Annotated in this window: 38 protein-coding genes (1 of these 38 cut by a window edge); 24 read left to right on the top strand and 14 right to left on the bottom strand. The window is 74.9% G+C overall.

Going from position 1 to position 47,421, the window contains the following annotated elements:
• Nucleotides 1-201: 201 nt before the first annotated feature.
• From ACIQCH_RS24745 to paaK, 4 genes are all read right to left on the bottom strand, one after another.
• On the bottom strand, nucleotides 202-1,032 hold the full coding sequence (locus tag ACIQCH_RS24745) for a sulfurtransferase (protein ID WP_402584245.1): 831 nt from the start codon (nucleotides 1,030-1,032) through the stop codon (nucleotides 202-204).
• A 375-nt stretch (nucleotides 1,033-1,407) separates the two neighbouring features.
• The gene (locus ACIQCH_RS24740) at nucleotides 1,408-2,295 is read right to left on the bottom strand and encodes a YhjD/YihY/BrkB family envelope integrity protein (protein ID WP_402584243.1); all 888 of its coding nucleotides are present in this window, start codon (nucleotides 2,293-2,295) and stop codon (nucleotides 1,408-1,410) included.
• Nucleotides 2,296-2,413: 118 nt separating this feature from the next.
• Nucleotides 2,414-3,694: a HEAT repeat domain-containing protein gene (locus ACIQCH_RS24735; RefSeq protein ID WP_402584241.1), complete on the bottom strand. Its 1,281-nt coding sequence runs from the start codon at nucleotides 3,692-3,694 to the stop codon at nucleotides 2,414-2,416.
• A gap of 81 nt (nucleotides 3,695-3,775) precedes the next feature.
• Entirely contained in the window at nucleotides 3,776-5,068 is a 1,293-nt protein-coding gene (gene paaK / locus ACIQCH_RS24730) for a phenylacetate--CoA ligase PaaK (protein WP_402584239.1), read from the bottom strand.
• Between the two features lie 81 nt (nucleotides 5,069-5,149).
• On the opposite strand from paaK, the gene ACIQCH_RS24725 reads away from it, so the two are divergent.
• Both ACIQCH_RS24725 and ACIQCH_RS24720 read left to right on the top strand, forming a co-directional pair.
• On the top strand, nucleotides 5,150-5,983 hold the full coding sequence (locus ACIQCH_RS24725; RefSeq protein WP_402584237.1) for an alpha/beta fold hydrolase: 834 nt from the start codon (nucleotides 5,150-5,152) through the stop codon (nucleotides 5,981-5,983).
• Between the two features lie 137 nt (nucleotides 5,984-6,120).
• Nucleotides 6,121-7,284 carry a permease gene (locus ACIQCH_RS24720; RefSeq protein ID WP_402584235.1) on the top strand — a complete coding sequence of 388 codons (1,164 nt, stop codon included), beginning with the start codon at nucleotides 6,121-6,123 and terminating at the stop codon, nucleotides 7,282-7,284.
• Between the two features lie 107 nt (nucleotides 7,285-7,391).
• Here the strand turns inward: ACIQCH_RS24720 and ACIQCH_RS24715 are convergent, their stop codons facing one another.
• The gene (locus ACIQCH_RS24715) at nucleotides 7,392-9,032 is read right to left on the bottom strand and encodes an acyl-CoA synthetase (protein WP_402584233.1); all 1,641 of its coding nucleotides are present in this window, start codon (nucleotides 9,030-9,032) and stop codon (nucleotides 7,392-7,394) included.
• A 186-nt stretch (nucleotides 9,033-9,218) separates the two neighbouring features.
• Here ACIQCH_RS24715 and ACIQCH_RS24710 point away from each other — a divergent pair, with 186 nt between their 5' ends.
• The 8 genes from ACIQCH_RS24710 to ACIQCH_RS24675 all read left to right on the top strand — a co-directional run bounded on the left by ACIQCH_RS24710 (nucleotide 9,219) and on the right by ACIQCH_RS24675 (nucleotide 16,197).
• A complete protein-coding gene (locus ACIQCH_RS24710) occupies nucleotides 9,219-10,019 on the top strand; it encodes a crotonase/enoyl-CoA hydratase family protein (RefSeq protein WP_402584231.1) in 801 nt (266 codons plus the stop codon).
• A 154-nt stretch (nucleotides 10,020-10,173) separates the two neighbouring features.
• Nucleotides 10,174-11,121 carry an OB-fold domain-containing protein gene (locus ACIQCH_RS24705; protein ID WP_402584229.1) on the top strand — a complete coding sequence of 316 codons (948 nt, stop codon included), beginning with the start codon at nucleotides 10,174-10,176 and terminating at the stop codon, nucleotides 11,119-11,121.
• Complete coding sequence (locus ACIQCH_RS24700) at nucleotides 11,121-12,203, top strand: thiolase domain-containing protein (protein ID WP_402584227.1); 1,083 nt, start codon at nucleotides 11,121-11,123, stop codon at nucleotides 12,201-12,203. Before ACIQCH_RS24705 ends, ACIQCH_RS24700 begins: the two co-directional genes overlap by 1 nt.
• Nucleotides 12,200-13,366, top strand: coding sequence for a thiolase domain-containing protein (locus ACIQCH_RS24695; protein WP_402584225.1), 1,167 nt, complete (start codon nucleotides 12,200-12,202; stop codon nucleotides 13,364-13,366). The genes ACIQCH_RS24700 and ACIQCH_RS24695 overlap by 4 nt, the downstream gene beginning before the upstream one ends.
• A gap of 140 nt (nucleotides 13,367-13,506) precedes the next feature.
• Nucleotides 13,507-13,734: a DUF397 domain-containing protein gene (locus ACIQCH_RS24690; protein WP_402584224.1), complete on the top strand. Its 228-nt coding sequence runs from the start codon at nucleotides 13,507-13,509 to the stop codon at nucleotides 13,732-13,734.
• 94 nt (nucleotides 13,735-13,828) lie between these two features.
• On the top strand, nucleotides 13,829-14,368 hold the full coding sequence (locus ACIQCH_RS24685; RefSeq protein ID WP_402584222.1) for a hypothetical protein: 540 nt from the start codon (nucleotides 13,829-13,831) through the stop codon (nucleotides 14,366-14,368).
• Nucleotides 14,369-14,566: 198 nt separating this feature from the next.
• Complete coding sequence (locus ACIQCH_RS24680) at nucleotides 14,567-15,097, top strand: GNAT family N-acetyltransferase (RefSeq protein ID WP_402584221.1); 531 nt, start codon at nucleotides 14,567-14,569, stop codon at nucleotides 15,095-15,097.
• Nucleotides 15,098-15,216: 119 nt separating this feature from the next.
• Nucleotides 15,217-16,197 carry a threo-3-hydroxy-L-aspartate ammonia-lyase gene (locus tag ACIQCH_RS24675; protein WP_402584219.1) on the top strand — a complete coding sequence of 327 codons (981 nt, stop codon included), beginning with the start codon at nucleotides 15,217-15,219 and terminating at the stop codon, nucleotides 16,195-16,197.
• Here ACIQCH_RS24675 and ACIQCH_RS24670 read toward each other — a convergent pair.
• A complete protein-coding gene (locus ACIQCH_RS24670; protein WP_402584217.1) occupies nucleotides 16,194-16,487 on the bottom strand; it encodes a hypothetical protein in 294 nt (97 codons plus the stop codon). The two genes, ACIQCH_RS24675 and ACIQCH_RS24670, sit on opposite strands and share 4 nt — an antisense overlap.
• A gap of 134 nt (nucleotides 16,488-16,621) precedes the next feature.
• Here ACIQCH_RS24670 and ACIQCH_RS24665 point away from each other — a divergent pair, with 134 nt between their 5' ends.
• Nucleotides 16,622-17,038: an ACT domain-containing protein gene (locus tag ACIQCH_RS24665; RefSeq protein ID WP_402584215.1), complete on the top strand. Its 417-nt coding sequence runs from the start codon at nucleotides 16,622-16,624 to the stop codon at nucleotides 17,036-17,038.
• A gap of 191 nt (nucleotides 17,039-17,229) precedes the next feature.
• Entirely contained in the window at nucleotides 17,230-17,730 is a 501-nt protein-coding gene (locus ACIQCH_RS24660) for a hypothetical protein (protein ID WP_402584213.1), read from the top strand.
• 132 nt (nucleotides 17,731-17,862) lie between these two features.
• Here ACIQCH_RS24660 and kstD read toward each other — a convergent pair whose 3' ends face one another.
• Both kstD and ACIQCH_RS24650 read right to left on the bottom strand, forming a co-directional pair.
• The gene (gene kstD / locus ACIQCH_RS24655) at nucleotides 17,863-19,653 is read right to left on the bottom strand and encodes a 3-oxosteroid 1-dehydrogenase (RefSeq protein ID WP_402584211.1); all 1,791 of its coding nucleotides are present in this window, start codon (nucleotides 19,651-19,653) and stop codon (nucleotides 17,863-17,865) included.
• 163 nt (nucleotides 19,654-19,816) lie between these two features.
• The gene (locus tag ACIQCH_RS24650) at nucleotides 19,817-20,953 is read right to left on the bottom strand and encodes an aminoglycoside phosphotransferase family protein (protein WP_402584209.1); all 1,137 of its coding nucleotides are present in this window, start codon (nucleotides 20,951-20,953) and stop codon (nucleotides 19,817-19,819) included.
• Between the two features lie 265 nt (nucleotides 20,954-21,218).
• On the opposite strand from ACIQCH_RS24650, the gene ACIQCH_RS24645 reads away from it, so the two are divergent.
• Nucleotides 21,219-22,712: a hypothetical protein gene (locus ACIQCH_RS24645; RefSeq protein ID WP_402584207.1), complete on the top strand. Its 1,494-nt coding sequence runs from the start codon at nucleotides 21,219-21,221 to the stop codon at nucleotides 22,710-22,712.
• An 87-nt stretch (nucleotides 22,713-22,799) separates the two neighbouring features.
• On the opposite strand, the gene ACIQCH_RS24640 is transcribed toward ACIQCH_RS24645, so the two are convergent.
• Nucleotides 22,800-24,227: a PP2C family protein-serine/threonine phosphatase gene (locus ACIQCH_RS24640; protein WP_402584205.1), complete on the bottom strand. Its 1,428-nt coding sequence runs from the start codon at nucleotides 24,225-24,227 to the stop codon at nucleotides 22,800-22,802.
• Between the two features lie 554 nt (nucleotides 24,228-24,781).
• On the opposite strand from ACIQCH_RS24640, the gene ACIQCH_RS24635 reads away from it, so the two are divergent.
• The 5 genes from ACIQCH_RS24635 to ACIQCH_RS24615 all read left to right on the top strand — a co-directional run bounded on the left by ACIQCH_RS24635 (nucleotide 24,782) and on the right by ACIQCH_RS24615 (nucleotide 31,908).
• Nucleotides 24,782-26,989 carry a molybdopterin cofactor-binding domain-containing protein gene (locus ACIQCH_RS24635; protein WP_402584203.1) on the top strand — a complete coding sequence of 736 codons (2,208 nt, stop codon included), beginning with the start codon at nucleotides 24,782-24,784 and terminating at the stop codon, nucleotides 26,987-26,989.
• A gap of 88 nt (nucleotides 26,990-27,077) precedes the next feature.
• Entirely contained in the window at nucleotides 27,078-27,536 is a 459-nt protein-coding gene (locus tag ACIQCH_RS24630; RefSeq protein WP_402584201.1) for a (2Fe-2S)-binding protein, read from the top strand.
• Between the two features lie 412 nt (nucleotides 27,537-27,948).
• Nucleotides 27,949-29,451 carry a helix-turn-helix domain-containing protein gene (locus tag ACIQCH_RS24625; protein WP_402584199.1) on the top strand — a complete coding sequence of 501 codons (1,503 nt, stop codon included), beginning with the start codon at nucleotides 27,949-27,951 and terminating at the stop codon, nucleotides 29,449-29,451.
• A 91-nt stretch (nucleotides 29,452-29,542) separates the two neighbouring features.
• Nucleotides 29,543-31,456 (top strand): APC family permease, encoded by a 1,914-nt coding sequence (locus tag ACIQCH_RS24620; RefSeq protein ID WP_402584197.1) that lies wholly within the window; start codon nucleotides 29,543-29,545, stop codon nucleotides 31,454-31,456.
• 203 nt (nucleotides 31,457-31,659) lie between these two features.
• Entirely contained in the window at nucleotides 31,660-31,908 is a 249-nt protein-coding gene (locus ACIQCH_RS24615) for a helix-turn-helix domain-containing protein (protein ID WP_402584196.1), read from the top strand.
• Nucleotides 31,909-31,964: 56 nt separating this feature from the next.
• Here ACIQCH_RS24615 and ACIQCH_RS24610 read toward each other — a convergent pair whose 3' ends face one another.
• The gene (locus ACIQCH_RS24610; protein ID WP_402584194.1) at nucleotides 31,965-34,511 is read right to left on the bottom strand and encodes a Helicase associated domain protein; all 2,547 of its coding nucleotides are present in this window, start codon (nucleotides 34,509-34,511) and stop codon (nucleotides 31,965-31,967) included.
• Nucleotides 34,512-34,585: 74 nt separating this feature from the next.
• On the opposite strand from ACIQCH_RS24610, the gene ACIQCH_RS24605 reads away from it, so the two are divergent.
• Entirely contained in the window at nucleotides 34,586-35,152 is a 567-nt protein-coding gene (locus tag ACIQCH_RS24605) for a dihydrofolate reductase family protein (protein ID WP_402584192.1), read from the top strand.
• 54 nt (nucleotides 35,153-35,206) lie between these two features.
• Here the strand turns inward: ACIQCH_RS24605 and helR are convergent, their stop codons facing one another.
• The gene (gene helR / locus ACIQCH_RS24600) at nucleotides 35,207-37,480 is read right to left on the bottom strand and encodes an RNA polymerase recycling motor ATPase HelR (protein WP_402584190.1); all 2,274 of its coding nucleotides are present in this window, start codon (nucleotides 37,478-37,480) and stop codon (nucleotides 35,207-35,209) included.
• 333 nt (nucleotides 37,481-37,813) lie between these two features.
• Between helR and ACIQCH_RS24595 the strand changes: the two genes are divergently transcribed.
• Nucleotides 37,814-38,758, top strand: a complete 945-nt coding sequence (locus tag ACIQCH_RS24595; RefSeq protein ID WP_402584188.1) for a DMT family transporter — start codon at nucleotides 37,814-37,816, stop codon at nucleotides 38,756-38,758.
• Between the two features lie 40 nt (nucleotides 38,759-38,798).
• Here the strand turns inward: ACIQCH_RS24595 and ACIQCH_RS24590 are convergent, their stop codons facing one another.
• The 3 genes from ACIQCH_RS24590 to ACIQCH_RS24580 all read right to left on the bottom strand — a co-directional run bounded on the left by ACIQCH_RS24590 (nucleotide 38,799) and on the right by ACIQCH_RS24580 (nucleotide 44,879).
• Nucleotides 38,799-41,783, bottom strand: coding sequence for a poly(A) polymerase (locus ACIQCH_RS24590; protein WP_402584186.1), 2,985 nt, complete (start codon nucleotides 41,781-41,783; stop codon nucleotides 38,799-38,801).
• 7 nt (nucleotides 41,784-41,790) lie between these two features.
• Nucleotides 41,791-43,794, bottom strand: a complete 2,004-nt coding sequence (locus ACIQCH_RS24585; RefSeq protein ID WP_402584185.1) for an RNA ligase family protein — start codon at nucleotides 43,792-43,794, stop codon at nucleotides 41,791-41,793.
• 95 nt (nucleotides 43,795-43,889) lie between these two features.
• On the bottom strand, nucleotides 43,890-44,879 hold the full coding sequence (locus tag ACIQCH_RS24580) for an NAD(P)-dependent alcohol dehydrogenase (protein ID WP_402584183.1): 990 nt from the start codon (nucleotides 44,877-44,879) through the stop codon (nucleotides 43,890-43,892).
• Nucleotides 44,880-45,153: 274 nt separating this feature from the next.
• Here ACIQCH_RS24580 and ACIQCH_RS24575 point away from each other — a divergent pair, with 274 nt between their 5' ends.
• The 4 genes from ACIQCH_RS24575 to ACIQCH_RS24560 all read left to right on the top strand — a co-directional run.
• Nucleotides 45,154-46,116 carry an ornithine cyclodeaminase family protein gene (locus ACIQCH_RS24575; protein ID WP_402584181.1) on the top strand — a complete coding sequence of 321 codons (963 nt, stop codon included), beginning with the start codon at nucleotides 45,154-45,156 and terminating at the stop codon, nucleotides 46,114-46,116.
• 59 nt (nucleotides 46,117-46,175) lie between these two features.
• Nucleotides 46,176-46,508: a hypothetical protein gene (locus tag ACIQCH_RS24570; protein ID WP_402584179.1), complete on the top strand. Its 333-nt coding sequence runs from the start codon at nucleotides 46,176-46,178 to the stop codon at nucleotides 46,506-46,508.
• A gap of 140 nt (nucleotides 46,509-46,648) precedes the next feature.
• Complete coding sequence (locus tag ACIQCH_RS24565; protein WP_402584177.1) at nucleotides 46,649-47,215, top strand: DJ-1/PfpI family protein; 567 nt, start codon at nucleotides 46,649-46,651, stop codon at nucleotides 47,213-47,215.
• A gap of 137 nt (nucleotides 47,216-47,352) precedes the next feature.
• Nucleotides 47,353-47,421, top strand: partial view of a VOC family protein gene (locus ACIQCH_RS24560; protein WP_402584175.1) — the beginning only. It continues 348 nt past the right edge of the window; only the first 69 of its 417 coding nucleotides appear in the window; it begins with the start codon at nucleotides 47,353-47,355; its stop codon lies beyond the right edge, outside the window.

Genomic DNA, 47,421 nt, shown 5'->3' with positions numbered 1-47,421 from the left:
CAGGGGCGGAGCCCCCTTGCCCCAGGGGTGGGCCTGCCGCAGGGCCTGCAGGCCATACCGGGTCAAGCGCCGAGGGGACCCACACACCACGGGACCCACCCCCGAAGCGAGCCGCCCGAAGCCCCCGCCCCACCCCTCGAAGCGAGCCCACCCCAAGGCGAACCCACCCGAGCCCGGCGCCCCACCGCCCAGCCCCCGCAGTCAGGCGCCGGTCGCCACCGGCAGGTCGGACGGCAGGCCCCACTCGCCCCACGAGCCGTCGTACACCGACAGCTCGTCGTACCCGGCGAGTTCGGCGCCGAGGGCCAGTACGCAGGCCGTGACCCCCGACCCGCAGCTGAAGTACAGCCGCTCTCGGTCCCCGGCCAGGCCGCTGAAGGCGGCCCTCAGCTCGGGCGCCGACCGCATGCGGCCCGCGGCCTGCACCTCGCCGAAGGGGAGGTTCAGCGAGCCGGGCATGTGGCCGCCGCGCAACCCGGGCCGGGGCTCGGGAGCCGTCCCGGCGAACCGTTCCCGCGTCCGGGCGTCGAACACGGCCGAGCCGGGGTCGGCCAGCGCCGCCGTCACCTCCGCGCTCCCCACGAGCAGCCCGGGACGCGGCCGGGCGGTGAAGTCCCCGCGCCCCCAGGAGCCCGTCGTGAGGGGCCGCCCGGACTCCACCGGCAGGCCCGCCGCCTCCCAGGCCGGCAGCCCGCCGTCGAGGACCGCCACCCGGTCGAAGCCCATCGCCCTGAACATCCACCGGGCGCGGGCGCTGGAGTAGACGCCGGCGGCGTCGTAGACGACCACGGTGCTGGCGTCGTCGATGCCGAGGGCCCGGGCCTCCTCCGTGAACGCGTCGGCACCCAGCATCGTGTGCGGCAGCGGGCTCGCATGGTCCGAGAACGCCCCGTCGATGTCGAAGACCCGTGTGCCGGGGATGCGGCGCTCGGTGCCGCGGTGGGCGCCGACCGACGCGTCGAGGACGACCAGATCCGGGGTGCCGAGCCGGGCGGCGAGCCACTCGCCGTCGGTGAGGGGGCCAAAGGGCATGGTGAACCGCCGTTCGCTCGGATGGCCGGACGATCAAGATCGCAGCGGGCGTCGCGGCCTGTCAACCGCCGCGGCGCGCACCCGCAACGGCCCACGAACGGACGTGCGCCCGAGCCCCCGCACCCGTACGTCCGACCGATCTGACCCATCCCGAGCCACCCACCAACCACCCACCAAACCCAGCCACTCGCCAACCCATCCCGAGCCCACCCCCAGCCACCCGCCAACCCATCCCGAGCCCACCCCCAGCCACCCGCCAACCCATCCCGAGCCCACCCCCAGCCACCCGCCAACCCATCCCGAGCCCACCCCCACCCACCACCCACCCCCACACACACACCACCCACCCCCACCCACCAGTCCACAAAGCACCCGTCATTCGATCGGATCAGGTCGGTGCTCCTCCCCCGGCTCGGGCAGCAGCCCGGCCTCCCGCAGGCGGGTCAGGGTGCGCTGCTCGTGCACCAGGCGCCCCACCAGCGCCCCGCCGTACACCACGAACCCCACGCCCACCAGCCAGGACTGCACGACGAGCAGCGTGCCGAACGGGCCGTAGACGACGGCATTGGAGGCGATCAGGGGCGAGAACACCAGCTGCGAGAAGATCCGCAGGCCCAGCAGCCCCAGCGTGGTGGCCACCGCGCCGGGCAGCAGCGCGCGCCAGCGGACCCGCCCGCCGAGCAGCAGTCGCTGCGAGACCCAGAAGAACAGGCAGGTGCCCACGACGTCGGCCAGGCCGGACAGCACGGTGCCGGCCAGGCCCGCGGTGGGGGAGGAGACCGCGATCAGCACCCCGAGGAAGAAGATCAGCAGCGCCAGCCACACCACGTGCCGCCACATGGTGTGCCAGCGGGCGGTGGGCAGGTCCCACACCTTTTCGTAGCCGGTCTGCACGGCCGACCCGAAGGTCAGGCCGAAGACGGCGAGGGCGGCCAGACCGAAGGCGGTGGTCCGCTCGAGGGCCTGGCCGCCGGAGTCGAAGAGCAGCTCGATCTGGCGCCGGGAGGTCTCCGACACCGCGAGCCCCTGCCCCAGCCACCGGCCGAAGCCCCGGAAGCTCTCGGGTGCGGCCGCGGCGACCACGATGAGGAGCGGGACGAGCGTGAGGAAGCCGAGCGCCGCGAACCCCATGGCCCGGTGCATCAGCTCCATCTCGCGCCCGCGGCTCCACGCCAGCCCGACGGCGGACCCGGTCACCCGGTCGTGCAGGTGCCGGAGCCGATGGGCGTCCCCGGATCCCGCGCCCGACGTCTTCGGTGTCACACTTCCTGACTACCACGAACCGGGCTATACCCCGCCAAACCGGCGGCAGACGGGTGGTTTCCGGTTCCCTCCCGGGCGTGTCCCTTCCGACGGCCGCGCCGGACGTGCGCGGCCCGCCTCAGTCGGCCGCCCGCCGCCGCTCCTCGTACCCGCGCACGCCGTCCAGCATCCACGTGTCCGGCCACCGGGCCCGGTCCACCGGACCGATCAGCCGCTCGCCGGCCACGCACCGGGGGTCGTCGCGCAGGGCCAGCCCGAACACCGCGTGGATGCGGACCATCTGGTCCTCCTCGTGCAGGAGCCCGGCGAGCACGTCGGCCGTCCACGGCTCGCGGTCGGAGTGCTCCGAGAGCCAGCCGCACACCGCGGCGCGTACGCCCGCGTCCGGATCCCGGGCGAGGGAGCGCACGGCCGCCACCGCCCCCGGGCCGAGCCGCCCCGCCGCGTCGGTGTCGAGGGAGCCCAGGACCATGCCGCGCAGCCGCGGGTCCGGGTGGGCGGCGAAGGCGAGGCCCGCGGCCTCCACCTCCGGGCCGGAGTGGTCGTTGAGGCCGAGCAGGACGGAGCGCAGCACGTCGGGGTGCTCCTCCTCGCCGGCCCACGCGAGGAAAACCCCGTGGGCGCGCCGCTCGAAGGGCTCCGCGGGTGCCACGATGCCGCCGGCCATCAGCCACAGCACCTCCGCGCCGAAGATCCGCCGCCGGGGCTCCGGGTCCGTGCGCAGCGCCAGCGCAGCGGCCCAGGTCTCGTCGTCGTGCCGCTTGGCCAGGACGCCCGTGACCGTGGACCAGCCCACGTGGTCGGGGTCGGGCCGCACCAGCGCGCGGTCCATCAGCTCGTCGAACGGCGCCCGGACGCCGAACTGCTCCTCCAGCTGCGTGAGGACCGCCGCGTGCCCGTCCCGCACCGTCACCCCGCCGAGCGTGACCTCCTCGTACGCGGTCCACCACCGGCGGTCCTCGAACCGGGTCCGCACCGCCGGTCCCGTGGCGCCGGTCCGGCGGCGCAGCTCGGCCTCCGTACCGTGCTCGCTCCACGGCCGGGCGCGGGCCAGCAGTTCCGCACGCGCGTCCGGGCGAATCCGCTGCGGGTCGCCGCCCGACAGCGCCCACACGGCCACGCCCACGTACCCCGAGTCGACCGCCCGCAGCAGCGGAGTGCTGCCGTCGGGCAGCCGCCGGTACGGGTCCGCGCCGCCGTCGACCAGTGCCTCCGCCACTTCCTCGTCGAAGGCCGCCACGGCCGGACACAGCGCCGGCAGCCCCGATCCGTCGGCGGCTTCCGGATCGGCCCCGGCCGCGAGCAGCGCCCGTACGGCGTCCGCGTCCCCGGACCGCACCGCCGCGAGCAGCACCGCGTCCCCGTCCGCGTCCCCGGGCCCGACCGCTGCGATGGACACCCCGTCCCCGACCATGCCCGTCCCCCCTCCGGGCGCGCACCCGCCCCTCAGCCGAGTGAACAACCCTGCGGGGCAGTACGGCTAGACCGTCCCCCGCAGGTCCTTGATGCGCTTGATCTTGCCGACCGAGCGTTCCAGGGTCTCCGGGTCCACGATCTCGATTCCCACCGAGACGCCGATGTTCTCCTTCACCGCCCGTACGATCGCGCCGGCCGCCGCCTCGCGCTCCGCGGCGGTGGCGTCCCGGCGGGCCTCCGCGCGCACCGTGAGGGCGTCCAGCCGGCCCTCGCGGGTCAGCCGGAGCTGGAAGTGCGGGGCCACCCCCGGGGTGCGGAGGAGGATCTCCTCGATCTGGGCGGGGTACAGGTTCACGCCCCGCAGGATGATCATGTCGTCGCTGCGGCCCGTCACCTTCTCCATCCGCCGGAAGGCCGGCCGCGCCGTCCCCGGCAGCAGCCGCGTCAGGTCCCGGGTGCGGTACCGGACCACCGGCATGGCCTCCTTCGTGAGCGAGGTGAACACCAGCTCGCCGAACTCGCCCTCCGGCAGGACCTCCCCGGTGAGCGGGTCCACCACCTCGGGCAGGAAGTGGTCCTCCCAGACGGTGAGCCCGTCCTTGGTCTCGACGCACTCCTGCGCCACGCCCGGGCCCATCACCTCCGACAGTCCGTAGATGTCGACGGCGTCGATGCCCAGGCGCTCCTCGATCTCGCGGCGCATCTCCTCGGTCCAGGGCTCGGCGCCGAAGATCCCGGTCCGCAGCGAGGTCGAGCGCGGGTCCACGCCCTGGCGCTCCATCTCGTCCAGCAGGGTGAGCATGTAGGACGGCGTCACCATGATGATCTCGGGCCTGAAGTCCTGGATCAGGCGGACCTGGCGCTCCGTCATGCCGCCCGAGGCCGGGATGACCGTGCAGCCGAGGCGTTCGGCCCCGTAGTGGGCGCCGAGGCCGCCGGTGAAGAGCCCGTACCCGTAGGCCACGTGGACCTTGTGTCCCGGGCGGCCGCCCGCGGCGCGGATGGAGCGGGCCACCACGTCGGCCCAGGTGTCCAGGTCCCGCTCGGTGTAGCCGACCACCGTGGGTAGGCCGGTGGTGCCGCTGGATGCGTGCAGCCGCCGGATCTCCGACTCGGGGACGGCGAACATCCCGAAGGGGTAGTTGTCGCGCAGGTCCGCCTTGGTGGTGAAGGGGAAGCGGGCCAGGTCCGCGAGGGCCGTGAGGTCCTCCGGGCGCACGCCGGCCTTGTCGAAGGCGTCGCGGTAGAAGGGCACCCGGTCGTAGGCGCGCCGCAGGGTCTCGCGCAGCCGGGTGAGCTGCAGCGCCTCCAGCTCCTCGCGGGTGAGCCGTTCCGCCGTGTCCAGGAGATCCGTCATGCCGAACGATCATTCGGTAGAGGGGCGGCCGCGTCAAGAACTCGGGCGCGCAAGCCTCCCCGGGCTGCTTGGATGGCGGCCATGTCGATCTTCACTTCCTCTGACGGGACCGAGCTGGCCTACCGGGTCGAGGGCACGGGCGCGCCCCTCGTCTGCCTCCCCGGCGGCCCCATGCGCGCCGCCGAGTACCTCGGCGACCTCGGCGGGCTGACCCGCACCCGGCGGCTGGTCCGGCTCGACCTGCGCGGCACCGGCGGCTCCGCGGTCCCGGCCGACCGGGGCACGTACCGGGTCGACCGACAGGTCGCCGACGTCGAGGCGCTGCGCGTCCACCTCGGGCTGGAGCGCCTGGACCTGCTCGCCCACTCGGCGGGCGGCAACCTCGCCCAGCTGTACGCCGCCGCGTACCCGGAGCGGGTGCGCCGCATGGTCCTCGTCACGCCCACGTCCTGGGCGCTGGGGCTCGGGACCACGACGGAGCAGCGGCTCGCGGCGGCCCGGCGGCGGGCCGGCGAGCCGTGGTTCGAGGAGGCCTACCCGGCCCTGGAGAAGTTCTACGCCGGCGGCGACTGGGACGACCGCATGCTGCCGTTCTTCTACGGGCGCTGGGACGCGGCGGCCGAGGCGCACGCGGCCCGCGACGAGGACCAGACCAACCTGGAGGCCGCCGAGGCGTTCGGCGCCGAAGGCGCCTACGACCCGCCCGCCACGCGCGCCGCGCTCGCCCGACTGACCTCAGAGGTCCTGGTCCTGGCGGGCGCGTACGACGGCAACCCGACCCCGGAGCTCGCCGAGGAGCTGGCGGCCCTCTTCCCGGCCGGCCGGTGCGTGGTCCAGGCGGACGCCGGCCACTTCCCGTGGGTCGACGCCCCGGAGTGGTTCGCGGACACGGTGGAGGCGTTCCTGGCGGAGTGAGGGAGGGGCGGCCGGGCGGCTCGGCGCGGGGGCGGCTCCAGGAGTGCGGGGGCGGGGCCGGGGCCGACCGCGTGGCCCCGCGGGCGTCCGTGCGTGTCCCGCGGCCCCGGTCCGGTACCCGGCACGAGGCTGGGCGGATGCACGCCGTCCTGCACGCCCTGTCCATCACCGGCGCGATGACCTGGCAGATCACGTGGGCCCTCGTCCTCGGCTTCACGCTGTCCGCCATCGTCCAGGCGGTCGTCCGCACCTCCAGCGTCGTGTCCCTGCTCGGCGACGACCGCCCCCGCACGCTCGCGGTCGCCGCGGGGCTGGGCGCGGCGTCGTCCTCGTGCTCGTACGCCGCGGTGGCGCTGGCCCGCTCCCTGTTCCGCAAGGGGGCGCACTTCACCTCCGCGATGGCCTTCGAGATCGCCTCCACCAACCTCGTCATCGAACTGGGGGTGATCCTGGCGCTGCTGATGGGCTGGCAGTTCACGGCCGCCGAGTTCGTCGGCGGCCCCGTGATGATCGTCGTACTGGCGGTGCTGTTCCGGCGGTTCCTCCGCGCGGACCTGCTGCGCGAGGCGCGCGACCAGGCCGAGCGCGGTGTGGCCGGCTCCATGGAGGGCCACGCCGCGATGGACATGTCGGTGCGGGCCGAGGGCTCCCTGGCGCGCCGGCTGTTCTCCCGAGAGGGGTACACGTCGGTCTCGCACGTCTTCGTCATGGAGTGGGCGGCCATCCTGCGCGACGTGGTGGTCGGGCTGCTGATCGCCGGGGCCGTCGCCGCCTGGGTGCCGGACTCCTTCTGGCACGGCTTCTTCTTCGAGGGGCACCCGCTCGCCGCCAAGCTGTGGGGCCCGCTGATCGGCCCGCTGGTCGCGATCGCGTCCTTCGTGTGCTCGGTCGGCAACGTGCCGCTCGCCGTCGTGCTGTGGCAGGGCGGCATCAGCTTCGGCGGCGTGGTCTCCTTCATCTTCGCCGACCTGCTGATCGTGCCGATCCTGAACATCTACCGGAAGTACTACGGACGCCGGACGGCCCTGTTCCTGCTCGTCACGTTCTACACCGCGATGGTCGTCGCCGGGTACGTCGTCGAGCTCCTCTTCGGCGCGCTGGGCCTCATCCCCGACCAGGCGGACGCCGAGCTCCCGACCGACGGGGTGAGCTGGGACTACACCACCTACCTCAACATCGCCTTCCTGCTCCTCGCGGCCGCGTTCGTCGTGCGCTTCTTCCGCACCGGGGGTCGGGAGATGCTGCGCATGATGGGCGGCGGCCCGCCGGCGCCGGGCGGCGCGCCCGCCCACGAGCACTGACGGGGCGCCCGCCCACGAGCACCGCCGCGGTGCCCGTCCCGCATCCGCGGGCCGGACGCCCCGGCGGCCGAGCGGCGCGGGCCGTCCGTCGCGGCCGCCGTACGGAACTAGTCCGCAGCTGCGCCCCGGTCCGCCGCCGTGGCGACCTCGCGGGCCCACCGGTAGTCCGCCTTGCCGCTCGGCGAGCGCTGGACGACGTCGGCGATCACCAGCTGGCGCGGGATCTTGTAGCCGGCCAGCCGGGTCCGGCAGTGCGTCTGGATCTCCTCCAGCGTGGGGGCGGGCGCGCCGGACCGGAGCTGCACCACCGCCGCCACGTGGCTGCCCCACCTGGCGTCCGAGACCCCGGCGACCAGCACGTCGTACACGTCCGGATGGGCCTTGAGGGCCTGCTCGACCTCCTCCGGGTAGACCTTCTCGCCCCCGGTGTTGATGCACTGCGAGCCGCGCCCGAGGACGGTGACGATGCCGTCCTCGTCGACGGTGGCCATGTCGCCGAGCAGTACCCAGCGCTCGCCCGCGCGCTGGAAGAAGGTCTCCGCGGTCTTCGCGGCGTCGTTGTAGTAGCCGAGCGGTACGTGGCCGCGCTGGGCCAGCCGTCCCGGCACGCCCACCGGCACCGGTTCGTGGGTGACCGGGTCCACGACCCGGGTGCGCTCGTTGACCTCCAGCCGGAAGCCCTTCTCCGGGCCCGAGTCGTCGGTGGCCCGACCGTTGGAACCGGACTCGGAGGAGCCGAAGTTGTTCAGCAGCATCACGGCGGGGGCCAGCCGCCGGAACTCGTCGCGCACCGACTCCGACATGATCGCGCCCGAGGAGGACACGCTGAAGAGGGAGGACAGGTCGGTGCCGGCCAGCGGCCCCTTGAGGGCGTCGATCAGCGGCCGCAGCATCGCGTCCCCCACCAGCGAGACGCTGGAGACCTTCTCCTTCTCGATCGTGCGGAGCAGTTCCTCCGGCACGTACTTGCGGTGGATGACGATCCGCTGGCCGTAGTTGAAGGCCACGAAAGACGTCAGCGTCGACGTGCCGTGCATCAACGGGGGAGCGGGGAAGAAGGTCAGTCCGGCGCCACGGGCGGCCACCCGCTCGGCCAACTCCTCCGGCCGCTTGACCGGCTCGCCCGTCGGTTCGCCGCCGAACAGCCCCGCGAAGAACAGGTCCTCCTGGCGCCACATCACGCCCTTGGGCATCCCGGTCGTACCGCCGGTGTAGATGATGAACAGGTCGTCGGGCGAGCGGGGCGGGAACCCGCGCTCCGGCGATCCCTCCGCCTCGGCGTCCGCGTACGCCACCGGCGCGATCGCGGGCTCGGGCGCCCCCTCGGGGACGTCGCCCACCCGTACCAGGTGGCGCAGCTTCTCCGTCTGCGGCAGCGCGGCCGCCACCCGCGCGGTGAACTCGCCGTCGAAGACCAGTGCCGCCAGGTCCGCGTCCCGGTAGAGGTAGACCAGCTCGTCCTCGACGTAGCGGTAGTTCACGTTGACCGGCACCAGGCGCGCCTTCAGGCAGGCCAGTACGGTCTGGAGGTACTCCACCCCGTTGTAGAGGTGCAGCCCGAGGTGTTCGCCCGGGCGCAGGCCCCGGTCGATCAGGTGGTGGGCGAGCCGGTTGGCCGCCGCGTCCAGCTCCCGGTAGGTCAGCCGGCGCTCGGCGCCGGTGCCCGGGTGGTCGACGTACACGAGCGCCTCGCGGTCCGGGACCACGTCCACCACCGACTCGAACAGGTCGGCAAGGTTGTACTCCACCACGTCCTCCTGACCCGGGAACGACCTCGTCCGCACGGGTTCCGTACGGATGGCTGCCGATTACAACGTCGACCGCTCCAACAGGGAAGGGCGCCGCCCAAGAAATCTGACTGACTGTCAGAAAACTATTGAACTGCACGGGCCCCTCCTGCAACCTGTTCTAGGTCTTGAGACGGGAGGACGGCAATGGGCGGGACGGAACACCTCACCGTGGAGCGCCGCGGCGCCACGCTGGTGCTCACCATGAACAGACCGGAGGCCAAGAACGCGCTCTCGCTACCCCTGCTGGTGGGCCTGTACGACGGCTGGCTGGCGGCCGACGAGGACGACGCGATCCGGTCCGTCGTCCTGACCGGCGCGGGCGGCGACTTCTGCGCGGGCATGGACCTCAAGGCCCTGGCGGGCCGGGGAATGGCCGGCGACCACTACCGCGACCGCCTCAAGGCCGACCCCGACCTGCACTGGAAGGCCATGCTCCGCCACCACCGGCCCCGCAAGCCGGTCATCGCCGCCGTCGAGGGGTACTGCGTCGCCGGCGGGACCGAGATCCTCCAGGGCACCGACATCCGGGTGGCCGCCGAGAGCGCCACCTTCGGGCTCTTCGAGGTCAAGCGAGGGCTGTTCCCCATCGGCGGCTCCACCGTCCGCCTCCAGCGCCAGATCCCGCGCACCCACGCCCTGGAGATGCTGCTCACCGGCCGCCCGTACACCGCGGCCGAGGCGGAGCGGATCGGCCTGGTCGGCCGCGTGGTCCCCGACGGCACCGCGCTCGAGGCGGCCCTCGGGATCGCCGAACAGATCAACGCCTGCGGCCCGCTCGCCGTCGAGGCCGTCAAGGCCTCCGTCTACGAGACCGCCGAGCTGACCGAGACCGAGGGCCTCGCCTCCGAACTCACCCGCGGCTGGCCGGTCTTCGACACCGCGGACGCCAAGGAGGGCGCCCGCGCCTTCGCCGAGAAGCGCCCGCCGGTCTACCGGCGCGCCTGACCCCCTCCGCCCGGCCGCGGCGCGCCGCGACACGAGCGCGCGAGCAGCCGGAACATCCAGAACAGCAGCCGGAACAGCCGGAACAGCAGCGCGAGCAGCCGCCCGAACCGTCCCCGCAGCCGCCCGAGCCGCCCGAGAAGGAGCCCTGACCGCCGTGTCCGAAGTCCTCAGTGCGCCCCTGGTCGTCGAGTTCCCCTTCACCCGCTCCCTCGGTCCGGTCCAGAGCGCCTTCCTCACCGGACTGCGCGAGCGGACCGTCCTCGGCGTCACGACCTCCGACGGGAAGGTGATGGTGCCGCCCGTCGAGTACGACCCCGTCACCGCAGCCGAGATCCGCGAGCTCGTCGAGGTCGGCACCACCGGCACCGTGACCACCTGGGCCTGGAACCCCCGGCCGCGCCCCCACCAGCCCCTCGACACCCCGTTCGCCTGGGTGCTCGTACGGCTCGACGGCGCCGACACCGCGCTGCTCCACGTCCTCGACGCCCCCGGCCCGGACGCGGTGCGCACCGGCATGCGGGTACGGATCCGCTGGGCCGCCGAACGCACCGGCGCCATCACCGACATCGCCTGCTTCGAACCGCACGGGGACGACGCCGCGCAGACTGCGGCCGCCCCGCACGACGGCGTCTTCGCGGACCCCGTCACCGGCATCGTCGCCGAGGCCCGCCTCGACTACACCTACAGCCCCGGCCGGGCCCAGACCGCCTACATCAACGCCCTCGCCGAGCGCCGCACCGTCGGCGAGCGCTGCCCGTCCTGCCACAAGGTGTACGTACCGCCCCGCGGCGCCTGCCCCACCTGCGGCGTCGCCACCACCGACCGCGTCGAGGTCGGGCCCGCCGGCACCGTCACCACCTTCTGCATCGTCAACATCAAGGCCAAGAACCTCGACATCGAGGTGCCGTACGTGTACGCGCACATCGCCCTGGACGGCGCCGGCCTCGCCCTCCACGGCCGGATCGGCGGCATCCCGTACGACCAGGTCCGCATGGGGCTGCGGGTGGAACCGGTGTGGACCGAGGGCGGCCGCCACCCCGACCACTACCGGCCCACCGGCGAGCCGGACGCCGACTACGACGCGTACAAGGAGCTGCTCTGATGGCACACGCCGCACCGGCGAACGGCACCGACGACCGCGACATCGCCGTGGTCGCCTTCGCGCAGAGCGACCACCTGCGCCGCACCGACGAGCTCAGCGAAGTCGAGATGGTCATGCCGGTCCTCCACGAGGTCCTGGCCCGCACCGGACTGAAGGCCGGCGAGATCGGCTTCACCTGCTCCGGCTCCAGCGACTACCTGGCCGGCCGCGCCTTCTCCTTCACCATGACCCTCGACGGCGTCGGCGCCTGGCCCCCCATCTCCGAGTCCCACGTCGAGATGGACGGCGCCTGGGCCCTGTACGAGGCCTGGGTCAAGCTCCGCACCGGCGAGGCCGACACCGCCCTCGTCTACGCCTACGGCAAGTCCTCGCCCGGCTCCGTGCGCGACGTCCTCACCCGCCAGCTCGACCCGTACTACGTCGCCCCCCTCTGGCCGGACTCCGTCGCCCTCGCGGCCCTCCAGGCCCGGGCACTGATCGACGCCGGCGACACCGACGAGGCCGCCCTGGCCGCCGTCGCCGCACGCAGCCGCACCGCGGCCGCCGACGCCAACCCGCACGCCCAGCTGCGCGGCGAACTCCCCATGGGCGACCACGAGGTGGCCCCGCTGCGCACCGGGGACTGCCCGCCCGTCGGCGACGGCGCCGCCGCCGTGATCCTGGCCGCCGGGGACACCGCCCGCCGGCTCTGCGCCCGCCCCGCCTGGATCCGCGGGATCGACCACCGCATCGAGGCGCACGGCCTCGGCCTGCGCGACCTCACCGACTCGCCCTCCACCCGGCTGGCCGCCCGACGCGCCGGCCTCTTCGACCGCCCGGTCGACACCGCGGAACTGCACGCGCCCTTCACCTCCCAGGAGGTGGTCCTGCGCAAGGCCCTCGGCCTCGGCGACGACGTCACCGTCAACCCCTCCGGGGGCGCCCTGGCCGCCAACCCGATGATGGCCGCCGGCCTCATCCGCATCGGCGAGGCCGCCGCCCGCATCCACCGCGGCGCCTCCGACCGCGCCGTCGCACACGCCACCTCCGGCCCCTGCCTCCAGCAGAACCTGGTCGCCGTCCTGGAAGGAGACGCGTCATGAGCAAGGAGCCCGTGGCCGTCGTCGGAATCGGCCAGACCAAGCACGTGGCCGCCCGCCACGACGTGTCCATCGCCGGCCTCGTCCGCGAGGCCGCCCGGCGCGCCCTCGACGACGCCGGACTCGACTGGGCGGACGTCGACGCGGTCGTCATCGGCAAGGCCCCCGACTTCTTCGAGGGCGTCATGATGCCGGAGCTCTACCTCGCCGACGCCCTCGGCGCGGTCGGCAAGCCCATGCTCCGCGTCCACACGGCCGGCTCCGTGGGCGGCTCCACCGCGCTCGTCGCCGCCAACCTGGTCGCGGCCCGGGTCCACCGGACCGTCCTGACCCTCGCGTTCGAGAAGCAGTCCGAGTCCAACGCCATGTGGGGCCTGTCCCTGCCGGTCCCCTTCCAGCAGCCGCTGCTCGCCGGCGCCGGCGGCTTCTTCGCCCCGCACGTGCGCGCCTACATGCGGCGCACCGGCGCCCCCGACACCGTCGGCTCCCTCGTCGCCTACAAGGACCGCCGCAACGCGCTGAAGAACCCCTACGCCCACCTCCACGAGCACGACGTCACCCTGGAGAAGGTCCAGGCCTCGCCCATGCTCTGGGACCCCATCCGCTACTCCGAGACCTGCCCGTCCTCCGACGGCGCCTGCGCCATGGTCCTCACCGACACCGAGGGCGCCCGGCGCGCCCCGCACCCGCCGGCCTGGCTGCACGGCGGGGCGATGCGCAGCGAGCCCACCCTCTTCGCGGGCAAGGACTTCGTCTCCCCGCAGGCCGGCAAGGACTGCGCCGCCGACGTCTACCGGCAGGCCGGCATCACCGACCCGCGCCGGCAGATCGACGCCGTCGAGATGTACGTGCCGTTCTCCTGGTACGAGCCCATGTGGCTGGAGAACCTCGGCTTCGCGCAGGAGGGCGAGGGCTGGAAGCTCACCGAGTCGGGCGTCACCGAACTCGACGGCGACCTGCCCGTGAACCCCTCCGGCGGCGTGCTCTCCACCAACCCCATCGGCGCCTCCGGCATGATCCGCTTCGCCGAGGCGGCCCTCCAGGTCCGCGGCCGCGCCGGCGAGCACCAGGTCCCCGGCGCCCGGCGCGCCCTGGGCCACGCCTACGGCGGCGGCGCCCAGTTCTTCGCGATGTGGCTGGTCGGCTCGGAGCCGCCGAACACGTGACGGGGCGCGCCCCGCCCGCAGCCGCCCGTTCGTACGGACGTACGGGCGGCGGCAGGGGCCCACCGCGGCGATCTGTCCGGCACCCGGCCGCGTCGCTACCCTGGGCCACCGGACGACGCAAGCGACCGGAGGGAGCCAGCATGACCATTCAGCCGATGACCGGGTGGGGCAAGCCGGACCTGGACCTGAGCAACGCGGACTGGCAGTCCAGCAGCCAGGGGGCGGGGGACGTCCAGATCGCGTTCGTCGAGGGATTCATCGCGATGCGCAACGGCGAGCGCCCCGAGAGCCCCTCCCTGATCTTCGCCCCGGACGAGTGGCGGGCCTTCGTCCTGGGCGCCCGCGAGGGCGAGTTCGACCTGACATGACCAGGTGACACCCCCACCCGCCGCCACGCCGCCCGGGACCGTCGTGCCCGGGCCGGCGGGGCCGGTTGTCAGCGGCCGGAGCTAGCCTCCCGGCATGAACGATCACCTGCTGGACCGGATCGCCGGCGACCCCGCGATCGCCGCGTACCTCGCCTGGCCGGGCGACTTCGTCGTCGACCGCGACCGAGAGCCCGTGGAGCCCGTCGTACTGCCCACCGGCGCGCACCTCGAGGTCATCGGCGGCTGCGGGGCGGGCGGCAGCTACTTCCTGGTGGGACCCGAGGGCAGCCCCGACCGGCCGGTCCTGTACGCCGACTCCGAGGGCGGGGCCACGCTCCTGGCCGAGGACCTCGCCGAGGCCGTGACGCTGATCGCCTGCCTGCCGTACTGGCGGGACGCCGGGCACGGGCATCCGCTGGCCGACCTCGACGAGGAACTGCGCGAGATGCACCCGGAGTTCGAGGCCGACCGGGACCGGACCCTGGCCGCGCTCGGACTCGCCCCCGTCCCGCAGGAGGAGGCCCTGGCCCGACTGCGCGCCACCGCCGCCCGTACGGCTCCCGGCCACCTGCCCTTCGTACCGGACGACGACCACCTCCCGTACGAGCCGCTGTTCGGCGACCCGGGCGAGTAGTCGCCCCCGCCCCGCCGTCAGCCCAGCAGTTCCCGGAGCCGCCCCGGTGGGCGGTGCCACGACATCGGCGTCGACGCGCGGGTCGGCGTACGCGAAGGCCTCGGCCGGCCGCCCGGGGCACGTGCGCCGGGCGACCACGCCACTTGCGCTCCACCCCCGGCCGTCCGGCCGGAGCCGGGGGCGCCTAGGCTCCGGTGGGTGAACGACACCACACCCCACCTGCGGATCAGGCCCGGAGGCCCGGCCGACGTACCCGCCATCCTCGACATGCTCGACTCCGCGGTGGCCTGGATGAACGCCCGCGGCAACACGGAGCAGTGGGGCACGACGCCGTACTCGAAGGCGCCCGGCGGCGTCGAGCGGGTAGAGCGGTACACGACCGAGAACCGCCCCTTCGTCGCGGAGCTGGACGGCACGCCCGTCGGCGCCGTGGTGCTGGACTCCAGGCCCAGCCCCCGGATGCCGATCGAGCCCGCCGACGAGCCCGAGGTGTACGTACGCCTGCTCGTCTCCGACCGCCGGCACGCCGGTCGCGGCATCGGGGCGGCCCTGCTGGCCCACGCCGTCGAAGAGACCCGGCGGGCGGGCGTGGACCTGCTCCGGGTCGACTGCTGGGCGGGCGGCGGGGGCGCGCTGGTCGCGTTCTACGAGCGCAACGGCTTCCGGCCCACGGACGGCTTCCTGGACGGCCGGTGGCCGGGCCAGGTGCTGGCCCGGCGCGTCGGCTGACGGCCGCCCCGGCGGCACGTTCGGACGGCGACTAAAATGTCCGGCATGGATCCGGTACGGGCGATCGCCGAGGCCCCGGCCGCGAGCGAGGCCGCCCCCGCGCGGCAAGAAGGGCCCTGATGACCGACCCCGTCACCGTTCCGACGTACGACGACGTGGCCGAGGCCGCGCTGCGGATCGAGGGGCACGCCCACCGCACCCCGGTCATGCGCTCCCGGCAGGTCAACGAACAGCTGGGCCTCGACGTGCTGTTCAAGTGCGAGAGCTTCCAGCGCATGGGCGCCTTCAAGTTCCGCGGGGCCTTCAACGCCCTGTCGCGGTTCACCCCCGCCCAGCGCGCAGCCGGCGTGGTCGCGTACTCCTCCGGTAACCACGCCCAGGCCGTCGCCCTGGCCGCCCGCCTGCTCGGCATCCCCGCCACCATCGTGATGCCGCTGGACGCCCCGGCCGCGAAGGTGGCCGCCACCAAGGGCTACGGGGGGCAGGTCGTCACGTACGACCGCTACACGGAGGACCGCGAGGAGATCGGCCGCACCCTGGCCGAGGAGCGCGGGCTCACGCTGATCCCCCCGTACGACCACCCGCACATCATCGCCGGGCAGGGCACGGCCGCGAAGGAGCTGTTCGAGGAGGCCGGGGAACTCGACGCGCTGTTCGTGCCGCTGGGCGGCGGCGGGCTCCTGTCCGGCTCCACGCTGTCGGCCCGCGCCCTCGCACCCCGCTGCCGCCTGGTCGGCGTCGAGCCCGAGGCGGGCGACGACGGCCTGCGCTCGCTCGCCGAGGGCCGCATCGTGCACATCGACACCCCCCAGACCATCGCGGACGGCGCGCAGACCCAGCACATCGGGAAGCTGCCGTTCGAGATCCTGTCCCGCGAGAAGGTGGAGGTCACGACCGCCGCCGACGACGAACTCGTCGCGTCGATGCGGCTGTTCGCCACCTACCTCAAACTCGTCGTGGAACCCACCGGCTGCCTCGGGCTCGCGGCCCTGCGCAACATGGCCCACGAACTGCCCGGCGCCCGCGTCGGCGTCATCGTCTCCGGCGGCAACATCGACCTGGCCCGCTTCGCCCAGCTCCTCCTCGGCGGCCGGCCCTAGCCGGGCCGGCCCGCGCTCACGGTCCACTGCTGGTCCGGACCGAGGACCGCCGTCATCGAGACCGTGCCGTCGTAGGGGAGCGCCGCCTCGTTCGCGAGCTCCTCCACCTCCAGTGCCTCGCCCTGGAAGAAGGTGCCGGCCGTGACGGAGAAGGCGGGGCGCGGCGTGAACCGCGGGGTCGCACCGGGCTCGGCCTGCACCGCGAAGACGGGTGCGCCGCTCAGGCCGATGCCGACGGAGGCGGTGAGGGAGTGGCACGCGTTCCTCCTCCGAAGGGCGGGGGCCGGCACCCGCGGGAGTGGTGCGCGGCGTGCCGGGGCGGTCCCCAGACTCACCTCCGCGACCGCGCTGGGAGGAGCGGCGGCCGGGCCGATCCGCCGGTCGGGCCCGCTCCTTCACCCGCCGGTGGACCTATGCTGCGCCCATGAGCGGCGAAAGCGACCTCACCAAGCTCCTCGGCGGCATGCGTCCGGAACTGAACCCTGGCCGGTACGTCTTCTGCACCGTGGCCGGCAGCGTCGTCCCGCCCGGTGTGCACCCCGTGGCCACCGTCGCCGAGGCCGAGGGGCTCACCCTCGTGCTGCGCCAGGAGGAGGCCGACGCGGAGCGGCTGGCCTACGACTACGTGGCCGGCTGGATCACCCTCCGCATCCACTCCGCCCTGGACGCGGTCGGTCTGACCGGCGCCTTCGCCCGCGAGCTCGCAGCGGCGGGGCTGAGCTGCAACGTGATCGCCGGCTACCACCACGACCACCTCTTCGTACCGGTCGAACGGGCGACCGAGGCGGTGGCGCTCCTCGAAGCGCTCGCCGCCCGCTCGGCCACCGGGACACAGGCCTGAGCCGCCCCCGGAAACGGGCCTGCGCCGCCCCGGGACACCGGCCCGAGCCGCCCCGCCCACCCGGCCCGAGCCGCCCCGCGCGGCCCGCAGGGTCACCGCGGCAAGGGCCCGTGCTGCCCCCTGGCGACGCCCTGAGCGGCCGCAACGCACCCCGCACCCGGAAACACCGGCCCGACCCGTACCATGGCCGCATGTCCTTCCTCCGCCGCCGCAGCGCCGCCACTCCCGCGGGCCCGGACTTCGATGTCCTGGCCATGGACCCGGAGGACTGGCCCGGCAACCTCGGGGCCGGTCTGCTCCCGGCCCCCGACGGCAGCTGCCAGGGCGTCTTCCTGCGCTACGACCTGTTCGGCGGCCGCGGCCCCGCGATGATCATCGGCAACCTGCCCGAGGGCTCGCCCGCCCGCGAGCTGGCCGACAAGCAGGTCCCCTTCGAGGTGACCCAGCTGCTGGCCGCCCTGGAGAACGACGAGGAGGTCGAGGTCACCGGCACCGAGGACGTCCCCGTCATGCAGGGCGACAACCTCCTCATCGTGCGGCGGATCAAGCTCTCCGAGAGCCGCATCTCGTGCGTCCAGTTCGACCGCAGCGACAACGTCCTCGTGACGATCGCCAGCTGGGACCGGCCGATCACGGACGACCTGTACGCGCTCCTGAAGCCGCTCCCGGCGGAGCTCTTCCAGACCGGCTGAGCCGCGACCGGACAGGCCGACGCGCGGCCGTCGGACCGACCGAGGCGCGGCGCGCCGGGGCGGACGACCCACCACGGGCCCGCCCCCGCCCCCGCCCGGGTCGGCCCGACCCGGCGGCCCGCCCCCCGGCCCTCACCCACCCGCGATGTCGTTCGCCGCGACGTAGCCGAAGGTCATCGCGGGCCCGATGGTCGACCCCGCCCCCGCGTAGCTGTGCCCCATCACGGCCGCGCTGGCGTTCCCCGCCGCGTACAGCCCCCGGATCACCGAGCCGTCCGCGCGCAGCACCCGCGCCCGCGCGTCCGTGACCATGCCGCCCTTGGTCCCCAGGTCGCCGGGCACGATCTTGAAGGCGTAGTAGGGCGGCAGCCACAGCGGTGCCAGGCACGAGTTCGGGCAGACCGCGGGGTCGGTGTAGTAGTGGTCGTACGCCGAGTCGCCCCGGTGCTGGTCGGGGTCCGTACCCGACCAGGCCTGCCCGTTGAACCGGTTGACCGAGGCCTTGAGCGCGGCCGCCGGGACCCCGATCTGCTGTGCCAGGGCGTCCAGGTTCCACGCCTTGCGCACCGCCCCCGACGCGTACCAGGAGTCGGGGAACGCGAAGGTCGGCGCGACGTCCTTGAACAGGTAGCGGTTGCGGTAGTTCTGATCGACGATCAGCCAGGCCGGGATGTGCCCGCCGGACCGGTCCTTCTCGTACATCACGTGCACCACGTCGCTGTACGGCGCGGCCTCGTTGACGAAGCGCGCGCCCGCCTGGTTCACGACCAGCCCGCCCGGCAGGGTCCGTTCGGCCAGGCAGAAGTACGGCTCCCCCGGCAGCGGGATCGCCGGCCCCCACCACGCGTCCTCCATCAGCGCCAGCGCCGCGCCCGCGCGCTGCCCGGCCCTGATGCCGTCGCCGGTGTTCTCCCTGGCGCCCACCGTCCACTCGGTGCCGATGGGCTGCTGCTGGTACTGGGCGCGCATCGACGCGTTGTGCTCGAAGCCGCCCGAGCCGACGACCACCCCGCGCCGGGCCCGTACCACGCCCCGTACGCCACCCTGCTCGACGACCACGCCCGTCACCGCGCCCGACGCGTCCTGCACCAGGTCGGCCAGCGGGGTGTCGAGCCACACCGGGACCCCGGCCCGCATCAGCCCGGCCCGCAGGCCGGCGGCCAGTGCCTGGCCCATGGTGAGAGGCTTCTGCCCCAGCAGGGCGGCCTTCGTGCCGCGGGCCAGGCACTCGGTGGAGACGGCCAGGCCCTTGGCGTTCACGGCGGCCAGGGTGAGCCACTTGTAGTCGGCGCTGAAGACCACCATGCCGGCCGGGACGGGCATGTACGCCGGGTTCAGGTGCGCCAGTTCGGCGCCGAGGACGTTCCCGTCGATCTGGTCCGGCTCGATGCTGCGACCGCCGGCCAACCCGCCCGGCAGATCCGGGTAGTAGTCGCTGTAGCCCTCCATGTAGCGGAACCGCAGGGGGCTGTTGGCCATGACGAGGTCCAGCATCCGGGGCCCGTTGGCGAGGAAGGCCTGCTGCCGTGCGGCCGGTACGTCGGGTCCGACCACGGCGGCGAGGTACCGGGCCGCCTTGTCGGGGGTGTCCGGCACGCCGGCGGCCAGGATGACGCTGTTGTTCGGCAGCCAGATGCCGGCGCCGGAGCGGGCCGCGGACCCGCCGAAGGTGCCGGCCTTCTCGACGACCACGCAGCTCAGGCCGCGATGGGCGGCGGTCAGGGCGGCCGTCATGCCGGCCGCACCGGAGCCGACCACCACGACGTCGTACTCGCCCAGGACGGGGGTCCCGTCCGTCCCGGCGCCGGCCGTCCCGGCGCTGGCGGCCCGGGCGGCGGCAGCCGGCAGGCCTGCGGTGATGGCTCCGGCACCCGTGCCGGCGAGCACGGTACGGCGGGACGGTCGTGCGGCACGTGCGGACATGGGCGGCTCCGGCGGACGCGAGGGCGGGCGACGGCTCCTGATGGAGCGTCAGCATATGCTGGGCGTCAGCACCGTGCTCGCGGCGACAAGACAAGTCAAGGCATACGCGGGGGTAGCGCGTATGCCTTGACGTCCCTTCCCGCCGCCCCTCTGCGGCCGGAGGTCAGCGCGTGCCGACCGCCGCCCGGACCGCCCTGCGGGCCATCCCGCAGTCGTCGTGCAGCCGGCGCAGCAGCAGCCGCTGCTCCTCGCCGCTGCTGAGCCCGCCCGCGGTGGGCGTGCTCGGTCCGGTCCCGTGCATCGACCGCTGCACGGCGGTCTCGTACGTACGGATCTCCCGCGTCAGCACGAGCATCAGGTTCACGAGGAACGCGTCCTGCGACAGCGGCCCCGCGGCCTGCGCGAGCTGGCTGATCTGGCGCCGGGCCGCGGGCGCGTCGCCCAGTACGGTCCACAGCGTCGCCAGGTCGTAGCCGGGCAGGTACCAGCCCGCGTGCTCCCAGTCGAGGAGTACCGGCCCGGCGGGGGAGAGCAGGAGGTTGGACAACAGCGCGTCGCCGTGGTTGAACTGGCGCGGCAGCCGCCCGCCGGGGCCGGCCACGGCCAGGCCGTGCAGCAGCTTCTGCAGGTCGCCGCGGTCACGGTCGGTCAGCAGCCCCAGCTCGTGGTACCGCGCGATCCGCGAGCCGTAGTCCAGCGGCCGGCCGAACAACTCGGCCGGCGGGCGCCACTGGTTGACCCGGCACACGGCGCCCAGCGCGGCCCGTACGTCGGTGCGCGGCGGCGCCTCCACCGGATGCCGCTGCAGGGCCGCCACGCGCCCGGGCATCCGTTCCACGACCAGGGTGCAGTTCTCCGGGTCGGCGGCGATCAGACGCGGCACCCGTACCGGCGGACGATGCCGGACGAACGCGCGGTATACCGCTATTTCGTGGCGGTACCGCTCGGTCCACTCCGGCGAGTGGTCCAGTAAAACCTTGGCGACCGCGGTCGCGCGTCCGGTGGTCCCCACCAGCAGCACGGACCGGGCGCTCCTGCGCAGCACCTGGACGGGGGCGAACTCGGGGCAGATCCGGTGCACCGAGGCGAGTGCCGCGCGTAGTTGCGCCCCCTGGGGGCCGGACAGGTCGAGTCTGCCGCTGAGCGGCTGCGCCGCGGCCCCCGGCATCCGCCGGGCCCGCACCGTGCCCTGCGGCGGGACGGCCGCGCCGCGGCCGGGATCGAGGAAGGGGCCGCCGCCGGCCTGGAAGGTGCGGTGCGGTCGGGTCGGGGCGGTCACGGAGGACGATGCTGCGTACATGATGAATACGTATCCCTTCGTGCGCCGACGAGTTGCGTACGCTTCCCGCCCCGGCACCCCACGGAGAGCACCATGGGGAACCATGGGATTCCGCGACACCCTGGGGAGTGCCGGCCGGTGGACCGGGTCGGGAAGGCGCATTCCTACCTGACACCCGGCGGACCGTTGCGTACCATCTGGCGGACCCTGGCGAACCCTGGCGAATAGTCGCTCGGCATCTGACCGGGGGCTAGTGTCAAGTCAGCCGAGAACCTGGGGGCTTGACGTGAGCAGAGGACCCAACACCCGCCTGAACGACCTCTTCGGCCTCGCCGGGTGGTCCAAGGGAGAACTCGCGAGGCTGGTCAACCGGCAGGCGGCGGCCATGGGCCACCACCAGCTTGCCACCGACACCTCGCGGGTGCGGCGCTGGATCGACATGGGGGAGAGCCCCCGCGAACCCGTGCCGTCGGTGCTGGCCGCCCTGTTCACCGAGCGACTCGGTCGTGTCGTGACCATCGAGGACCTCGGGTTCGCAAGACCAGGGCGCACCAGCAGGCGGCAGCCGGGCGGGGCGAAGGACAACCCCGACGGGTTGCCGTGGGCGCCGGAGCGGACGGCCGCGGTCCTCACCGAATTCACGGGAATGGACCTCATGCTCAACCGACGCGGACTGATGGGCGCGGGTGCCGCGCTCACCGCCGGCTCCGCACTCAGCGGCCACATGCACGACTGGCTGCACACGGACCCGGCCCTGTCGATGGACGCTCCCCGCTTCAACGACCCCCTCCACGCCGACCCGGCCGGCTACGACCGGTACGAGGCCGCCCCCATCGGTTCCCAGGAGATCGAGGCCCTGGAGCGCTCCGTCGAGGTCTTCCGGGCCTGGGACGCCTCGCGTGGCGGCGGCCTCCAGCGCAAGGCCGTCGTGGGCCAGCTCAACGAGGTGGGCGGGATGCTCGCGTACCGCCACCCCGAGCACCTCCAGCGCCGGCTGTGGGGCGTCGCGGCCAATCTGGCGGTGCTCGCGGGCTGGATGTCCCACGACGTGGGTCTGGAGCCCACCGCGCAGAAGTACTTCATCATCGCCGCGCACGCCGCCCGCGAGGGCGGTGACCGCCCACGGGCCGGCGAGGCCCTGTCCCGGGCGGCCCGCCAGATGGTGCACCTGGGCAAGCCGCACGAGGCCCTCGACCTGATGAAGCTGGCCCAGTCCGGCTCCGGTGAGCGCACCCTGCCGCGCACCCGCGCCATGCTGCACACGGTCGAGGCGTGGGCGCAGGCGGCGATGGGCCGGGGCCAGGCGATGCGTCGCACCCTCGGCGAGGCCGAGGACCTGTTCGTGTCGGACAAGAACGACGTCCCGCCGCCGAGTTGGATGCAGCACTTCGACGAGGCGGACATGCACGGCATGCAGGCGCTGGCGTACCGCACGCTGGCCGACCACGACCCGTCGGCGGCCCCGGTCGCCAAGCGGCACGCCCTGGAGGCGCTGCGGCTGCGCGGCACCGGCTACCAGCGCTCACAGATCTTCGACTACCTGTCGATGGCCTCGGCGTGCTTCATCGCCGACGACCCCGAGCAGGCCGACCGCTACGCGCGGCTCGCCCTGGTGTCGATGGGGGAGACCTCCTCGCACCGGACCTGGGACCGGCTGCGCGAGATGTACCGTCTCACCGGGCAGTACGCGGGGTACGGGCGGATCGACGACCTGCGCGAGGAGATCCGGCTCGCGCTGCCGAAGAGCCCGACCCGGAAGGCGCGCCCGGCCGAGGTCTGAGCCGGCGCGCGGCCCCCGGCCGGCGAGCGGAAGCACGCGGGAAGGGGGCCCGCCGCAGAGCGAGCCCCCTTCGGTCTCGTGACGCGTTCAGGCGCCGACGCGGGCGACCAGCACGCAGGCGTCGTCCTCGCGCCCGGTCTCGCCGAACTCCTCGACGACCAGGCGCAGGCAGTCCTGGGCCGACCGGGCGGTGGCGAACCGGGGCGCCATCGCCAGCAGGCGCTCCGCCCCGTCGGTGCGGCTGAACTCGATGGTGCGGGGCGTCAGTCCGTCCGTGTGGAGGACGAGCAGGTCGCCCTCTTCCAGGCGCTCCTCGGCCTGCCCGTACACGGCGCCGGTGGTGGCGCCGAGCAGAACCCCCTCGGGGGGTTGGAGCGCTCGCCCGGCGCCGCCGCGGAAGAGCAGGGGCGCCGGGTGGCCGGCCTGCGCCCAGGACAGGGTCCGGGTGGCGGGGTCGAAGCGGCAGCACACCGCGCTGCCCAGGGCGGGCTGTACGGAGTTCTCCAGCAGTTGGTTGAGCCAGCCCATGAGGGGGCCCGGTGCGATGCCGGCCATCGCCATGCCGCGCAGCGCGCCGAGCATCATGGCCATCCCGGAGGTGGCGGTCACGCCGTGCCCGGTGAGGTCACCGACCGTCAGCATCGAGGTGCCGTCGGGGAGTTCGAGGGCGTCGTACCAGTCGCCGCCGATCAGCGCGCTGGTGGTGGAGGGCATGTAGTGGGCGGCGAGGTCGAGGGCTCCGGTGCTGCCGTGCGGGAACCGCAGGGAGCCGCGCCACGAGGGCAGTACCGCCTCCTGGAGCTCCACCGCGAGCCGGTGCTCGGTCTGCGCGATCTGGCGCCGGCGCTGGAGGGAGTCGAGGGTCTCGCGCACCGCCCGCTCGCTGCGCCGCAGTTCGCTGACGTCGCGCATGACGGCCCACATCGACGCCGTGCAACCGTCCTGGTCGAGCACGGGCTCGCCGCGCATGTGGAGCGTCCGTACGCAGCCGTCCGTCCGGACGATGCGGAACTCGCCGTCTATGGCCTTGCCGTCGACGAGGCAGTCGGTCACCATCGTCGTCAGGAGCGGCCGGTCCTCCGCGAAGAGGGTGGAGCCGAGCTCGTCGAGGGGGAGGGGGCCCTGCTCGGGGGCGCGGCCGAAGACCTGGTACAGCTCGTCGGACCACGTGACCTCGTCGGTCAGCAGGTTCCATTCGGCGCTGCCGACCCGTCCCTGCCCATCGGCCCCGGTCTCGGGTGCGGCGGCGGGCTGGGAGAGGTCGAGGGCTTCGGGAGCCGGCGGCAGCCCTTCCTTGAGCTGCCCCAGGTGCTCGCCGAGGTCGTCGAGGTGATGGACCGCCAGGTCGCACAGTGCGCGGTGCCAGCGGCCCTGCGCGTCGTCGTCGTCGACGACGGTGTCCCGTCGTACGGCGTCCACGTCCCCGCGCAGGCGTCGGGTCTGCGAGATCAGCGCGTCCACCGACCCCGGCTCGGGCGGCTGCGCGGGACGGTCCGCGTAGGTGTGGGACGGCATGGAGAACTCCGATACAGGCGCGGCTCGGCCAAGTCTGATGGAAGGGCCGGTTACGACTGTGGCACAGGCCGCGACGGCCTGTAAGGGAATTGGCAACATCCGTTACGTTCGTGCTTGTGGCATATGCCAAGGGCCTCGCTTGTCCCGATTCTTGTGCGAATGTTTCCGGTCAGAAGCTACTCCGGCGTAGGTGGCGACCGCCCCTCCGGAGGGGCGTCGGACGGGCGGTGTGCGACACCTGGCCCCGGCATCGCGACCCCGCTCCGCGGCCCCGTCGGCCCTCCTGTGCACCCCCGCACCCGAGGCCGAAACCAGCCCCTCCGACTCCCGTCTTCGCGCACCTGACCGAAGATCGCGTAACCCACTCTTTCGCCGTACCGCCCGTCACCGGGACGACGCCCGGCCCCCCGGAAGGGTGGGGCACGGCGGCCGCGCCGGGCCCCACAGGCACGCCCGGCGGCGGTGTGAAGGACCGGTTCCGCAGGACGGGTTCCACGGGACGGGAGTGATCGCTACGCTACGTGCCGGTAACCGGACACGCGGGCGGGAGCGGCATGGCGGAGCAGGGCAGACGGACGTTCCTCACCCGGTTGGTGGCCGCGCCCACCCTCGCGCTGGCCACCCGGATCGGGGCGGACGCCCTCGCGCCGCAGCCGGCGCACGCCGTGATCCCCTCGCTGCCGGCGCCGGCCGACCTCGTCGACCTGGGCGACCTGTTCATCCTGGCCGGCGCCCCGACCTCGCACCTGCTCACCCTCCGCCTGGAGACCGACGGCACCGTCGTCCTCCGGCTGCCCCGCGAGGAGGTCGGGCAGGGTCTGACCACCGCCGTCGCCATGCTCGTCGCCGAGGAGTTGGACACCCCCCTGGCGACGGTACGCGTCGAACTCGACGACGCCCGGCCCGAGCTGGTCTTCAACCAGCTCACCGGCAGCTCCAACAGCATCCGCTCCCTGTACGACCCGGTCCGCCACACCGCGGCGGCCGCCCGCGCCCGCCTGCTCGCCGCCGCCGCGCGCCGCTGGTCCGTCCCCGTGCGCGAACTCGACACCCGTGACGGGGCCGTGTACGCCCCGGACGGTCGGAGCGCCGACTACGGCTCCCTCGCGGTGGAGGCCGCCGCCCCCACGCTGGCCGTCCTCGCCGCCACCCCGAAGCCGGAGGCCCGGCACACCCTCGTCGGCCGGCCCACGGGACGCATCGACGCCCGCGCCATGGTCACCGGCCGCCAGCGCTACACCCTGGACCTCGACGTGCCCGGGGCCAAGCCCTGCGTGCTGCGCCGCCCGCCCACCCTCGGCGGCACCGTCCGGGCCGTCGCCAACACCGACGCCGTCCGGGCCATGCCCGGCGTGCTCGCCGTCGTGACCGTCCCCACCGGGGTCGCCGTCGTCGCCGAGACCTTCGGCCAGGCCCTCGACGCCAAGGCGGCCCTCCAGGTGTCCTGGGGCCCCGGCCCCGCGGACGACCTCTCGGACGCGGGGATCCGTTCGAAGCTGCGCGCCGCCACCCCGGCGCCGCTGCTGCCGCCCCTGCTCACGCCGTACGTCGACGCCGAGTTCGACTTCGCCTTCGTCAGCCACGCCCCCATGGAGACCAACTGCGCGGTGGCCGACGTCCGCGAGGACCGGGCCGAGATCTGGTCGGGCCTCAAGTCCCCGATCGTCGCCCGGGAGACCATCGCGGCGGCCCTGGGCCTGCCGCTGGGCAAGGTCACCGTGCACGTCGTCCAGGCGGGCGGGTCCTTCGGCCGCCGGCTCTTCTTCGACGCCGCGCTGGAGGCCGCCCTCGTCTCGCGCGCCGCCGGCCGGCCCGTCCGCCTGATGTGGACCCGGGTCGACGACACCCGGCACGGCCGGATGCGTCCCGCCACCCACCACCGCATCCGCGCCACGTACGCGCTCGGGGAGGTGCTCAGCTTCGAACACCGCGTGGCGGCCGCCGAGACCGACTTCCGGCACGGCCTGGGCGAGATCATCACCGCGACCGCCGCCAGCCTGCCCGGCGGCCTCGGCAACGGGGCCCTCGCCCAGACCCTGTTCGCCACCACCGTGAAGTCCCCCTACCACTTCGGGCTCACCACCCAGACCCTCACCGAGATACCGACCGGCATCCCCACCGGCTCCTGGCGCTCGGTGTACTCCGCCAACACGCGCGGCGCCGAGGAGATCGTGGTCGACGAACTCGCCGCCCGGCTCGGCAAGGACCCCGTCGCGTTCCGCCGCACCTTCCTCAAGACCGACGCCCAGCGCGCCGTCCTCGACAAGGCCGCCGCCGAGGGCGACTGGGGCCGGCCCATGCCGCCCGGCTGCGCCCAGGGCATCGCCTTCCACGAGGAGTACAAGTCCCGCACGGCCTGCCTGGTCGAGATCGACACCCGCGACCGGGACCGGGTGCGCGTCACCAAGGCGGTCGTCGTCGCCGACGTCGGTCGGCCGATCAATCCGCGCGGGCTGGAGGCCCAGCTGCTCGGCGGTCTCACCGACGCGATCTCCACCACGCTCCGCGCCGGCCTGCACATCGACAAGGGGCTGCCGATGGAAGGCAGTTACAGCCAGTTCCACTACGCGCAGCAGCGCGACACCCCCACCGACGTGCGCATCCACGTCCTGCTCGCCACCGGCGAGCCTGGCGGCGCCGGCGAACTCGGTGTGCCGGCGGCCGTCGGCGCCATCGCCAACGCCTACGCCCGCGCCACCGGGACGAAACCGCGCAGCTTCCCGCTCGACTTCGACGTCGACTTCACCCCGTACCCGCGCTGAGCCCCGCACCCCGCAGCCCCCGCGTTCAGCGCTCTCCCCCACAAGCCCCGCACTTCCCCACAGGCCCCGCTAGTCCCTGGAGTCCGCCGTGCCCACGCACACCTTCACCGTCAACGGGCGCAGTGTCAGCGTCGACGCCCCCGACGACCTGCCCCTGCTGTGGGCGTTGCGCGACCTGCTGGGCATCCGCGGGCCCAAGTACGGCTGCGGCGTCGACGTCTGCAAGGCCTGCACGAGCCACCTCGACGGCGAGGCGGTCCGCCCGTGCGTGGTGCCGGTGGCCGCGGCCGCGGGCCGCGAGGTCACCACGATCGAAGGACTCGCCGACGGGGACGAGCTGCACCCGGTACAGGAGGCCTGGCTGGAGCAGGACGTGGCGCAGTGCGGCTTCTGCCAGCCCGGCCAGATCATGGCCGCCGTCGCCCTGCTCAAGCGGACCGACGAACCCACCGACGCCGACCTCGACGCCATCGCCAACATCTGCCGCTGCGGTACGTACTTCCGCATCCGCGAGGCCATCAAGAGCGCGGCGGCCCGCATGAAGTGACGTGACCCCCTTGACGTGACGTCAACGTCCGTCCGGTGAGGGCCCGGCGCTCCCCTGATCGCGCCGGGACCCCACCGCGGGGTCCCGGGAGCCGGACGGTCACACCCTCGAGTGGTGCCGCTCCGCCGTCCGGCCCCGGTACGACACAACCTAGATCGGCGTGCGGCCGATGACAGGGTTCGCTCTGCCCAGTGGCCGGGCGAGACCGGTATCACAGCGCACAGTCAGCGCCGGATGCTTCAATGCGGTTCCGGGCGCTGCCGGTTGTCGTCCGGACCGCGGAACGCAGCGAAGGGGTCCGACGATTTCGAGCCAGCCCGCCGCCGGAGCCACCGCCCGGTCCCGCCCCGACGACGTCCTCAAGGCCCACCGGCTCGCCCACACCGGCGGCTCCGAAGCCCTGCTGCGCTGGTTGGCCCAGCGCCTGGACGCCTGGACCGCGGTGGTACGCCCCGACGGCTCCGCCGTCCGCGCCTCCGTGCCCACCCCTCCCGCGGCCGGTGAGGCCGAGCTCGTCACCCGCGGCGCGGCCGAGCGCAGCGCCCGCGGGGTGCGGTCGGCGGTGTTCGAGGGGAGCGGGTCCGCCGCCCTGCTCTTCGCCCTCGACGAGGAGCCGCCGAACGGGGGCCGCGCGCCCGGGGGCGGCCGCGCCCTGGTCGCGGTACTGGCCCGACCGTACCCGCCGGGCGCCGCCGGCCTGCTCGCCGACGCGGCCGTGCCGCTGGCGCTCAGCCTGCGCGTCGAGGACGCCGAGCAGCGCCACCAGCAGGCCGCCCTGGCCGAATCCCGTGCGCGCGAGGCCGTGCTGCACCTGCTCATGAACGGCCGGGTCTCCACCGCCCACCAGATCGCCGAGGCCCTCACCCCCTCGCTGCCCGACCCGTTCCGGATGTACGTCGTCGAGTGCCGCGCCGGCCGCCGCGAGGCGGTCGCACGGCGGTGCCGCGAGCTCACCGACGGCCGGGCCTGGGTCGTGCGCTGCCCGGTCTACGTGCGCCACCTCATCGTCCTCGCGCCCACGACGAGCCCGATCGCCGCGCCCCGTCCGATCGCCGTGCCCCGCCCGGCCGCTGCGACCCGCCCGGCGCCCGTGCCCCGGTCGGCCGCCGGGGCCGGCTACGACCCGCTCGCCGACCCGCTCGCCGACCCGCTCGCCGAAGCGCTGGCGGCGGCGGACCGCGAGTGCCTGATCGGGGTCAGCGACGAGGGGCCGCTGCGCGACAGCCAGGAGGCGTACACGCAGGCCTTCCACGCCCTCGCCGTCGCCCGCGGCCGCGCCGAACGGTACGCGTGCTTCGGCACCGGGGCCGAACTGGCCCTCGCGGCACACCGGCCCGGCGCCGCCTGGGCGGCCGCGCTGCTCGCGCCGCTGCACGCGTACGAGCCCAAGCGGCCGCAGGACCCGGGCGGCGAGGAGCTGCGCGCCACCGTGCACGCCTGGCTGAACTTCAGCTCGCACGCCACCCGACTGCTCAAGATCCACCGCAACACGCTCGCCACCCGGCTGCGGCTCGTCGAGACCGTGCTCGGCCTCGACCTCGCCCGGCTGTCCGACCAGTCGGCCCTCTCCCTGGCCCTCCGGCTCACCCCGCGCGGCGTGCCCGCGCCCGCCGACCCCGGCGGCGACCTGGACGACGTACTCGCCCATCCCGACGTCGTCCGCTGGGCCGCGGGCCACCTCGCCCCGCTCACCGCACCGGACGCCCCGCCCGGCGCCCGCGAGACGCTGCGCGCCTGGCTGCGCCACGACACCCAACTCGTGCCCACCGCCGCCGCCCTGGGCATCTCCGTCCCCGGCGCGCGCAAGCGGCTGACCCGCCTGGAGGCCCTGCTGGAGCGCTCCCTCCTGCAGTCGCCGAGCGCCCGCCACGACCTGTGGCTCGCCCACCGCGCGGAGGACCTCGCCGGGGCCTGACCCGGGCGCGCCGGGCCGCCGCGGCGGCCCGGCGCGCCCGGCAGCGTGTGTCACGCGCGCCGGCGTGGACCCGTGCGCGGATCATGCCCGCATGAGGCGTATCACTCCGAAACGCATGCTGGTCGGTGAGCCGCTGGACACCGCCCGGCTGGGCGAGACCCTGCTGCCCAAGCGACTCGCCCTGCCGATCTTCTGCAGCGACCCGCTCTCCTCGGTGGCCTACGCCACCGAGGAGATCCTCCTGATCCTGGCCCTCGGCGGCGTCACCCTCCTGCACCTCACCTGGTACGCCGCGGCCGCCATCGTCTTCCTCCTCGTCGTGGTCGTGGCCTCGTACCGCCAGACCTGCCACGCCTACCCGGGCGGGGGCGGCGCGTACGTCGTCAGCTCCGAGAACCTGGGCCGGACCGCCGCCCTGACGGCGGCCAGCGCCCTGCTCGTCGACTACGTGCTGACCGTCGCCGTCTCCGTCGTCTCCGGCGTCGCCGCCATCACGTCCGCGATCCCCTCGCTCAGCGACCACCAGGTGGTGCTGTCGGTGGCCTTCGTGGTGGTCCTGACCGTCATGAACCTGCGCGGCGTGCGCGAATCGGGGCGCGTCTTCGCCATCCCCACCTACGGCTTCGTCCTGGTCATCTACCTCATGTTCGCCGTGGCGGCGGTCCGGATGGCCACCGGGAGCACGATCCGCGCCGAATCCGCCGACCTGCCCATCCACGCCGTCGGCACCTACACCGGCATCGGGCTGGTCCTGCTGGCGCTGCGCGCCTTCGCCTCCGGGTGCACGGCCCTGACCGGTGTCGAGGCCATCAGCAACGGCGTACCGGCCTTCCGCAGACCCAAGAGCAGGAACGCGGCCAACACCCTCGCCATGATGGGCCTGTTGTCCGTCACCATGTTCGCCGGCATCACCACCCTCGCGATGGTCTACGAGGTGCACGTGGCCGCGAGCCCCACCGAACTCGGCCTCCCCGCCGACACCCCCACCTCCACCGCCCTCGCCCAGATCGGCCGGGCCACCTTCGGCGACTGGCACGTCCTGTTCTACCTGCTCCAGGCGGTCACCGCGGGCGTCCTCGTGCTGGCCGCCAACACCGCCTTCAACGGCTTCCCGATGCTCGCGTCGATCCTCGCCAAGGACCGGTACGCACCCGTCCAGCTCTACAACCGGGGCGACCGGCTGGTGTACTCCAACGGCGTCGTGCTGCTCGCCCTCACCGCCATCGCGCTGATCGTCGCCTTCGACGCGGAGCTGACCCGCCTCATCCAGCTCTACATCATCGGCGTGTTCGTCTCCTTCACGCTCTCCCAGGCGGGCATGGTCCGGCACTGGCGGCGTGAACTGGCCCGCCCCACCACGCCGGCGGCCGAGCGGGTGCACATCCACCGGCGCATGGCCATCAACGCCGTGGGCGCCGCCATGACGGCCGTGGTCCTGGTCATCGTCCTCATCACCAAGTTCACCCACGGGGCGTGGCTCGTCGTCATCGCCATGCCGCTGCTCTTCCTCGGCATGAAGGGCGTACGGCGCCACTACGACCGGGTCAGGCAGCAGGTGGTGGTCCCCGCCGAGGTGAAGCCCCGGCAGCCGCTGCGCTACCACATGGTGGTCCTCGTCTCGAACGTGCACGCGCCCACGCTGAAGGCGCTGGGCTTCGCCCAGGGGCTGCGGCCGACCACGCTCACCGCCCTGACCGCGGCCGCCGACGAGGACGCGGAGGCGCTGCGGCGGGAGTGGGAGTCGCACGACCTCGGCGTGCCGCTGCGGATCCTGCACTCGCCCTACCGGGAGGTGGTCGGACCGGTCGTCGCGCACGTGCAGGAGATGGCGGCCGAGGACCCCGGGGGAGTGGTGTCCGTCGTCATTCCGGAGTACGTCGTCGGCCACTGGTGGGAGCAGCCGCTCCACAACCAGAACGCGCTGCGCCTGAAGGCCAGGCTGCTCTTCACGCCCGGCGTGACCGTCATCGACGTGCCCTACCTGCTGGAATCGGCCCGCCGATGAGCCGGGCGGACCGGTGCCCACGCCGCGCGACGCCCGGGCCACGTTCGGGCACTCTGTGTATCGGTCCTGTATCAGAGAGTGACATTGGGCGGATTCCGTGTCTCGACGGCCCTCGGGAGCGGCATGATCCCGGCCAAGATCCCGCCGCTTCCGGGCACTCGGAGGGTCGGGTCCCTCTCGCACACGATCTGGGGGAGCACATCATGGACACCGCCCACGCACCCAAGGACGGCACCCTCATCGGATCCGTCCAGCGCGCCCTGCGCCTCGTCGAGGCCATCCACGCCGAGGGCTCCGTCACGGCCAAGCGCCTCTCGCGCCTGACCGGGATCCCGTTGCCCACGACGTACCACCTGCTGCGCACCCTCATCCACGAGGGCTACGTGCACCGCGAGGACGGCGCGTTCCGGCTCGCCGAGCGCCTGCCACTGCCCCAGCCGCTCGCCTCGTGAGACGACACGGCGGGCGGCGGCGGGTCAACGAGGACGGGAACCGACCTGGTTCGCCCCTACGGTCGACCCGGGCGCCGGGCCGCGGTCCGTTCCGTCGCGGTCCGCTCCGGGGCGGGGGCCGCGCCCCCCGCCCAGCGCATGTCCAGGGCGGCCAGCTGGGCCACCCGCTCCGGGGAGAGGCGGTCCGCGCGACTGCGGGCGTTGGACACCCAGGCACCCAGCCGGTACGGGACCCCGGCGACGGTCTCGACGTGCGGACGCGGCACGTTCAGGTGCCGCTCGCGGCGGTGGAACTGGCGGGCCGCCGCCAGGTGGGCCGCCCACTTGTCCGCCTGCGGGGTGCGCTCGCGCGGCCGCTGCGCCGCCGCGGCCGCGCGCACGCCGAGGACGTGCTCCAGCATCCACCGCTGGGCCATGGACAGCCGGTCCCAGGCCAGCCGCTGCCGCAGCAGCCAGCGGCCGAGGTCCTCGCCCTGGACGACGAGTTCGCCCGGAGCGGCCGGGAGCCGCCCGCCGCCCTCGACGTGCAGTCGGGCCAGCCGGAAGCAGCGCTGCCAGGACACCGGCCAGGTGGGGCACCAGGCCGGATCGATCTCCTCCAGCGCCTCCCGGCGTTCCGCGGCCAGGGCGCCCGGCGTCCCCTCGGGCCGGCGGGCCGCGGCCCGGTTGTTCTTCAGCCACACGCCCAGCGGGTAGTCGCGCCAGGTCGCGTCGAACGGGGCGAGCAGGTGGCCGTGTTCGGCCGCCCAGCCGCGCGCGGCCGCCAGCCCCTCCTCGTACGCCACGTCGACGTGCGACCACACCATCCCGAGCCCGTCCAGGTGCGCGATCCGCTCCGCCGAGAGCCCGCCCCGTTTGCGGGCCCGCCGGGCGTCGGCGATCCACTGGCCGAGCGGGAATCCGGCCGTCCCCGGCCCGACTTCAGCCGTCCCGGGCCCGACCTCCGCAGCCCATTCCGGCCCGACCTCCGCCGTCCCGCCCGGCATCCGGTACCCGAACGGCACCCGCAGGTCCCCGGTCGCCCCGGCGTACCGGCGGGCCGCCTGCAGACCCCGCTTCCAGTGCGAGGTCTCCGGGTCGAGGATCCGCAGGCGGATGAACTCCGCCAGGGCGACCGGGTCCCGCGGGGTCGAGAACCTGAGCAGTTCCCGGGCGGGCCCGCTGATCCCGCCCCGGCCGCCGGCCCCCGCGCCCCGCCCGGTCGGCTGGTACGAGCCGGGCGCCTGCGGCTGCGCCAGCGCCTCCACCACCCGGGTGTCGTGGGCCCGCAGCGCCTCCAGGAGCCGCGCCAGGTCGTCGTACGCGCGGGAGGTGAGCATGGTGTCCGGGGTCTCGCCCGGGCCGAGCAGCACGGGCACGACGAGCGAGGCCACCTTCCCCTCGCCGGGCCGGATGCGCAGCGCCCGGCCGACCGCCTGGACCAGGTCGGGCATCGAACCGCGCAGGTCGGCCCAGAAGACGGAGTCGCACGCGCGGGTGTCGACGCCCTCGCCGAGCACCCGGACCGAGCTCAGGAACGCGGGCCGGGCCCGCTCGAACGCCTCCAGCACGCGCCGCCGGTGCACCGGCTTGTGCTCACCGCACAGCCAGTCGGCCCAGACCGGGTCGACGCGCAGCCGGGCGGCCACCGCGGGGAGTCCGGCGGCGAACGCCTCGGCCTCCTTCGTCAGGTGGTGGAAGACCAACGTCCGCTCCAGCCCCTGCTCCACCGCCGTCTTCAGCGCCGCGGTCTGCAGGGCCGCGAGACGGGCCCCGCGCACCTCGTCGGACCGGGCGTCCGGGCCCAGCAGGCCGGCCGCCCGGAACCGGGCGTCGCTGACGTCCACGCACACCACCTGGTACGGGGCCACGATGCCGCGGTCGATCGCCTCCGACAGCGTCAGCCGGTGACACACCGCGCCGAACGGCCCGTCGGGGTCGTCCTCCATCGACGCCACCAACCCGCCGCCCCCGCCCGGCTCCTCCTCGTCCTCGCCGACCTGCCACAGGCGCGGCGTGGCCGTCATGTACAGCCGCCGGTCGGCCGGGATGCGGGAGTTGTCGTGGACCACCGCCCACGCCTTGCCGATCCGCCCGGACGTGCGGTGCGCCTCGTCCACCACGACGAGGTCCCAGGCCGCCAGTCCGGCCCGGTGGGCGCGCTCGACGGTGCCCAGGCCGAGCGAGGCGTACGTCGCGAACACCGTGACCTGCGCGGTCCCGGCCACCCGGCACCACGCGGCCAGCTCCTCGCCGGACGTGGTGTTGGGGAACCCCGCGTCGCGCTCCCGCAGCGACGAGACGCCGAGGACGGTCCCGCGCCGCCCCGCCGCGCGCCAGGCCGTCACCGACTGGGTGAGCAGGTCGAGGCTGGGCACCAGCACCAGGGTCCGGTCGGCCCGCAGTTCCTCGGCGCAGCGGGCGGCCACGAACGTCTTGCCCGAGCCGGTGGCCATCACCACCTGCGTGCGCAGTCCGCCGGCCGGCAGCCGACCGCCGGGCCCCGGCTCCAGCGCGCGCAGCACGGCGTCGACGGCCTCGCGCTGATGCGCGCGCAGCTGCTGCTTGCCCATGCCCTCGCCCTCGTCCACGTGTCGTCGTCCGACCTCCCCATTCTGGCCCACCCGCCCGGACCGTTCCGGGGGCACCGCGGCCGGTCGGCGGGGCGGTGCGGTCCGGCGGGCGTAGGGTGTCCCGGGTGAGGAAGATCATCCTGATGATCGGCGTCTCGCTCGACGGGTTCTTCGAGGGCCCGAACCGCGAGATCGACTGGCACCTGGTCGACGACGAGGTCCACACGTACTTCAACGACCGGCTGCGGACCATGGGCGGGTTCATCCACGGCCGGGTCACCTACCAGCTGATGGCCGACTTCTGGCCGACCGCCGACGCCGATCCCGCGAACGCCGGTCCGACGGCGGAGTTCGCCGGCATCTGGCGGGACATGCCGAAGACGGTGTACTCCCGGACCCTGGCCGAGGCGGGCTGGAACACCACCATCGAGCGCGAGGTCGACCCGGACCGGATCCGGGCGCTCAAGGCCCTGCCCGGCGGCGACCTCGTCGTCGGCGGACCCGACCTCGCACGGAGCTTCGCGCGCCACGACCTGATCGACGCCTACGAGATCTCCGTCCACCCGGTGCTGATCGGCGCCGGCCGGCCGCTCTTCCCGTCGGCGGAGCGGATGTCGCCCCGCCCGCTCCGCCTCACCGGGACCCGCACCTTCGGCAACGGCGTGGTGATGCTCCGCCACGAGCACGTCTGACCCGCCGGCCGGCCGCCCGCGGGCCCGGCAGGGCCCACGGGCGGCGAGCGGCGCTCAGGGGGTGGTGAGGACGACCAGCTGGCGCGTGGCCCGCGTCATCGCCACGTAGCGGTCCACCGCCCCCTCGGTCCCGTTCCCGAAGCGGTCCGGGTCGACGAGGACGACCAGGTCGAACTCGAGTCCCTTCGACAACCGGGGCGTCAGCGCCCGGACCCGGGAGGTCTCCCGGAACCCGGCCGGCGGCTCGCCGATGACACAGGCCGTCCCCTCGGCGTGCTCGGCGAGCCAGGCCGCCAGCACCGCGTCCAGGTCCGCGACCGTTCCACGGCCGACGGGCACCCCGGAGCTGCGGACGGAGGCCGGCACGTTGGCGTCCGGCAGCGCCGCCCGGATGACCGGCTCGGCCTCCGCCATCACCTCTTCCGGCGTGCGGTAGTTGACGCTCAGCGAGGCCACCTCGATCCGGTCGAGCCCGATGCGCTCCAGCCGCTCCCGCCAGGACTCGGCGAACCCGTGCCGGGCCTGCGCGCGGTCGCCGACGACGGTGAAGCTGCGCGACGGGCAGCGCAGCAGGAGCATCTGCCACTCCGCGTCGGTCAGCTCCTGCGCCTCGTCCACGACGACGTGCGCGAACGGCCCGGCCAGCGGGTCCCGGTCGGCCGCGTCCGGCAGCGCCGTTCCGTCGACCAGGCTGTCCCGCAGGTCGCGTCCGCGCAGCATGGTCACCGCACCCTCCCCGTCCTGGTCCGCCGCGAGCACGTCCTCGATCACACCGGCCAGGCGCTCGCGTTCGGCCGCGGCGGCGGACTCCCGGCGGCGCCGGCGCAGCGAGGCCGCCGGGTCACCGAGCCGCTGCCGCGCCGCGTCCAGCAGCGGCAGGTCCGACACCGTCCAGGCCCGCGGGTCCTCGCGCTGGAGCGTGCGCACCTCCTCGCGGGTGAGCCAGGGAGCGCACATCCGCAGGTACGCGGGCACCGACCACAGGTCTCCGACCAGGTCGGCCGGGTCGAGCAGGGGCCAGGCGCGGTCGAGTGCCCCGGCCAGCTCCCGGTCCTTCAGCAGCCAGGCGCGCAGGAGGCCGGGCGGGACGTCGCCGTCGTCGCCGTCCTCGTCCCGGAGGTCGCGGTCGTCGCGGTCCCGGTGGTCGTAGACGTCGTACGCGTCGGGCTCGTCCTCACCGCCGCGGTAGCCGAGGCCGTCGTCGGTGCCCGTCGCCTTGTCGACCAGGATCGAGACCAGCTCCTGCCGGATCCGGTCGCGCGCCTCGTTGTGCGGTGCCCCCGGGCCGGGTACCCGGAACGCCTCTGCCCAGTCGTCGGCGGTCAGCCGTACGTCCGCCCACGGGGTCGACAGCACCAGCGCCTCGGTGGGCGGCTCCTCGTAGAAGCGGACGGCCGTCTCGATCGCCCCCACCATGTCCGCCGACGACTTCAGCCGGGCCGCCTCCGGGTCGGTCTCGGGGCCCGCGCCGGCGCCCTCGGCGACCAGGTCGCGCAGGGTGCAGGTCTGCACGCCCTCCTCGCCCAGCCGCGGCAGGACGTCGGCGACGTAGTCCAGGTACGGCTGGTGCGGCCCGACGAACAGCACGCCGCCGCGACGGTGGGCGAGGCGCGGGTCGGAGTAGACGAGGTAGGCGGAGCGGTGCAGGGCGACGACCGTCTTGCCGGTACCCGGACCGCCGTCGACGACGAGCGCTCCCCGGGACCCCGCCCGGATGATCGCGTCCTGGTCCGCCTGGATCGTCGCCAGCACGTCCCGCATCCGGGGCGAGCGGCTGCTGCCCAGACTGGCGATGAACGCCGACTGGTCGTCGAGCGCGGCGCGCCCATCGAGCCCGTCGGGGGCGAACACCTCGTCCCAGTAGTCGCTCACCCGGCCGTCGGTCCAGCGGTACCTGCGACGGCTGGTCAGGCCCATCGGGTGGGCGTGGGTCGCGGCGAAGAAAGGTTCCGCCGCAGGGGAGCGCCAGTCGACCAGCAGCCGGCGCCCGGTGGCGTCGGTGAGGCCGAGCCGGCCGACGTAGAGGGGCTCGGTGCCGTCCGCGGGCACGATGCGCCCCAGGCACAGGTCCAGGCCGAACCGGCGCAGCGCGCGCAGCCGTCCGGTCAGCCGGTGGACCTCCGCGTCCCGGTCCATGGCCGCGCGGCCGGCGCCGCCGGGTGCCCTGAGCTCGGCCGCCAGCTGGTCGGACAGCTCGGCGATCGTCCGCTCCAGGCTCTCGGCGACGGCGGCGAAGTGCCGTTCGTCGTCGGCGATCAGCGCCGGATCGGCCTTGGGGGAGAGGCGGTCGGGGAGGTCGAACGCGCTCGTGGTGGTCGGGCAGTTCATCTCATGGGCTCCGTCCGCACGAACCGACACATGCGCATGCACTCCGTGGATCTCCGATTTCCGCAGGTTCTGGTAGAGGCCTGTGATTGTGCGCCAGGACCGGGGCCTTGCCGCAAGGCCCCCCGTGCGCTATATGTTGAGAGTGGCAAGGAGTGGGTTTTCCCCCTTGCCGCTTCTCTTTTGCCCGGCAGTACTCCCATCCCCGCTGCCGGCCGCGGCTCGGTCCGGGCGGCGGTCTCCTGGTCCCGCGGCTCGCCCCGCCCCGTACGGGCGCGTGCCCTCGCCGGCGTGTGTCGGCGCGTGCCGGTGCGGCGCGCGGCTTACGGTGGGCCGGTGCTGCGTGCTGGCGTGGATCGGGTGGCGCTGGGTTCGTTCCTCGGGTGCGCCCTGCTCGGCGGCGGGAACGCGGTGGGCGTGCGCTTCAGCAACCGCGAGCTCGACCCCCTGTGGGGCGCCGCCCTGCGCTTCGGTGGCGCCTCGCTGGTCCTGCTCCTGCTGATGGCCGTGCTGCGGGTGGGGTTCCCGCGCGGCCGGGCTCTGGCGGGGGCGGCGCTCTTCGGCACCCTGAACTTCGGCGTCACCTCCGCGCTCGCCTACTACGCCCTGGTCCACATCCACGCCGGACTCGGCCAGACCGTCCTCGCGCTGGTGCCGCTGGTCACGCTGCTGCTGGCGGCGGCCCAGCGGCAGGAACGCCTCCGCACGTCCGCCGCGCTCGGCACGCTGCTCGCCGCCACGGGCGTCGCGGTGATCTCGCGGGCGCCGCTCCAGGCGGACGTACCGGTCGCGTCGCTGCTGGCGGTGTTCGGCGCGGTGCTGTGCTTCGCCCAGGCCGCGGTCCTCGTCCGCCGGTTCCCGCACGTGCACCCCGTGGCCATGAACGCCGTCGGGATGTCCGCCGCCACGCTGCTGCTGTTCGCCGGCTCGCGGGCCGCCGGGGACCGGTGGGAGCCGCCGGAGCGGGCCGCCACCTGGTGGGCCGTCGCCTACATGGTCGTCGCGGGGTCGGTCCTGACGTTCGTGTTCTACCTCGTGGTCATCGAACACTGGGGCGCCTCGCGGGCCGCGTACGTGTTCGTGGTCATCCCACCCGTCACGATCCTGCTCTCCGCCCGGCTCGACGCCGAACCCCTCAGCGCCTCCCTGCTGTTGGGCACCCCGCTGATCCTCCTCGGGGTCTACCTCGGGGCCCTGCGCGGCGGCCCCGGGGCCGCGGGTCGGGCGGGGGGCGGCGGGCCCGACCCGGCGCCCGGCGGCGGATCCGGACGCCGGGCCTGAGGACCGATGACGGGGCCGGGCGGCAGCCTCGGGGCGCGGGTCAGGCGAGGGTCGGGAGGGCGCCGCCCTCGACCCGGGTCACGTCCACCCCGGGCAGGTCCCGGCCCCAGGACCGGGCCAGCCCGGCCAGCCGCTCCGCGTCCGGCGGCGTCCGGCCCAGCCCGATCACGAGCCGGGCCCGCAGCGCACCCGGGCGCAGCGGCCGCGGCCAGGCGTGGGCGTCCGGTGCACCGGCCTCCTCCAGGGCCCCGAGCAGCGCGCGAAGCCGGCCCCGCACCCGGCCCATCGACTCCTCGAACCCGGCGGGTGCGTGGGCCCGTACGGTCACCACGGCCCACGCGGCATGGCGACGGTGCAGCGGCGGCGGCGCGGCGACGGCCGCCCGGTCGCCGGGGCCGGCCTCCAGCAACTCCCAGGCCCGGTAGAGCTCCTGGGTGACCAGGTCCCGGAAGCCCGGTGACACCTGCGTGGTGCAGCTACGGACCGGGGCGGAGGGGGTGAGTACGGTCAGTGCCGTCCCTGCCGTCCCTGCCGGCGCTTCCGACGCGGCGGGTACGGCCGGTCCCGTGCCCGCGCCGAGGGCGACCGGCTCGTGCCAGTCCCAGGCCGCCCACGTGGCGAAGAACTCCCGCAGCAGGGCCTCGTCCCCGGCTGCGGTGGGTGTCGTGGGCGTGGTCATGGGCGCGTTCGCGACCGTGTGCGCCGCCAGAACGGTCCAGGCCAGGCCCGGAAGGCCGCCGAACGGGGCGGAGTCCAGGCCGCGGGCCCCGGCCCAGGCCTTGACGCAGCGGGCGAGGCGCGTGAACTCGGGCTCGCGCCCGGCCACGGCGGACCGGACGGCCTCCGCGTCGCTGACCGCGCTCAGGGCGACCGCCGCCGCCTCGCCCAGTTCGGACCGGCGCTGCGTCGCCACGGCCGGGTCGAGCGCTCCCGCGCCCACGACCACCAGGTCGACCCCCAGCGTGCCGACCGAGAACCGCAGCCCCGGCACCCGTGCGCCCACCACCCGGCGCAGCGCCACCGCCTCCGGGATCGCGGCCGCGATCCGGGCCTCGACCTCCGCGGGGTCGGGCGTTCCCAGAAGGACGGCCACCAGGTCCAGATCCGCGCCGGGCAGGGCGCAGCCCATGGCCCGCGAACCGACGGTCCGCACGACGCCCTCCCCGAGGACCTCCGCCACCCGCGCGACCACGTCCCGGGCCACCCCGTCCTCGACCGGGCCCGCGTCCGGGCGCGTCGGCTCCGGCTGCTCAGCCTCCGGCGGCTCCGGCTGCTCCGGCAGCCACGTGACCGCTCCGGTGCCGAGTTCCACCAGGGCCCGCACCCGCATCGGCTCCTCGCCCCGCCGGGACAGGAGGGCCAGTTCGCCCACCCGCGCCGCCGTCGGCGCGTCGACGAGCCGCTGCCCGCAGACGGCCGCGACGCGGTGCGGCTCCCGGGTCCGCCCGAGGGTGAGGTGGGGGGTGAAGCCGTCCGCCCGCCCCCGACAGGCCGGGAAGCGCTCGGCGAGCGCGGCGCGCAGGTGCTGCCACGGCCCGTCGCCGTCGGCCGCCGGGTCGAGCCACACCGTGGCGTCCTCGCGGTGTCCGAACGTGTACACCCCGGCCAGCCGCACCGGGAACGGCTCGGTCTTCGCAGCGACTTCGCCGACCAGGGCCGCGGCCCGCTCGAACTCGTGCTCCGGCGCGAAGCCGAAGAGCAGGTTCACGTGCGCGGGCCACCGCCGGACCTGCGGGTCGTAGGACTCGCGCAACCCGTCCACCGCCGGCAGCAGTTCCGCGGGCGGCAGCCAGGCCAGCGCCGTCCGGACCGAAGGGGCCGCGTCCAGTACGGCCGCGCCGTCCGGGCCCGCCGGCCCGTCCTGCGCCCCCGCCGGGGCGTACCGCAGGTCGGCCCGTACGCCGTAGCGGTCGGAGACGAACAGCCCGTCCGGCCCCGGCACGTCACCCAGCAGGCCCGCCCCCGCCACGGCGGCCGCGCCGCGCACCAGGATCCGGTCCAGGCGCGAGGCCCGGCCGGTGAGCGAGGAGACCGCCGCCAGCGGGTTCACGGCCGGGTCGAAGGTGGGGGTGCCGTCGCCCGGGCCGTACGCCTCCTCCCAGGCGTCGCGCATGCCCAGTGCGGCGGCCGGTCCCTCGGGGCCGGTGCGCCCGTCGTTGAAGTCGCCGACCAGCGCGATCTCGCCGTCCACTCCGGCCAGCCCCTCGGCGATGCGGGCCAGTTCGGCCGTCCGCCGGTCCGTCGCGCCCGCCGAGTGGTCGCTGGACAGGTGGGTGGCCGCCACCGTCAGCGGGTACCCGGCCGCCGTGTCCACCACGACGGCGGACACGGCCTTGTGCCGGCCGAGTTCGTGGACGCCCGCCTCGCGGACGGGCAGCCGGCTGAGCAGCATCAGTCCGCTGTCGGCGGCATCCCGGCCGGCCGGGTCGGCGCCCAGCACGTACCCCTCGCGCACCCAGTCGGCCGCCGACAGCAGCTCCACCAGGGCCGGTTCGACCTCCTGGAGGGCGATCACGTCGGCGTCCGCGGCCTCGAGGGCGGCCAGCAGCCGGGGCCGACGGCGCGCGGTGTCGATGCGGTCCGCGTCGTACCGGTCCCACAACGTGTTCCACGTCAGCAGGCGCACCCGCGCCGTGGGCCCCGCCGTCGTGGCCGCCGCGGTGGCCGCCGCGCCCCGGTCGGCCCCGGCCGGCCCGGCCTCCGGCACCGGCTGCCAGCGACCCTCCCGCCAGGCGTACGGGGTGCGCGCCGTGAAGAACGGCGCCCGCAGCCGCCGCGGCTCGCGCACCCGCCCGGCCGCCGAGCGCCCCACCACGTCCAACCCGCTCGCCCGGTCCCACACCAGCTCGCCGTCCGCCTCCACGAACAGCACGCGGTGCCACGGGATGTCACCCCCGGGGACGAACGACGGCAGCGGCACGCGCTTCGGCGGCGCCCCGCGCTGGAGCAGCCCGAGCACGAACCGCGCCGGGTCGAAGCGCGGATCCCACCGCACCTGGTGGTAGATCTCCTCGCTGGTACGCATCCGTCCCTCACACCCCGTCCCACTCGGTTCCGGGGTCCTCGATCGCCCCGGCGCCCCGTCCGGCCCGCCCGGCGTGCCGGCGCTCTTCGTTCCCCTCGCCCCGCGCGTCACCGCGGACGCCCGCGTACCACGCGCCCGTGACGTCCTCGTCGACGCCACCGGCCCGGTCCGCGACCGTCCCGCCCGGCCCGACGTACCAGGTGCGGTGCGCCCGGCCCGGGTAGGGCGGGGCGTAGCGGCGCAGCTGCCGTGCCAGGACCACGGCCGGAACCGGATGCGGGCGGCTGCCGTTGCGCCGTACCAGTTCGTCCTCCTCCACCACGGTCACGACCTGCGTGACCAGCGCGTCCCTGCGCCGCGCCAGGTCGAGCACGGGCAGCCGCTGCCGTTCGGTGAGCGAGGTCGCGTCCCACACCACCGTCCCGCCGGCGGCCAGGGCCGCGTCCAGCCGGTCCAGGCCGGCGCGGAGCACCGCCGCGTTCTCGGACTGGTCCGCCCGGTCGCCGCGCGCGGTGCGCAGGTCGTCCAGTGACACGCACACCGCACCGGGAACCGTCCGGGCCAGCGCCGCCGCGACGGTGCTCTTGCCGCTGCCCGCGGGCCCGACCAGCTGCACCAGCCGGGGGAAGGCGCCGTCCCGCCACCGCCACGTGGCCGCCACCGCCTCCTCGGGGGTCGCGATCCGGCCCGCCGCGTACGCCTCCCGGGCCTGGGCCCAGCACCGGTCCGCGGCCGCGCCCGTGACCCCGGCCGCGGCCAGGGCCGTGCGCAGCCCGGTGCGCAGGGACGCGAGCGGGTCCTCGACGAGCAGGCCCGCGTCCTCGGCGTACAGCGCGGACCACTCCACCTGCTCACGGGCCTCCCCGGAACGGCCAGCCGGGACCGCGGCGGCCACGGCGTGCAGCACGCCGAGGTCGGCCGCGGCCGCCAGGCGGAGCAGCCCGCAGCGCCGGTCGGCGTCGGGGAAGGGCAGGTGCAGCAGCGGGTGCAGCCCGACGAGGTCGGCCACGCGCCGCCCGAGCGGCAGCCCGAGGGGCCCGGCGGCGAGTCGCGCCAGCAGCGCCCCGCGGGGGAGCCGGTGCAGGGCCGCCGCGAGCACGCCGACGAGCCGGGCGTCCCCGGTGCGCCCGAGCACGTCGAGCCGCCCGGCCGCCTCCCGCGCACCCGCCTCGGCGGCCTCCTGTTCCGGCCCGGACGGCCCGCCGACCCCGCTTCCCGGCCCGGACAGCGCACCGACCCCGCTTCCCGGTGCGGACGGTGCGCCGGCCCCCCTCCCCGTCACGGCGGGCGCGCCGGCTTCCCCGCCCCGCGGTCCGCCGGTGCCGAGGGCCGCCAGCAGCGCCGGGACGTCGGGTGCGGCGCCGGAGCGGACGGCCCACAGGGGGGCGGCCGGCCCGAGCCCGTTCTCCACCACGGCCGCGTGCATCCAGTGCGTGTCCGTCCGCACGTGTCCGCCGCGCACCCACTTGGCCACCCGCCGCCCGAACTCGGCCTGCGGGAAGCCGTCGACGGTGCGCACCACGTACCCCTCGTGCCGGGCGGTGTCGACCCGCAGCCGGCGCAGCGCGCGCTCGTCGAACGTGCCGCGCCACAGGACGCGCGGTACGGGCACGCCGAGCCGCCGCAGGAAGCGCACGGTCCGGTCCCAGTCGAGGCAGCGCCCGGTGTCGTCCCAGACGGAGAACCCGTAGAACCAGCTGTCCAGGTCGTCGTACGCGAGCGAGTGCCGGGCGTACATGTTCTCGCCGCACACCCGCCAGCCGGCCGGGATGCCCGGGCCGACGCGCCCCTGGAGGGCCTTGACCCAGGCGCGCGAGGGGTGGTGCCCGGAGTCCAGCGAACGGGCGTGCAGCCCGTCCGCGTAGAGCGTCGTGTTCTCGCCGTCGAGCTTCTCCGTGACCACGACCTCGCACCCGACCACCCCGCCGAGCTCCGCGCCCGCCCGTACGTCGTCCGAGGTCGCGCCGGGGGACCAGGGCAGGTGAGGGGTCCGGGGATAGTGCGTACGCATGGCACGTCACCCTACGTAACGACCGTCCCCGCGGCGACCCAATAACCCGCCCCGGGAACCGGCGCGGTGGCCGGGACGCCGGCCGGCGGCGCGCCTCACGCCCCGAGCCCGTCGCCCGCGATCGTCACCACCGCCTTTCCCCGGTTGTGCCCCTCGCCCAGACGGCGCAACGCCACGGGAACCTCGGCCAGGCCGTACGTGCGGTCGATGACCGGGCGGATCGTGCCCGACGCGGCCAGGGCGGCCAGTTCGCGCAGGTCCGCCGCCCGGTCCACGGCCACCAGCGACCGCAGCCGCCGACCGCCGGAGAAGGACGGCAGCGAGGCCCGCAGCTGCCGGTGCAGGGTGCCGAACACGCGGCCGCCGCCCTCCCCTCCGACCACCACCAGCGTGCCGTCCGCGGCGAGCGCACGGCGCAGCACCGGGAGCGGCCGGCTGCCCGCCGTGTCCAGGACGAGGTCGTGGCCGGTGCCGACGGCCGCGAAGCCCTCCCGCGTGTAGTCGACCACGCGGTCCGCGCCCAGGGTGCGCACGAGCTCCGCCTTGCCGGTGCTGCACACCCCGGTGACCTCGGCGCCACCGGCCTTGGCGAGCTGGACGGCGTACGAGCCCACCGCCCCGCCCGCACCGATCACCAGCACCCGCCGCCCGGGCCGCGCCGGCCCGCCCAGACGCAGCGCCTGCAGCGCGGTCTGCCCCGACACCGGGAGCGCCGCCGCCTCCGCCCAACCGACATCGGCCGGCCGGGCGGCGATCCGGTCCTCACGGGCACACGCGAACTCGGCGAAGGCTCCGGCGCAGACGCCGAACACCTCGTCCCCGGGCCGGAACCCGGTCACCTGTGCCCCGGTCGCCTCGACCCGCCCCGCGAACTCCAGCCCGCGCACCCGCGCCCGCGGTCTTCGCAGCCCGAGCCCCAGCCTGGCCACCGACGGCAGCCCGGTCATGACGTGCCAGTCCCCGATGTGCACCCCGGCCGCCCGCACCCGGACCAGCACCTCGCGGGGGCCGGGCACAGGTACCGGGACGTCCGCCAGCGCGAGCACCTCGGCCGGTCCGTAGCGGTCCTGCACGATCGCCTGCATGAGCCCGCCCTCCCCTCTTCACCCGGCCGACCGCCGGTGGCCCGTGTGGACGTGATGCGTACGCTACGGCCGCCGCGACCGCGTCCGGATCGTACGGAGGGACGACGCGGCCCCGGACTTCCACGGCGGCCCGGGTCGGGGCCGGGTCAGGGAAACCTCGGGGTGCTGGTGCGATGGGGTGGCGCGACCCCGGGCGGAGCCGCTCCCGGGCCTGGGCGGGGCCGCTCCCGGCCCCGGGCGGAGCCGCCTCCCGGTCCCGGGTGATCATGGGGGAGTGACCCGCATCCTCACGCGCAGCGACCTGCTGGCCGTACTCGATCCGGCGGCCTGCCTGGAGGCCCTGGCCGACGGTTTCCGCACGGTGGCGGCAGCCGCCGGCGCGGCCGGGCAGCGGGTCCGCACCGACCTGCCCTTCGCCGGAACCGCGACCGCCCTCCTCCCGGGGCTGCTGCCCGGCGTCCCCGCGTACACCGTCAAGGTCAACGCCAAGTTCCCCGGTGCCGCTCCCGCGCTGCGCGGCGTGGTGTGCCTGCACGCCGGCGCCGACGGCGAACTGCTCGCCCTGCTCGACTCCGCCACCCTCACCGCCTGGCGCACCGGCTTGGCCGCCGCCCTCGGCACCCACGTGCTGGCCGCCCCCGACCCCGCGGGCGACGCGGTGCTCGGGGTCGTGGGTGCCGGGGCGCAGGCGGATCTGATGGTGGCGGGGCTGCGACGGGTACGGACGTTCCGCGAGATCGTGGTGCACGACACCGACCCGGCGCGGGCCGGCGCGTTCGCCGCCCGGCACGGGGGCCGGACGGGCGGCCGGGTGCTGGACTCGGCCCGCACGGTGGCCGCGGCGGCCGACGTGGTGCTGCTCGCCACGTGGGCGCGCGATCCACTGCTGTCACTGGCCGACACCAGGCCCGGCCAGCACCTCACGTCGCTCGGCGCCGACGAGCCGGGCAAGCGGGAGCTCGCCCCAGACCTGCTCCGGGCGTCCTTCCTCGTCGTGGACGACCTCGCCCTCGCGGCGGCGTCCGGGGCGCCCGCCACGGCAGGGCTGCCGGCGAGCGCCGTGGACGCCGTCCTGGGCGATGTGCTGCGCGGCGCCCGCCCCGGCCGCACCGGCCCCGGGGACCTCACCGTCTACGCGCCGGTCGGCCTGCCGTGGCAGGACCTGGCGGTGGCCTGGTGGGCGTACCGCACCGCCGCCGAGCGGGGCCTGGGGACAGTGGTGGACCTGCTGGGCTGAGCGGTGGTGGCGCGGGGGCGTTCCCCCGGGCGGGGGACCGTCGTTGGGACGGTATGGGTATGGACGCACTGCCCCTCGTGGCCGCTCCGGGCGTGGGGAACCGGGCCGCCGAGCTCGCCGAGGCCGCCTGCCACCTGCACGACGCCGTGGGCGCCGGGCCCTGGAGCCACGAGGCGGCCGAGGACGCGGTCGAGGCAGTCGAGACCATCGTGCTCGCCCTCGGCGGCGTGCACCGGGAGGCCGAGGCGGTGCTCGCGCCGGTCCACACGGCGCTCGCGGACCTCCGCCGCCGGCTCGGCATGCGCCAGCCCGAGCTCCTGACCGGGACCGAGGCCCTCCCCGCCCCCCGCCGCACCGTCAGCAACCCGCGCCGCTCCCGCCTGACGGGTTGACGCCACCTCCGCGGCGGGCCGGGTACGGGGCCCACTCGTCCGGGTGGAGGTCCGCCGGGCCGTCTTGGCAAGTGCCCCCGATCCGGGCACCGTTGGGGTGATCGACACCGGAACCGGCAGCACTGCGACGGGAGCAGTCCATGGCAGCGAAGGTCCTCATCGTCACCGGCGACGCGGCGGAGTCCCTCGAAGTCCTCTACCCCTACCAGCGGCTCCGCGAGGAGGGGTACGAGGTCCACATCGCCGCCCCCTCGCGCAAGAAGCTCCGCTTCGTCGTCCACGACTTCGAGGAGGGCTTCGACACCTACACCGAGAAGCCCGGTTACACCTGGCCCGCCGACCTCGCCTTCACCGAGGTGGACCCGGCGCAGTACGCGGCGCTCGTGCTGCCCGGCGGCCGGGCGCCCGAGTACCTGCGCAACGACCCCGAAGTGCGGCGCATCCTCGCGGCCTTCACGGAGTCCGACAGGCCGGTGGCCCAGATCTGCCACGGGCCCCTGCTCACCGCCGCGATCGGGGCCCTCGACGGGCGCCGGGTGACGGCCTACCCGGCCCTGGAACCCGACATGCACACGGCGGGCGCCGCGTACGAGAACTCCGAGGCGGTCGTCGACGGCACGCTGGTGTCGGCCCGCGCCTGGCCGGACCACTCGGCCTGGATGCGGGAGTTCCTCACCGTGCTCCGCAGCAAGGCGCCGCTCGCCTGACCGGCCCGGCGACCGGAAGGAGGGTGGCGGCGGCGGGCCGTGGCGTGCATATGATCGACTCACGGCATCGCGTGTCGGTCACCGACCGGGTGAGGCATGGAGGTGCCCGTGAGATTGCCCTCTGGAGCACTCCACACATGTCGGTCGAGCTGAACCACACCATCATCCATTCCCACGACAACCACGCCGCCGCCGCGTTCCTCGCG

This window comes from Streptomyces sp. NPDC093225 (genome assembly GCF_044753805.1).
Classification (GTDB): domain Bacteria; phylum Actinomycetota; class Actinomycetes; order Streptomycetales; family Streptomycetaceae; genus Streptomyces.
This window is presented reverse-complemented; position numbering and strand designations above follow the sequence as displayed.

Excerpts from the sequence above, each read along its gene's own strand:
- ACIQCH_RS24620 (WP_402584197.1), top strand. The coding sequence starts at position 29,543 with ATGAGGCGTATCACTCCGAAACGCATGCTGGTCGGTGAGCCGCTGGAC.
- ACIQCH_RS24635 (WP_402584203.1), top strand. The coding sequence starts at position 24,782 with ATGGCGGAGCAGGGCAGACGGACGTTCCTCACCCGGTTGGTGGCCGCG.
- ACIQCH_RS24675 (WP_402584219.1), top strand. The coding sequence starts at position 15,217 with ATGACCGACCCCGTCACCGTTCCGACGTACGACGACGTGGCCGAGGCC.
- ACIQCH_RS24725 (WP_402584237.1), top strand. The coding sequence starts at position 5,150 with ATGTCGATCTTCACTTCCTCTGACGGGACCGAGCTGGCCTACCGGGTC.
- ACIQCH_RS24660 (WP_402584213.1), top strand. The coding sequence starts at position 17,230 with ATGTCCTTCCTCCGCCGCCGCAGCGCCGCCACTCCCGCGGGCCCGGAC.
- ACIQCH_RS24585 (WP_402584185.1), bottom strand. The coding sequence starts at position 43,794 with ATGCGTACGCACTATCCCCGGACCCCTCACCTGCCCTGGTCCCCCGGC.
- ACIQCH_RS24565 (WP_402584177.1), top strand. The coding sequence starts at position 46,649 with ATGGCAGCGAAGGTCCTCATCGTCACCGGCGACGCGGCGGAGTCCCTC.
- ACIQCH_RS24690 (WP_402584224.1), top strand. The coding sequence starts at position 13,507 with ATGACCATTCAGCCGATGACCGGGTGGGGCAAGCCGGACCTGGACCTG.
- ACIQCH_RS24590 (WP_402584186.1), bottom strand. The coding sequence starts at position 41,783 with ATGCGTACCAGCGAGGAGATCTACCACCAGGTGCGGTGGGATCCGCGC.
- ACIQCH_RS24650 (WP_402584209.1), bottom strand. The coding sequence starts at position 20,953 with ATGTACGCAGCATCGTCCTCCGTGACCGCCCCGACCCGACCGCACCGC.
- ACIQCH_RS24640 (WP_402584205.1), bottom strand. The coding sequence starts at position 24,227 with ATGCCGTCCCACACCTACGCGGACCGTCCCGCGCAGCCGCCCGAGCCG.
- ACIQCH_RS24710 (WP_402584231.1), top strand. The coding sequence starts at position 9,219 with ATGGGCGGGACGGAACACCTCACCGTGGAGCGCCGCGGCGCCACGCTG.
- ACIQCH_RS24615 (WP_402584196.1), top strand. The coding sequence starts at position 31,660 with ATGGACACCGCCCACGCACCCAAGGACGGCACCCTCATCGGATCCGTC.
- ACIQCH_RS24570 (WP_402584179.1), top strand. The coding sequence starts at position 46,176 with ATGGACGCACTGCCCCTCGTGGCCGCTCCGGGCGTGGGGAACCGGGCC.
- ACIQCH_RS24720 (WP_402584235.1), top strand. The coding sequence starts at position 6,121 with ATGCACGCCGTCCTGCACGCCCTGTCCATCACCGGCGCGATGACCTGG.
- ACIQCH_RS24695 (WP_402584225.1), top strand. The coding sequence starts at position 12,200 with ATGAGCAAGGAGCCCGTGGCCGTCGTCGGAATCGGCCAGACCAAGCAC.
- ACIQCH_RS24665 (WP_402584215.1), top strand. The coding sequence starts at position 16,622 with ATGAGCGGCGAAAGCGACCTCACCAAGCTCCTCGGCGGCATGCGTCCG.
- ACIQCH_RS24745 (WP_402584245.1), bottom strand. The coding sequence starts at position 1,032 with ATGCCCTTTGGCCCCCTCACCGACGGCGAGTGGCTCGCCGCCCGGCTC.
- kstD (WP_402584211.1), bottom strand. The coding sequence starts at position 19,653 with ATGTCCGCACGTGCCGCACGACCGTCCCGCCGTACCGTGCTCGCCGGC.
- ACIQCH_RS24580 (WP_402584183.1), bottom strand. The coding sequence starts at position 44,879 with ATGCAGGCGATCGTGCAGGACCGCTACGGACCGGCCGAGGTGCTCGCG.
- ACIQCH_RS24700 (WP_402584227.1), top strand. The coding sequence starts at position 11,121 with ATGGCACACGCCGCACCGGCGAACGGCACCGACGACCGCGACATCGCC.
- helR (WP_402584190.1), bottom strand. The coding sequence starts at position 37,480 with ATGAACTGCCCGACCACCACGAGCGCGTTCGACCTCCCCGACCGCCTC.
- paaK (WP_402584239.1), bottom strand. The coding sequence starts at position 5,068 with ATGACGGATCTCCTGGACACGGCGGAACGGCTCACCCGCGAGGAGCTG.
- ACIQCH_RS24685 (WP_402584222.1), top strand. The coding sequence starts at position 13,829 with ATGAACGATCACCTGCTGGACCGGATCGCCGGCGACCCCGCGATCGCC.